Source organism: Petralouisia sp., assembly GCF_056822245.1.
In genome coordinates this window covers 1-57,671 of record NZ_JBQIOP010000001.1, presented here as the reverse complement: position 1 = coordinate 57,671, position 57,671 = coordinate 1, and the positions used below count along the sequence as shown (strand labels likewise).

Here is a 57,671-nt window from a genome sequence, read left to right as displayed (position 1 = left end):
ATATTTAAAGGGTTAAAAAGGGTTAATTCGGAAGATTTCATCGGCCGGAGAGTGATTGCATTAATCAAAAACGACATTTCCTGTTATGCCATGCATACCAACTTTGATGTGAAGGGCATGGCTGAGCTTGGGGCGCAGCGGATGGAATTGAAAAACTGCCAGGTGCTTGACGTTACCTGCTGGCAGGAGCAGGAGCCGGCAGGAATCGGAACAGTGGGGGAGTTGTCCGGTGAAATGACAGTGGCGGAATGCGCCGGGAAAGTAAAAGAAGCCTTTGGAGTGGATTTGGTAAAAATTTACGGCAGGCCGGATCAGAAAATAAAGCGGGCAGCCGTCTGCCCCGGTTCCGGAAAAAGCGTGATCGGAAAGGCAATTGAGGCAGGCGCCCAGGCGCTTATTACCGGAGACATTGACCATCACGAGGGCATTGACAGCGCGGCCCAGGGGCTTGCCATCATAGACGCCGGGCATTATGGAGTGGAAAAAATGTTTGTTTCCTATATGAAAGAATACCTAAAAGAGCGAACTTCGGGGATTCAGATTATTGCAGAACCTCCGCAGCAGCCCTTTGTATATCAGTAAAGGAAAGTTTCCAGTCTGCGGGCTGGCGATCTGGTCTGCAGACATATTGTAAGAAGGGAAAAGATATGGAAGAAACCGTATATTGCATTCAGATAAACGGGGAGAAAAAGAACTATTTAAAGGGCACCTCTTATCAGGAAATTGCAGAAGAATATCAGTCCCGGTATAAAGACGATATTCTTCTGGTGCTGTTTAATAACCGACTGAGAGAGCTGAGAAAGACAGTGAAGGGAGACGGAACGCTGGTTTTTGTGACTGCCAGAGATAAGGCGGGCCGGAAGGCGTACCGCAGGAGCGTGACATTTCTGATGCAGCGCGCCGTACATAATTTAGCCAAAGACGACGGGAAACAGGTAACCGTGAAAGTGGCCCATTCCATCAGCCAGGGGTATTACTGCCAATTAAAAGGAGATATTCCGGACAGGGAATATCTTGCCAGGCTGAAAGCTGAAATGATGCGCATGGCAGAGGAAAACATTCCGATTCAGAAGAAAAGCATTTCCACAGACGATGCGGTGGAATTGTTCCGGAATGCCGGCATGCACGATAAGGAGCGGCTGTTCTCCTACCGGAGAAGCTCAAAAGTAAATATTTACAGCATTGGCCATTATATTGATTATTTTTATGGGTATATGGCTCCAAGCACCGGCTATCTGAAATATTTTGAACTGCTGCCTTATGAGGACGGCTTCGTTGTCATGTTTCCGCATAAAAATACAAGGGTGCCGGCAGAATTTTCCCCGTCTCACAAATTATTCCATGTACTGAGAGAATCGGCGGAATGGGGAGAGAAAATGGAAATCGGCACCATCGGCGCCCTGAATGACGCAGTGGCCCAGGGGAGAATCCGGGATGTGATTCTGGTGGCGGAGGCTTTGATGGAGCGTAAAATCGGAACGCTGGCAGAACAGGTTGCGTCTTTGCCCGATAAGAAATTTATCATGATAGCAGGCCCGTCCTCCTCCGGCAAAACAACATTTTCCCACCGCCTGTCCATTCAGATGATGGCCCAGGGCTTAAAGCCCCATCCCATCGCACTGGATGATTACTATGTGAACCGGGTGGATACTCCCAAAGATGAAAATGGGAATTATAATTTTGAATGTTTAGAGGCGTTGGACATTGAATTATTTAACCACGACATGTCAGCTCTTCTGGCCGGAGAGCGGGTGGAGCTTCCCACTTATAATTTCCGCACCGGAAAACGGGAATATAAAGGAATTGTCAAACAGCTTGGCAAAAATGATATTCTGGTGCTAGAGGGAATTCACGGATTAAACGGCAAATTGTCCTATTCCCTTCCGGAATCCAGCAAACTGAAAATTTACATCAGCCCTTTGACCCAGCTGAGCATTGACGAGCACAATAATCTGCCCACTGCAGACGGGAGAATGATACGGCGGATGGTAAGAGACGCCAGAACCCGGAATATTTCCGCCAAAGAAACCATTGCCATGTGGGATTCTGTGCGCCGGGGAGAGGAGCAGTACATTTTTCCCTTCCAGGAGGAAGCGGATATTATGTTTAATTCGGCCCTGATTTATGAGCTTGCAGTGCTGAAACAGTATGCGGAACCGCTGCTGTTCCAGATTGATAAGAATTTCCCGGAATATACAGAAGCCAAACGGCTTTTGAAATTTCTGGATTATTTTCTGCCGGTGCCCAGTGAAGATATTGAGAAAAACTCAATTTTAAGGGAATTTATCGGAGGAAGCTGCTTTAATGTATAAAATTGCCGCAAAAATGTGTGAATAGAGATCTTGACAGACATACCGGTAGTATGATAATATAAATACATACTACCGGTATGTTATTACTCCAGCGGTTAAATATCGCAGTAGATTACACAGAACAAATCTTCATACGGAGTAATATTAAGGAGGCGGGGAATCATGGCGAGAAATAAGCATCCGGAAGAAACGGTCAATTTAATATTGGATGTGGCGTTCCGCTTAATTATGGAAAAGGGATATGAGCATACTTCCATTCAGGATATCATTGCTCATTTAGGCGGTCTGAGCAAAGGCGCCATCTACCATCATTTTAAGTCCAAGGAAGATATTTTAGTTGCCGTTATAGACAGGATAACATCTGAATCAAATCAGATGCTTGCAGAGATTCGTGACCGCTTTGACCTTAACGGGAACGAGAAGCTAAAGGCAATTTTTCGGGAATCCATCACCCGGCCGGTACAGAACGATATTTTTACTGCGGCTCCGGATTTTCACAATAATCCGAAACTGCTGTTCAGCCTTTTGCATGATACCATAGAAAACGCAGCGCCAAACTATATTTTGCCGATTATCGAGCAGGGCATTTCAGACGGCTCCATTCAAACGGAGTATCCCAAGCAATTGGCAGAGCTGATTTTGCTTGCGGCAAATGTCTGGATGAATCCTATGATATTTGACAGTACAGAGGAAGAATCCTACTGTAAATTTATGGTTTTCAGACAGATGCTGCAAGGCTTTGGCCTGGATATTGTAGACGATGAAATCTTAGAGAGACTGCAGGAGCTTACATCTATTTATCAAAAAAGCAAGCAATAGAAAACATTATCTGCCAGGGTTCTGCTGCAGGAAATAAAATTCTGCCCTGTAAATGGGCAGATATATTTTGAAATTATACATACCAACGTGCGGTACTGAAAGGAGATTTAAGAAATGAATGAAAAGCTATTTTCAAAGGATTTTACATTGGTTGTTATCGGTCAGATTATCTCTTTGTTTGGCAATGCAACAATCAGGTTTGCATTGCCGCTGTATTTGCTGAATTTGACAGGCTCCTCCGCACTTTACGGAACGGTTACGGCCTGTGCGTTTATTCCTGCAATTTTGCTGTCGCCCATTGGCGGCATTGTGGCAGACCGGGTGAATAAAAGAAATATTATGGTGATACTGGATTTTTTTACGGCGGCAGTTATCCTGGCTTTTTCCCTGCTTATGAATGAAGTGAATCTCATTCTTCTTCTGACGGTTACGCTGATGCTTTTATATGGCATTGCAGGAGCGTATCAGCCGTCTGTGCAGGCAAGTATTCCGGCGCTTACCAATCAGGATAATTTTATGGCGGCAAATTCTATCATCAATACCATCAGTTCCTTTGCCTCTCTGACAGGCCCCGTGCTGGGAGGTGTTTTATACAGTGCATATGGCTTGAAGCCTGTATTGCAGGTTTGCATGGTGTGTTTTCTGATGTCGGCGGTTATGGAAATTTTCATTCAAATTCCATTCCAGAAGCAGGCGTCAGAGGGCGGCATTTTGAAAACAGCCAGAACTGACATTGCAGAGAGCATTCTTTTTATCCGGAAGGAAAAGCCTGTGATTGGAAAAGCCGTTCTTGTAATCTGCGGAATTAATTTGTTCCTTTCGGCAATGATTATCGTGGCGCTTCCGTATCTGGTAACGGAGGTATTGAATTTAGAAGCTTCACAGGCAAACAGGCTGTATGGCTTTGCCCAGGGAGCATTGGCGGCAGGCGGATTGGCAGGAGGCATCGGGGCAGGTATTTTTGCGAATAAACTGGCGATTCATAAATCAGGCGCTCTCTTAATTGTCTGTGCGGTATGCGCGTTTCCCATTGGCATTTCATTGATAGTGTTTTCATCTGCAATGCTCAAGTACGCGGTTATAACCCTATGCTGTTTTGTCATTATGGTATGTTCAACGCTTTTTGGGGTGCAGTGCATGTCCTTTATCCAGACAGAAACCCCGCCGAATTTAATTGGAAAGGTGATTGCAGTTATTCTCACCGTCTCCATGTGCGCACAGCCATTGGGCAATGCGCTCTATGGCGTCCTGTTTGAAGTCTGCAGGGGATTTGAATATGCCGTGGTTTTATTTTCCGGCGCAGCATCGCTTATGATTGCCGTTCACGCGAGAAAAATTTTTAAAAGTTTTTCAGCGGAGTAATAGTTCTGTATTGAAAAAATATTCTGAGTATTGTATGATAGATACGTATCAAGCAGGGTGGATAATCGCGGCTGCAGGCGCCGAAAGGCCGCAGGCGAGGAAAGTCCGGGCTTCACAGGGCAGGATGCCGGTTAACGGCCGGTGGAGGCGACTCTAAGGACAGTGCAACAGAAATGAACCGCTATTAGCAATAATAGTAAGGGTGGAAGGGCAGTGTAAGAGACTACCGCCCGGCTGGCAACAGCCGGGGCACATGTAAACCCCATCCGAAGCAAGACCGAATGGAAGCGTTGACGCGGCCCGCCAGCTTCAGGTTGGTCGCAGGATCTGACTGGCAACAGTCAGGCTAGACAGATGATTATCCAAGACATAACCCGGCTTACAGCCCTGCTTGGTTCCCCGCAGCTTGCTGCGGGGATTTTGCTTTACAGGAAATCCCTTCCGGGAATAAACAAACTATAAAATATTCTTAAAAGAAAATAACTCCGTTGACTTCCAACAGGTTCTGCGTTACCATAACGGTAACAAGAAGCTTTACACAAAATAAAATAAACAATACAGGAGTGGATAAGATGAAACAGAAAATACAGCGTTTTATGACAGGAAGGTACGGCGCAGACCAGTTGGGGCAGATTTATCTGGGGGCTTCCATGGCGCTGCTTTTGATTTCTCTTTTTTCCCGTTGGAATATTTTTTATGTGCTGGCGCTGGGGCTGATGGGGTATGAATATTACCGTATGCTGTCCAGGCAGGTGGAGAAGCGGTATCAGGAGAATCAGAAGTTTTTAAACTGGCGGTACCAGTTGGCGGTAAAAAAGAACCGGAGAAAAGAGCGTCTGGAGCAGAAGAAAATCTATCACTTTTATAAATGCCCTTCCTGTAAACAGAAGGTGCGCGTTCCCCGGGGGAAGGGAAAGATCTGCATTACCTGCCCCAAGTGCAGGACGGAATTTATCAAAAAAAGCTGAGCATCGGCTATATCTGACGTCGATTCCCTTTCATGCGGTATCCCCCAGGTATTACTTACATGGAACGATTTATATTTCGATACACAGGAACAGCCGGATGGCCCTTTAGCAGAACAAACAGTTCCACGCTGCCCGGTTTGTTTGTCAAAGGGCCATCCGGCTGTTCTGTCCGTATCCAAAGATAAAACGTTCGCCATAATACTGATCCGTCGGCAGAAACCTGCAATAAGATTTCTGTATTTACCGTAACTTTTTATGCCCCTTGTATTTCTCCTCGCAGTATTTGCAGCGGTAAGTAGCAGTGGCAGGATCAGTCAGCAGGAAAATCTGATCCAGCTCCTGCTCAATGGAAGTGATGCAGCGGGGATTCTTGCAGCGGACAATATTTTTCACTTCTTTGGGAAGATGAAGTTCCCGCTTTTCCACAATTTTTTCTCCCTTGATGATATTTACCGTGATATTGTGGTCGATAAAGCCCAGGACATCCAGATTTAGATTGTCAATATCGCATTCTACCTTTAAGATGTCTTTTTTGCCCATTTTGTTGCTGCGGGCATTTTTGATGATAGCAACGCAGCAGTCCAGCTGATCCAGTTTTAAATCATCATAGATGGACAGACTGGTGCCGGCCTGAATATGATCTAATACAAAGCCTTCTGTAATTAAACCTACATTTAACATACTTTCACCTCCAGTAATGTGAGAATCAGAGCCATCCGGACATAAACGCCGTACTGTGCCTGCTTGAAATAGGCGGCTCTTGGATCGTCATCCACGTCCACGGATATTTCGTTTACTCTGGGAAGGGGATGCATGACAATCATGTCGTCTTTGGCCAGGGTCATTTTCTTCCGATCCAAAATGTAGAAATCCTTCATTCTCACGTAATCATCTTCGTTGAAGAACCGTTCCCGCTGTACTCTGGTCATGTACAGGATGTCCAAATCCCCCATAGCGTCCTCCAGACGCTCCACTTCCTGGAAAGCAATATGATTTTTCGTCAGAACATCTTCCCGGATATAGCTTGGAACCCGAAGCTCTTCCGGAGAAATCAGGATAAATTTGATATGGGGATAACGGATTAAAGCGTGAATCAGGGAGTGGACGGTGCGTCCGAATTTCAGATCGCCGCAGAGACCGATGGTTAGATTGTCCAGCCGTCCTTTCAAAGAACGAATGGTAAGCAAATCGGTTAAGGTCTGGGTGGGATGCTGATGTCCGCCGTCTCCGGCATTGATGACAGGAATTGTGGATCTCTGAGATGCTACCAGGGGAGCGCCTTCTTTGGGATGACGCATGGCGCAGATATCTGCATAACTGGAAATTACGCGGATGGTATCGGAAACACTTTCCCCTTTGGATGCGGAACTGCTGTCTGCACTGGAGAATCCAAGAACGCTTCCGCCGAGATTCAGCATGGCGGCTTCAAAACTCAATCTTGTTCTGGTACTGGGTTCATAGAAACAGGTTGCAAGTTTTTTTCCCTCGCATGCTTTGGCATATTTTTGAGGATTCTTTTCAATATCGTTTGCCAGGGTAAGCAGCTTGTCCAGCTCCTCCACAGACAAATCCAGCGGACTCATTAAATGTTGCATATTTTTCCTCCTGAAATTAAATAGTATGAATCATGGGTTTTGAATATCATATAACAGAAGGGTGTAAAATGCAAGCATAATCCGCAGGAAGATGCATATTCCTTACCGTATTTCTGCTCCGGGGATTCTTCCATTGCAAGAACGGGGAAAATATGGTAAACTGCCATCATACTCAGCCTGCCGTCCGGCGGGCCGCATGGCCATCCAAACTATGGAAGCCAAGGGCTTTCATAGTAAACTGCCATCATGCTCAGCCTGCCGTCCGGCGGGCCGCATGGCCATCCAAACTATGGAAGTCAAATTGAGGAATAGAGAGGTGTTTTTATGAACAGCGAAAGAGAATATCAGGAGAGGAAGCGAATTTTGTTTTTCGGGCTTCCGTGGACGTTTACAAAATATACGATAGGAAAGGAAATCCTTACCGTGAATACAGGCCTTTTAAAGACAGAGGAAAATTACTGTTATCTGTACAAAATACAGGACGTGAAAATGACCACTACTTTAATAGAGCGTATATTCGGCCTGTCAACTATTACCTGCTATACCGGAGATGTGACCCATCCCCAGCTTGTTTTGCTGCATATCAAACATGCCAGGGAGATTAAGGATTTTATTCTGGAAACGGCCGAGGAAGCCAGACAGAAGAGAAGAACCATGAATACCTTAGATATCGGAGCGGAGGATATGGAGGTATAGAGCGAACCGTCTATCGCTGCCGGGCCTGTAAAGTCTGTGTGTGAAAGGGAAATCCGGCAGTTCTCTTTTACGAACAGTCCGGCCATTCAAACGCGGGCGTTTAAAAGAGTTTTTACGGCAGTTCTGTTTTACGGACGATCCAGCCATTCAAACATGGGCGTTTAACAGGGCTTTTTTCCTTGCGGACAGAAGGCTTTGTCAGCAGTTTTTCAAAAACAAGGCCGGCCATCATCCATAAAGGGGTATAGTCCAGCCGTATGACGCCTCTGATATTGGCAGGGGAGCCGCTGTAGTCCCAGGGGCACATCTGATGTTTTTTCAGGATGCTGCCGCTGACATATTCCCCCAGAAAGATAAAGCAGGAATAGAAAAATGCCCGCAGCAGCGCAGGGAGGCGCTGAAGCAGACGGCAGACAGGTTTGAGAAAGGCAGCCATGCCGTAGATGGGAAACATCCAGAGGGAGGTTCTGCCCATAAGCTGCAGTTCGCGTCTGCGGAAGGAGCCGAAGGAAGTGAACAGTATTTCCAGGCACCATCCGGCAAATCCGCAGAGAAGAAAATTTTTTTTCATGTCGGCCTCCTTTGAAGCGTGGCGGAAAATCATCTTGGGGACGAGAGAATCATTGGATTATTATGCCGGATATTCTGCGTTTTATTCAGTAAGGCTGAAATTTTCTTAAAAAAAGATTGACGGGACAGGCAAAAGAGATTACTATAGTAATGTAGCTAAATTTACGAAAAGGAGTAATGTTATGAAGAGAATGAGAAAAGTAGCCTTACTGTTAGTTGCAGTTTTGGCAGCAGCAATGTTAGGAGGGTGCGGCAGTTCTTTTGATGCCAGCGGTTATGTGAAAGCTTTGTTGGATAATTCCTACAAGGGTGATTCAGCAGAATTTGTAGAGCAGAAGGTGGGCACGAAAGAGGAAGCTGAGAAGCTGTATGAAGAAGGCATTGATACGGAAATGTCAACCATGACAACCGGTATCACAATTTCTGAAGAGCTGGAAGGAGAGTTCAGACAGGTAGTTCAGGACGTGTACAAAAATGTGAAGTATACGGTTGGGGATGCAACAAAGAAAGATGATGTTTACGAAGTAGAAGTAAAATGCCAGAAGATGGATATTTTTGCGCCTACTATGGAAAAATTCTATGCAGCAATTGAGGCATATGACGGAGACACTACCGATGAAGATGCATTAAATGAGCAGGTTGTAATTATGCTGAGAGATGCATTTAAAGACGCACTGGCAAACGTGTCTTATGAAGACGAGCAGAGCGTTACCGTTCGTGTAGAACTGAAAGATAAAGTTTGGACTCCGAATGAAGATGATATTGTAAAACTGCAGGAGAGCCTGTTTGATACAGAAGCAGCGTCATCCATACAGTAAACCGGCATTTTGCCGAAAATTCGGTTCGGGCAGCAGGTAAGTACATAAGAGCCTTTATCCTATGGATAAAGGCTCTTTTTCTGTACAAAACGGCAGTTCCGACGTATCCGGAGAAAAGATGGGACAGCCCCATGGATGGCCATGCGGCCTGCCGGATGTCAGGCTGAGCATGATGGGGGTTAATGGAAAGATGCGTCACCCCTGCATCCGGCGGCAGGCCTCCAGAACTGCTTCCTGTACTTTTGCGAAAGGAACTTTGCACTGCCGTGCGGCAGCCGCCACATCTTCGTATTCCGGTTTGCACTTGTGAATGCCGTAGCCGGTGCTGATTTTTACAGTGATTTCACCGTAAGGGGTGCGGACTTTCCGAAACTGGGCGTCCAGGGTTCTCCGGTAGCAGGGCTGAATCCGGATGCCCCGGGTGGTGGTATGGGTCAGAATCAGCCTGCTGAAACGGCTCTCCTCCTCTAAATTGCACAGGCAGGTGAGAAGAAGCCCGGTGCGGTTTTTCTTCATATGAATGGGTGTGGTAAATACATCTAATGCTCCTGCCTCCATCAGAAGGTTTACCGCGTAGGAAACGGCCTCCGGCGTCATATCGTCCAGGTTGCAGGAAAGCTCTAAAATCTGGTCCAGGCTGTGAAACTGTTCGGTGTAAAAATCAGGGTGGGTTTCCTCCTCTGTCATACGGGTCAGGGGCCGTCCGGAATAAGAATCCGGAAGCTGTCTGGGGGAAGGAACCGGCAGAATGCTCATATTGCCCTGGAATGCCCGCAGGCAGTTGGCAGAGGGAAAATCTCTGGTTCCCATGCCGTAACCGGTTTTTTCCACAGCCATAGGCGGCATGGCGGTAAACTGGCTGACGAAGTGTTTCAGCAGTGCGGCTCCGGTGGGAGTGCAGAGTTCACCCTCAATCGTTCCGCCGTAAATGGGAACGTCTTTTAAGATTTCCGCTGTGGCAGGCGCAGGAACCGGCAGAATTCCGTGAGCGCAGCGGACGCTTCCGCTTCCCACATGGATGGGTGAGGCAAGAATCTGCTCCGGATTCAGAATTTCCAGAAGCATGCAGCATCCAACCACATCCATCAGCGCATCCAATGTTCCCACTTCGTGGAAATGAATCTGGGAAATATCTGTATGATGGGCAGAGCTTTCTGCTTCGCCGATAAGGCCATAGACTGCTTTTGCGTGTTCTCTGATCGAAACGGAAACCGGAAGGCTGTCAATCTGCGCAAGCATTTCCGGATAGCTTGTGTGCAGTGTATGGCCGTGCAGGTGGGAGTGGGCCTGGGGGCTGTCAGTATGGTGCACATGGGAATGTCCTTCAGGGCTGTCCATGTGGTGTTCATGGAGATGGACGTGTTCATGTTCGGGAGAATCAGAAGTATCCGTTTGCCCTAAAATGACAACATTCATTTTCGTTCCCCAGATTCCGCATTTCTCAGAAGGAACGGCCTTTATCATAAGTTTGTCAGGAAACAGGCTGTTCATGGAGTCTAAAAATTGCTTTTGTTCTGATTCCGTCAAAAGTTCGTAGAGGGCGCCCATCAGCATATCTCCGGCTGCGCCCATGTTGCATTCAATAAATAATGTTTTCATGTGTTATTACCTCCTATATGATTAATCATGCTGGCCAGATAGCCGGCTCCAAATCCGTTGTCAATATTTACCACGCTGACCCCGCTGGCGCAGGAATTCAGCATGGACAGCAGAGCGGATAATCCCTGGAAATTCGCCCCGTATCCCACGCTGGTGGGAACTGCAATGACCGGGCAGTCGCTTAATCCGCCGATTACGCTGGCAAGGGCTCCCTCCATGCCTGCAACCGCCACAATCACGGTGGCTTTGGAGATGCTGTCCACATGGGAGAGAAGCCTGTGAATGCCGGCCACCCCCACATCGTAGAGCCGCGTGACCCGGTTGCCCATTACTTCGGCGGTGAGGGCAGCTTCCTCTGCAACGGGAATATCGCTGGTGCCTCCGGTGGCCACCAGAATCGTGCCGGAGGCGGTCAGGCGTTCCCTGCGGTTTACAACTCCCGTATGGGAAAGCTTTTCATAGGAAAGGGAGAACCGCTGGGACAGGTATGCGGCAGATTCTTCCGACAGCCGGGTGATCAGAATATTTTCCGGGCAGTGGGACAAAAGAGAATGAAGAATGCCTTCCATCTGTTCCGCTGTTTTGCCGGCGCCGTAAATAACCTCCGGCGCGCCCTGGCGTATTTGTCTGTGATGGTCTATTTTGGCGTATCCCAGATCCTCAAAAGGGCTGATTTTTAATTTTTCATAAGCAGTGTGGATATCAAGAGCGCCCTCCTGCACCTTTTGTAAAATGGATAACATGTGTTGTGACTTCATGGCATTCTCCTTTCCCCGTGTTTATATTATAATGTTCTGAATTGTTACGAATAATTATAAAATTTTATCACAAAATAGTCAAGGAAGCATTCAGAAGCCGGGAAATCAAATGATTTTGCATGTTATGAGCAAAATCCAATATTTTTCAAATATGGAAGAATGCACAAAAATCTGGAAAAATCAGGGGAAAACATGGAAAAATGCATAATTAAGAAAAAAGGGCTTTGGGAAATAGGTACCTGAAAATTGTGATTTTTACAGAGAAAAAAGGGTGTTTTGCAAAGGAAAACTGGTTGTTTTTTGTGTTTTTTACTAACTGGAAAGAAAAAACGCAGAGTTGACAAAATGGAAAAATGATGGCATAATTTGCCACAAGTTCAGATGAGAACTTAACCGTAATCCAATGTTTTAAGAAAGGATGGTAAAAAAGATGAATGAGAAAGTTATTAAATTAGCAGATGTTGAAGAAGTATGTGATTTTGTTCGTGCTGCTGGCATGTGTGATTTTGATATAGATATTTCAGACCAGCGCATGGTAATTGACGCCAAATCCATCTTAGGAGTGATGGGACTGGGCATAAGAAAAGAACTGACCGTGAAATACGGCGGAGAGGATCTCTCCTTTGAAAATGTGTTGAATAAGTATGCAGTAGCGTAAATTGGATTGCGATTGACGCCGGGCTTTGTTCGGCAGAGTTCCGGCAGCCAGAAAATTAAAACAACAGAATAGACAAACGTCCCAAAAAGATGCATAATAAGTTATGCATCTTTTTTTGTGCAGCGGCCGGGAAACATTTTGGGCTGATTAACAAGTGAAGGGAAACAGAAACAGCATGGAACAAATTAAAATTTCCGTGAGAAATCTGGTGGAATTTATTCTGCGCTCCGGCGATATTGATAACCGCCGCGGCAGGGCGGCTCAAAAGGAAGCCATGCAGGAGGGCAGCAAAATTCACCGGAAAATCCAAAGGAGGATGGGGGCTTCCTATCAGCCGGAGGTGTCTCTGAAAATAGAGCTGAAGCGGCAGAAGTACCTTTTGATGATTGAAGGCAGGGCGGACGGCATCATTGAAGAGGAAGAACAGGTGACCGTGGACGAAATCAAAGGCATTTTTCAGGATGTGAATTTATTGGAGGGGCCGGCGGGAGTGCATCTGGCCCAGGCAAAATGTTATGCCTATATTGTGGCGTTGCAGCGGCAGCTTTCTGAAATTTCCGTGCAGATGACCTACTGCAATCTGGATACGGAAGAGATCCGAAGATTCCGGGAGCAGTATTCTTTTGAAGAACTGAAAGAGTGGTTTGAAGGATTGATTGCGGCTTATGAAAAATGGGCAGATTTTCAATATGAGGCAAAGGTGGAGCGGAACGCTTCCATTGCAGGACTGGAATTTCCGTTTCCTTACCGGGAGGGGCAGAAAAAACTGGCGGGAGATGTGTACCGTACCATTAACCGGAAGAAAATTCTGTTTATCCAGGCGCCCACAGGAACCGGAAAAACCATTACCACAGTGTTTCCGGCTGTGAAGGCGGTGGGGGAGGAGCTGGCGGATAAAATTTTTTATTTGACCGCCAAAACCATCACCCGAACAGTGGCGAAGGAGGCATTTGATTTGCTGCGCAGCCGGGGGTATCAGGGGCGCGTTATAACGATTACGGCCAAGGAAAAGCTGTGTTTCTGCGAAGAAATGGACTGCAATCCTGAACATTGCATTTATGCAAAGGGCCATTACGATCGGGTCAATGACGCGGTGTTTGACCTGCTGCTGAAGGAACGCGATATTACAAGGGAGGCGCTTCTTACACAGGCGGAGCAGTTTCAGGTCTGCCCCTTTGAACTTTGTCTGGATGTGTCTCTCTGGACAGATGTGATTATCTGTGATTACAATTATCTGTTTGATCCCAATGTATACCTGAAGCGTTTCTTTTCTGAGGGGATCAAAGGGGATTATCTGTTTTTGGTGGACGAGGCCCACAATCTGGTAGACCGGGCCAGGGAGATGTACAGCGCAGTACTGTACAAAGAAGATTTCCTGCAATTGAAAAAAGTGATGAAAACACACAGCAGAAAATGCGCCCAGGCATTGGAGCGGTGCAATAAACACATGCTGGAGCTGAAGCGCCAGTGCGAGGATTACCAGGTGCTGGACGGCATCGGGGATCTGGTGTTTTCTCTGATGAAGCTTGGAGCAGCCCTGGATGAGTTTTTTCAGAAGGACAGCAGCTTTCCGGAGAAAAAGGATCTGCAGGAGTTTTATCTTAAGGTGCGGCATTTTCTGAATATGTATGACCGGGCCGATGAAAATTATGTGGTTTATACCGAACAGGAAAGGGAAAAACGGTTTAAGCTGAAACTGTTCTGCGTGAATCCGGCAGTCAATCTCCAGGAATGTCTGGAAAAGGGCAGAAGCGCCGTGTTCTTTTCCGCCACGCTGCTGCCCATCCAGTATTATAAGAAGCTGCTCAGCACCGGGGAGGACAATTATGCGGTGTATGCCACAACGGTGTTTGAGCAGAGCCAGAGGTTTTTGGCCGTGGGAACCGACGTAAGCAGTAAATACACCAGACGGAATCAGCAGGAATTTCAGCGGATTGCCGCGTATATTTATGAAACGGCAAAAGCGAAAACGGGAAATTACATGGTATTCTTTCCTTCCTATAAGATGATGCAGCAGGTGTGGGAGGTTTTTCAGGAGCGGGAAGGCCTTTTGGAAGAGATGGACAGTATTTGTCAGGAAAGCGGAATGACAGAAGAGGAGCGGGAACTGTTTCTGAACCATTTTTCCGGGCATCGGGAGAAAACGCTGATCGGGTTTTGCGTAATGGGAGGAATTTTTGCAGAAGGCATTGATTTGAAAGGGGAATCTTTAATCGGCGTTTTGATTGTGGGAACGGGACTGCCGCAAATCAGCAATGAACGGGAGATTCTGAAACAGTTTTACGATGAAAGCGAAGGAGCCGGGTTCGAATATGCCTTCCGGTATCCCGGGATGAATAAAGTCCTGCAGGCGGCAGGCCGGGTGATCCGAACCGGAGAGGACCGGGGCGTAATTCTTTTGCTGGACGAGCGTTTTCTGGAGGAGGGTTACCAGAGGCTTTTTCCCAGAGAATGGGAGGATTGCCGGTGTGTGACGCTGAATGAGGTGCGGGGCGCCGTGGAAGGCTTCTTTGCTATGGGGCCGTAGTTCACGGATCGCAGGCCTGCTTATAGATTCTTTATAATAGCGGCAGTTTAGAAATAATGTGAAAGTATGAGGAGAATGATGGCAAAACAAAAAAAGTTTAATATTACTGGAATTTGTGTTCCTGATTTGCATTATATGGTAGATACTGGAGATAAACTCAATGAGATCATACACGATTATATTGAGTGCAATGAATATTTTATGATTAATCGAGCCAGACAATATGGGAAATCCACAACACTGGAATTACTGTATGCCCGTCTGAAAAAGGATTATATCGTTTTAGATATCAGTTTTGAAGCGGCGGAGGATTGTTTCACCTCTGTGTCTGCCATGGCGCAGGGAGTTGTAAATAAAATTTCCCGGGCGCTGGCTGAGAACAATGTGCCAGATCAGCTGACAGAGATTTGGAATGAACCTGTTTCAACGGAATTACCGCTGGATTCATTGAGTGTTAAAATTTCCAGTTTTTGCAGAGCCAGTGAAAAAGAAGTTATTTTTATGGTGGATGAAGTAGACAAAGCTGCAGACAATCAGATATTCCTCAGTTTTTTAGGGCTGCTCAGGGAAAAATACTTAAAACGCAGCGCAGGACGGGACTGTACCTTCAAAAGTGTGATTTTAGCAGGGGTTCATGATATTAAAAATTTGAAAATGAAGCTGCACCCGGGGCAGATAGGCCATTATAACAGTCCATGGAACATTGCAGCAGATTTTCAGGTGAATATGAGTTTTGAAGCGGCGGGCATTGAGAATATGCTGACAGAGTATGAGCAGGATCGGGAAACGGGTATGAATATTGCAGAGATGTCAGAACTGATCTTTGACTATACTTCCGGTTATCCCTTTTTGGTTTCCTATATCTGTAAATTGTTGGATGAAAAGAAATATTCATGGACAAGGGAGGGGCTTCAGGAAGCAGTAAAAATATTAGTCAAGGGCCCGAATACGTTGTATGACGATATGATAAAACAGGTGACAGAGTATCAGGAACTCAGCAGGATGCTGCAGAATATCCTTTTTCGGGGGATGGAATATCCTTTTCATGAATATAACCAAGTAATTAATATCGGGAAAATGCTGGGTTTTATTGAGGATAAAGAAGGGATTGCAGTGGTATCCAACAGAATTTTTGAGATGCAGCTTTATAGCTATTTTATTGCGGAGGAATTTTCCAAAAATTTAATTTTGGACAGTCAGATTCCGGATAAAAATCAGTTTATTCAAAATGGCATGTTGGATATGGATCTGGTTATGAGTAAATTTTATGAGTATTACAATTCATTGTACCGGCAGGAAGATGACAGATTTATGGAAGAGAACGGCAGGAAAATATTTTTAATTTACCTGAAACCGATTATTAACGGAGCCGGCAATTTTTATATTGAAGCTGAAACGAGAGATAAAATGCGGACAGATATTGTGATAGATTACAGGGGAATACAGTATATTATTGAAACAAAGATATGGCGGGGAAAGGCATATCATGCGGACGGCAAAGAACAGCTTTGGAATTATCTGGAACAGTATCGCCTGGAAAAGGGCTACATGCTGATTTTTAATTTTAACAGAAAGAAAAACAACGCAGGCATCAAAGAAACAGTTTATAAAGGGAAAATAATTTTAGAGGTAGTAGTGTAAATATAGCGGAGGCTGCCGCAAAATCCATGGGTTTTGTTTTACGGCAGTTCCGTCAGCAGAGATTTTAACAGGAAGGAAACCCAAAACCAATATGAATAAATATGAAATTTTAAAAAAATATTTCGGCTACAGCCAATTCCGGAAGGGGCAGGAAACATTGATAGACGCCATTCTCTCAGGCCGGGACGCTCTGGGCATTATGCCCACCGGCGCAGGAAAATCATTGTGTTACCAGATACCGGCGCTGCTTCTGCCCGGTATCACGATTGTCATTTCGCCCCTCATTTCTCTTATGAAAGATCAGGTTCAGACGCTGAATCAGGCGGGAATCCATGCCGCATACATCAACAGTTCTTTAACGGAAAATCAAATTACGAAAGCGCTGCAGCTGGCCGCAGGGGGTGTTTATAAGATCATCTATGCGGCACCGGAACGCCTGGAGACTTACGGGTTTCTGGAATTTGCAAGGCAGGCGGAAATTTCCATGCTGACGGTGGACGAGGCCCACTGTATTTCCCAGTGGGGACAGGATTTCAGGCCCAGCTATCTGAAGATTGTCCAGTTTCTCCGGCAGCTGGAAAAACGGCCCATTGTCAGCGCGTTTACCGCAACGGCTACAGAGTATGTGCGGGAGGATATTATCTGCGTCCTTGGACTGAAGGAGCCGGAATACCTGGTGACGGGATTTGACCGGCAAAATCTGTATTTCGCAGTGGAAACGCCCAGGCAGAAGGACAGGTTTGTGCTGGATTACATAAAAGCCCACCCAAAAGACAGCGGCATTATCTACTGCTCCACCAGGAAAAATGTGGACGCCCTTTTTGAAAAAATGCAGGAATTGTCCATTCCCTCTGCCAGATACCACGCCGGAATGGGACAGGAGGCGCGCAGACAAAGCCAGGAGGATTTTGTATATGACAGATGCCCGGTGATGGCCGCCACCAATGCCTTCGGCATGGGGATTGACAAGTCCAATGTCCGTTATGTCATCCACTACAATATGCCCCAAAGCCTGGAAAACTATTATCAGGAGGCCGGCAGGGCCGGCCGGGACGGGGAAGCGGCGGAATGCATTCTTTTGTATTCGCCCCAGGATGTGCTGATTAATCAGTTTCTCATTGAAAGCAAGGAAGAAAATCCGGAGTTTGATGAAGAGGAGCTTGCGGCTATCCGGGAGAAGGACGCTGAGCGGCTGCGGATTATGAATTATTACTGCCTGTCTGCAAAATGCCTCCGCACCTATATTTTAAATTATTTCGGGGAACAAAGCTTCGGAGACTGCCAGAACTGCAGCAATTGCCGGAAAGAATATGAAGAAACAGACCGGACGGCGGAGGCCGGGAAAATTATTTCTTGCGTCCGGGAGCTTCGGGGCAGGTACGGCATCAACGTGACGGCAGGCACCCTGGCAGGAGGGAACCGGGCAAAGCTGCGGGAATATGGCATGGCTGCGTATGCTTCTTACGGAACCCTAACGGAGCTTGGAGAGCCGGGAATCAAAGGGCTGATCAACCAGATGCTGACGGAGGGATATCTGACAGTTACGGCTGATAAATATGCGCTGCTGCGGCTGACAGACAAGTCCTGGGAGCTTTTGCAGGGAAACCAGACTTTTACAGTAAGGGAAGTGAAAGGGGAAAATGCCCTGCTGCCGGAACAGGCCGCCGCTTCCCCTTCCAGACGCAAATCAGATATTCTGAACTCGAAGGGACTGGAATTGTTTGACCGGCTCCGGGGCCTGCGCAGTGAAATTGCAAGGCGGGAGGGAATGCCGCCCTATATTATTTTCTCCGACAAAACACTGGTGGATATGTGTATCTGCCTGCCCTTTAACCGGGAAGAAATGTTGAAAGTAAACGGCGTAGGAGAGCATAAATTTGAAAAGTACGGGGAGCTGTTTTTGGAGGAAATCAAAACCTGTACCGGAGGGGAAAAAGCAAAGCTGTATTTCGGAGAGCCGGAGGAGCTGGCTGGAAACCGGCCGGGATTTTCCAAAAAAAAGAGAGAGAAGAAAGAAAAAACAGATTTTTTCCTTTCCAGAGAACAAGCAAAGCTGTTTCCCTATACGGAAAAATATCTTGCGCCGGAGCTGGCGGTGCAGCTTAATGAGCTGCGGAATTCCGATGCGGTAAAGAAAACCTCGGGAGCTGAAATTATCCGCCGTTCCCAGCAGCAGGGACTGTCAGACGAACAGCTCAGAGATGGAAAACGGCAGAAAATTGTCACAGAACAGGGAAAAGCAGCAGGGCTTTTCCTGGGAGCCAGAATCAGCCAGAAGGGAACGGAGTACCAGGATATTTACTACAATGAACAGGCGCAGCGGATGGTAGTGGAATGGTTTGTGCAGTAATCTGGCGTTTCATCCGGCCAGTCTGATTACGGAACGGATGAAAGGCTAGTACTCTGCAGTGATGGCAGAGGAATGTATCTGGGCGTAATATTTTTTCGGGGAAAGGCCGAATTCTTTTTTGAAGGCGCGGTAAAAACCGGAGTAATCATTGAAGCCCACAGCTTCAGAGATCGTTTCCAGATTCAAATCCTCTGCAAGCATATTTTTGGCCGCATTCAGGCGGATCAGGTTTAAATACTGATGGAACGTGCAGTTGAAATTTTTTTTAAACAGCTTAAGCAACGCTGTTTTTCCGATGTGGAATTCATCGGCAATCGTCTGAATGGTGATTTTTTTACTGTAATTCTTCTTGACATAAGAGATAATATTGTCTATCAGTTCTTTTTTCAATCTTCTTGTGGGGGCGAAATCAATGTCGTGGGCCTCCATCAGTTTTGATAAAAAACAAAGGGTATTTCCCGCCAGAAAAGCATCCGCATAGGGGCTTTCCAGATTTGCTTCTATGGCGTTGTATTCTAAATATCTGCAGAGAAATTCATAGGGCGTGCCGGAGGTTTTAAATAAGGTGGGCCTGTTTAAAATTGTCTTGTAAACATTTTGCGCATGCCATTTGGAGAGGAAAAAATTAATAAAATCTTTGCTGACGCAGGTGATAATGCGTTCATAAGGTTCTGTCAGGGTATGCAGCGCCAGAGGACAATGGGTAAATCCCGGCGGAACAATCAGAATATCTTTTTTTTCAATCTGATACCGCTTGTTATCTGCCAGATACCGGAGCTTTCCCGACAGAAACAGAGAAATTTCATAAAAATCATGGCTGTGGAGGCTGACCACATCGTTTGGCATATTAATATTCCGCACACAGTCCACAAATGCGGAAATCATTTTCATACGCTGAAAAATATCCGGGTCAAGATGACCGGCGGGTCTTTGGGGAGGGCACGGCGGATGGTTTTTTGGCATTTCATAAAATTCATTCAGTCTCATCATATAAATTCCTTTTATCATGTATATCATGGTATCCATTTGTTGAAAAAGTATGCTTAGAGATAAGTATATCGGATGATTTGCCGGCAGTAAATTGCAAAAAGTCTGAAAACATTGCAAAAAGTTCCTTTTGCTGAGCGGTATCCTGAAAGAGGAGACGATTTACAAGAAATCAGAAACTTTTTGCAATTATCACAGCAGATGGTTTTTGGTATATTGTAGCTGTTCAGCGGCGGGATGATTTGCGGGACGGCTCTGAACAATGATTCCAAAAATAAAAAGTAAGGAGAAGGAAAATGACAACCAAAGGAAAAATGATTCGTAAGTTCGGCGTGCGTGATGAAATCGGCTATGTATTCGGCGACATGGCGGGAAGTTTTGTAAACCTGTTCGTAGATGCGTATTTTCTCACATTCTGCACCTATGTACTTGGCGTTGAGGCAGGCTGGATGGCCACTCTGTTTTTGGCAGCGCGCTTATTTGACGCTGTCAATGATCCGATTATCGGTTCATTTCCGGACAGATGGACATTGGGGAAAAGCGGGGACAAATTTAAACCCTGGATTAAATTATTTATGATTCCGCTGGCATTATCAGGCATACTCTGTTTTTGGGGCGTTTCGTTTGAAGGGATCTGGCTGCATGCATGGGTGGCGTTTGTGTACATATTTTATGGAATGAGCTACACCGGAACAAGTATGCCCTTTGGCGCAATGGCAAACGTGGTGACGGACGATCCGATTGACAGAAGTAAATTAAGCCGCGCCCGTTCCATTGGCGGCACAATTGTCGGTATGACGGCGTTAACGATGGTTCCGGTCCTCTGTTTTGATTCAGAAAGTAATATTATGCCGGAAAGGTTTACAATAATTGCCGTTGTTTTCGGGGCGCTTTCTGTGATTTCCTATTTAATGCTCTGCAGCTGCACACAGGAGCGCATTCATGTGGAAGTAAAAGAAGGCGAAAAATTTGAATTTAAAAAAGCCTTATCTGCAGCCGTTAAGAACCGTCCGTTACTGGGCGTGATGCTTGCGACCGTCGGTTCCATGTTATCCATTACAGGCTCCAGCCAGTTAAACAGCTATCTGTTCAAGGAAGTATATCATAGGACGGATGCAATTGCGATTTTATCCCTTGCCACCATTCCGATGATGTTTGTTACATTCCCGCTGATTCCAAGGCTGGTTCGGAAATTCGGGAAACGAAGGGTGATTCTCGTGTCAGCGGTATGGGGAGTGGTGTTTGGCTCTGTGAAACTTTTTATCCGGATTGAAAACGTATATGCGTATATTGTGCTTCATCTCCTGGCGCAGCTGGGGCAGGTGGGATTTGCCATGCTAATCTGGGCGCTGGTTTCTGACTGCCTGGACTACAGTGAATGGAAAAATAATTTCAGAAGCGACGGTTCGATGTATTCTTTATATACATTCAGCCGTAAAATCGGAAGCACGGTTGCATCGGCCGGCGTAGCGGCGGGCCTGAGCTTCATCGGATATGTTTCCGGCAGCAATGTGGTGCAGTCAGACGCAGCCGTTACAGGCATTTATTATCTCTGCAATGCAGTTCCGGTGCTTACCTGCATCCTGGAGCTGATTGGCATCGGTCTGATTTTTAATCTGGATTTAAAGACTACAAACCAGATGTATGAAGAATTAAGCAGGCGGCGGGAAAAATATGAAAAAAATTGATTTGCATTTACATTTGACGTTACATCAGCTTCCGAAACAGGGCAAAATGTTTTTTTCAAGCGCAGAGAATATGCTGCCCCATTTGGAAGAGCTGGGAATTGAAAAGGGGGTTCTGATGTCCGGAGGGGAAAATACGCCTTTTTCTAATAATGAAGAGGTCAGAGCCGTCAGTGAAAGGTTTCCGGACAAATTTGCATGGATGTGCAATCTGGATGAAAAGGATATTGATACTGTTTTCGGCAGGCTTTCAGAATATAAAGCCCAGGGGGCGGTGGGAATCGGCGAGCTGATGCTCAATAAAAGACTGGATCATCCCTTTTTGGAAACTGTTTTTGCGGCGGCGGAACAACTGAAACTGCCGGTGCTGCTTCATATGAGCCCGGAAGAGGGATACAGTTACGGGGTAGTGGATGAACCAGGGCTTCCCCTTTTGGAAAAAATGCTGCAGAAATACCCGAATCTGACAGTGTTAGGACACAGCCAGACTTTTTGGATTGAAATAAGCGCGGATGCGCCAAAGGCAAAAGAAGAGAGAAACCGTTGGGGAGAGGGGCCGGTTGCGCCGGGAGGACGCGTCCCTGCATTATTTGCAAAATATCCCAATCTTTACGGAGATTTGAGTGCAAACAGCGGCGGACAGGCCATTATGCGCGATCCCAAATTCGGTATTCAATTTTTGGAAACTTATGCCGGACGTCTGTTTTTTGCAACTGATATGATAAACAATGAAATGGTGTTTCCTTTGGGAGCATGGTTGGAGGAGCAGGTCGGCAGCGGAGCATTAAGCGCTGAGGCGTATGAGCAAATCTGCTGGAAAAATGCCCGGCGGATCTTTGGATTATAAAAAGGAGGAACGGGAACATGAAAACGCAAATCAAGACGCCCTGCGGTGAAATCCGGGGCGCCGCAGAACAGCGGCCGGGAGTGATTGCATTTAAAGGAATCCGTTATGGAACGGCCGGACGCTTTGAATATCCCAGACTGGTAACTGCCTGGGATGGCATTTATGATGCAACAGAGTATGGAAACTGCAGTTATCAGCCACGGGCGTTTTACGATGAAGGAAAGATGTTGGAAAAAGCCTTTTACTATCAGGAATTCCGTAAAGGGGAACGTTATACTTACAGTGAAGACTGTTTATTTTTAAATATATGGACGCCCAGTGATACAGCGGTAGAAAGCAGGCTGCCGGTGCTTGTGTACATTCATGGAGGCGGCTTTACAGGCGGATGCGGCCATGAAAAACATTTTGACGGCCCCATCTGGCCGGCCAAAGGCGTAATCGGAGTTACCTTGAATTATCGGTTGGGGCCCCTGGGCTTTATATGCCTGCCGGAGCTGAAAGAAGAGGCCGGGCATACAGGAAATTATGGATTATATGATCAGCTGACGGCAATTCAGTGGGTCAAAGCCAATATTAAAGCATTTGGCGGCGATCCGGAAAATATCACGATTATGGGACAGAGCGCAGGCGCTGTAAGCGTGCAGCAGCATTGCATCAGCCCTTTGGCAGAAAACCTGTTTGCAAAAGCCGTAATGAGCAGCGGCGGCGGAGTGAGCCCCGTATTTGATGCAAAGGCGGCGCCGGAAACCAATTATGGGTTCTGGAAAAAGGTGATGGAGCTTGCAGGCTGTGAAACCTTAGAGGAGTTCCGCAAAATTGATGTGGAGAAATTATTTGCGGCATGGAACACAGTTAAATCTGAAAATCCCCGGAATCCAATGTTATGCGGGCCGTGTGTGGACGGCGTGTACCTTATTCAGACAGTTTCTGAGGCGCTCAGCAGTCAGCGGCAGAAAAATATTCCCTATATGCTCGGCAGCACAAGCCATGATATAGCGCCGCCTGTGCTGTTTCAGATGGCAAGAGACTGGTGCGCTAAGCAGGCCGTTCAGGGAAAACAGGAGAGTTACGCCTGGCTGTTTGACCGTATGCTTCCCGGAGATGGAAGAGGCGCATGGCATTCCAGTGATCTCTGGTACTGGTTCGGCACCTTAAAAAATTGCTGGCGGCCCTTTACAGCCCATGATGAAATGCTTTCTGAGGTGATGACGGAGTATTTATGCAATTTTGCAAAAAGCGGCAATCCCAATGGCAGAGGGCTGCCGGAGTGGAAGCCGGTGACTGAGAAAAAAGGTCATGTGCTGCGCTGGGGCGAGGAAGAGATCCGGATGGGTGATGTGGATATGGAATGGCTGTATGAAATCATGAGAACAAATGTTGCAGTGGGCGAGTAATGGCAGGCTCTGATGGTTTTTCTTGAAAAAAACTCTCCGTAATGATACAATTTTTATAATTACAAGTCAGGAACGGTACGGATTATTTCGGTACAGTTCTCAGATAAGCGGAGGGAAATCCTATGGGAATCCAATCAGAACAAAGTCAAAAGCAGATGATGCCCCAGAAAATGCTCCAGTCGGTTGAGATCCTTCAGATGAATGCCCAGGAATTGGCAGAATATATCCGGGAATTGTCACTGGAGAATCCGGTTGTGGACATAGAAGAGGCTGCGGCAGAGGATAAGGGAAAAGAGCGTGACCGGAAATTGGAATGGCTGGCAAGCCTGGATGAGCAGAACAGGACGTATTACCAGTATGACCGGAGAGATAAAGAAGATTATCTGAATAATATCGGCGCAAAAGAGGGGGAGACGTTAAAAGACGCGCTGATGCTTCAGCTCATCGGCAATGGATATTCGGAACTCGAGATGGCTGTCTTTGAATATATTGCCGATTCCCTTAATTCCAGCGGATATTATACGGAAGGCCTGGAGGCGCCTGCCATCCGGTTTGGGATAACGGAAGAAGAAGCGGCTGCCTGTCTGGAAGTAATGAAGAGACTGGAGCCTGCCGGAGTTTGCGCAGGCTCCCTGAAAGAATGCATGACAAGGCAGATTGACCGGCTGGGGGAGGGGTATGAGACCGAACGGGCCATGGCGGAGAATTATCTGGAGCTGCTGGGAAAGAATCAGCTTCCTGCCATTGCCAAAAAGATGAAGATTTCTCTGGAACAGGTGAAGAAAGCGGCAGAGAATATTAAAAAACTGAATCCAAGGCCGGCCCAGGGGTTTGACAGCGGCGGAATGATGCGCTACATTGTTCCGGACGTAACCATTGTAAAATTTCAGGATCGGTTTGAGATTCTGCAGAACAGTTATGCCTATCCTGGAATTCAGATAAATCAGGAATATCTGCAGATGCTGGAAACAGACTGCGGCAAAGAAGCGAGGGAATATCTGAACGGGAAAATCCATCAGGCCAGACAGGTGCAGGAAGCCATCGAAAAGAGAGGTTTTATGCTGCTTAATCTGGCAAAATGCCTGATGGAAGTCCAGGGGGACTTCTTTTTGTACGGGCCCAAATCCCTCCGGCCGTTTATGATGAAGGAAGCCGCTGAGCGGCTGTCCGTCCACGAATCCACCATAAGCCGCGCCGTAAAAGGCAAGTACCTGCAGTGCAGCTGGGGCGTTTATCCCTTCAGTTATTTTTTTTCCAGAGGATTAAAGCAGCCGTCCGGAAATCTTCAGGAAAAAGAGGACATGTCAGCGGTACGGATTCAGCAAAGGCTGAAAGAATTGATGGAAGAAGAGGATAAATACGCTCCCTACTCGGATCAGCAGCTGAAAGAACGGTTGGAGCAGGAAGGCATTGTGATTTCCCGCCGCACTGTGGTGAAATACCGGGAAGCCATGGGCATTTCCAACAGCAGGGGAAGAAAGCAGTTTTAAAGAGAATAGAGCAGCAGAGGGCTTCGATATACAAAAAAGGGCTGCTGCATTAAGAAGTAAACATACAAGATTTAATATTTTGCAAATAGAAATTATACCATATCTTGCAGTTGTGTTTCTTAATGCGGCAGCACTTTTTGTCCGTATCCCAACACAGAATAGTTGCCCGGCAATCAGTCTCTCACCGGCACCACTTCTAACCAGTAACCGTCAGGATCAGATACAAAATAAATACCCATTGCAGGATTTTCATAACAGATACATCCCATAGCCTCATGTTTTGCATGGGCGGCTTCATAGTCGTCCGTCTGGAACGCCAGATGGAATTCGCATTCCCCTAAATCGTAAGGCCCTTCTTTTTCTTTGAGCCAGGTTAATTCCAGGCAGAAATCGCTTTCTTCGTTGGACAGGTATACAATGATATAGCTGCCGTCTTTGGCCTCCTTGCGGCGCACTTCAGTCAGGCCGAAGGCTTCCTGATAGAAATCCATGGATTTCTGTAAATCCTGTACGTTGTAGTTTTCGTGAAACATTTTAAATTTCATGGTAATCCTCCTCACAGTATGTAGGTAATAATTTTAAAAATTCGCCGGCGGATGGGGACAGGGGCAGTCCGGGATTTACGGCAGCCACAATCCGGCGGGCCGGCATGGGTTCTTCTGTTTTAAGAATGCACAGATCCGTCATGTCTTTGGTCAGGCAGTAATCAGGGATAAAGGCAATGCCGATTCCGATTTTGGCCAGATCAATTAATAAATCGTTGCTGCTGAGCTCCGCTTCCGGAATCAGCTCCAGTTGGCGCTGCAGAAATAAATGCTGCAGAAATTCACTGGTGGCGCATTTTTTGTCCAGCATTAAAATGGGGTACTGATTCAGTTCAGCGAAAGAAACAGTCTGCTGCTCAAAGGGAAAGCAGGCAGGATTTGCAATGAACACATCTGTAAAAGAGGCAACTGTTTTCTGAATATAAGAACTGCTGAGCCTTGAGTTTGGGAAATTGGTGACAATCAGGTCAACCTTGCCCTGGGTCAGCAAATCCGCACAGCGCAGGGAAGTGGCATTGGTCACTTTAATAGGCACCTGGGGAAATTTTTCATGGAACTGCTTTAAAAAAGGCGCCAGAAAATAACGGCAAATCGTGTCGTTGGCGCCGATATGAAGCCGTCCAAGCCCAAGGGTGCTGGAATCAATCAGCTGATGCTCGCCCCGCTCTATCAGGTTGACGGCAGGTTCTATATGCTTTAACAGCAGCTCGCCTGCAAGCGTCAGCTTTACTTTTTTGGTGCTGCGGATAAACAAAGGCTGCTCCAGCTTACGCTCCAGCGTTTTAATGGACTGGCTCACCGCCGACTGGGAAATGAACAATTTCCTGGAAGCCTCGGAAAAGCTGAGAGAAGACGCCACCTGATAGAATACCTTGTACAGTTCATAATTAATATCCATAAGAGCCTCCTTGCTGAAAAACAGAAGTACTATAAGTAAAAATCCAATATAATTATAAGCATAGATTATAATTATGTCAATGACAGAGGAATACTTTTTCTTTCTTCCCGGTAAAATATGTGATAAAATATAGAAATGAAAACAGATTGTCTTTTGAAAAAAAGGTAGAAAATAAATAAGTAATACTTATGAATAGAATTAAATATATTAATTGTTCTAATTAAATTCAGCATGTTATACTACTTATAATGAAACTGTAAATCAGCCCAAACCGCCGCGGAATTACATGCAGTATGTATTTCATGACGGCCCAATGCCAGGAGGGAATTATGAGCGACGTAAGACGAATTTTTGTGGAAAAAAAGCCTGATTTTGCAATTCAGGCAAAAGAGCTGCAGTCAGAAATCAGAAGTTATCTGGGAATCCGGACAGTTACCGGAGTCCGTGTGCTGATCCGCTATGATGTGGAGCATCTGTCAGAAGAGACATACCAAAAAGCGCTGGCCACGGTGTTTTCTGAGCCGCCGGTGGATGATGTTTACGAAGAAACCTTTGACCCGAAGAATGCCCGGGTATTCAGTGTGGAATATCTGCCGGGCCAGTACGATCAGCGGGCGGATTCCGCAGAACAGTGCGTGAAGCTGTTAAATGAAACGGAAGAGCCCATGATCCGTACGGCAACCACATATGTAATAGAAGGAGAAGTGACGGCAGAGCAGTTAGAGGCAATCAAAAAGCACTGCATCAATCCGGTGGATTCCAGAGAAACCGGCATGGAAAAGCCCCTGACCCTGGAAGAATCTTTTGAGGAACCGGAGGATGTGAAGATTTTAGACGGATTTACCGGTATGGCAGAAGCAGATTTGAAAAATCTCTACGATTCTTTCGGACTTGCCATGACGTTTAAAGATTTTCTGCACATACAGAAGTATTTCAGAGAAGAAGAAACCCGGGACCCTTCCATGACGGAAATCCGTGTGCTGGATACGTACTGGTCTGATCACTGCCGCCATACCACTTTTTCTACGGAATTAAAAGAGGTTGCGTTTCAGGACGGATTCTACCGTCAGCCGATGATGGACACATGGGAGGATTATCAGAATACCCATAAAGAATTGTATCAGGGACGGAAGGATAAATTTGTCTGCCTGATGGATCTTGCGCTGATGGCCATGAAGCGGCTGAAAAAAGAAGGAAAATTAGAGGATCAGGAAGAATCCGATGAAATCAATGCATGTTCCATTGTGGTTCCGGTGGAAGTGGACGGGCAGACCGAAGAATGGCTGGTGAATTTTAAAAACGAGACACACAACCATCCCACGGAAATCGAGCCTTTCGGCGGCGCGGCCACCTGCCTGGGCGGAGCCATCCGAGATCCCCTTTCCGGCCGGACTTATGTGTACCAGGCAATGCGTGTCACCGGCGCGGCAGATCCCACCCGTTCCGTATCAGAAACCATGGAAGGCAAGCTTCCCCAGAAAAAACTGGTCCGGCAGGCGGCCCATGGATACAGTTCTTACGGCAACCAGATTGGTCTGGCAACCGGATATGTAAAGGAAATTTATCATCCTGATTATGCGGCAAAACGTATGGAAATCGGCGCGGTGATGGGAGCGGCTCCAAGACGCGCGGTTCAGCGTCTGACTTCCGATCCGGGAGATGTGATTATTCTGCTGGGGGGACGGACCGGACGTGACGGAATCGGCGGCGCCACAGGCTCCTCCAAGGCCCACAATACAGAATCCACCGCCGTGTGCGGCGCAGAAGTGCAGAAGGGCAATCCGCCCACAGAGCGTAAGATTCAGCGTCTCTTCCGCCGGGAAGAGGTGGCCCATGTGATTAAAAGATGCAATGATTTCGGCGCAGGCGGCGTATCAGTGGCAATCGGCGAACTGGCAGACGGGCTGCGGGTTCAGCTGGATAAGGTTCCGAAAAAATATGCCGGTTTGGACGGAACGGAAATTGCCATTTCTGAATCCCAGGAGCGTATGGCAGTTGTGGTTGCTCCAAAAGATGTGCGGCAGTTTCTGGATTATGCAGGGGAAGAGAATCTGGAAGCCGTTGAAGTAGCGGTGGTCACAGAAGAGCCAAGACTGGTTTTGGAATGGAGAGGCAAAGAAATTGTAAACATTTCCAGAGCATTTTTAAATACCAACGGCGCTCACCAGGAAACCAGGGTGTCTGTGGACATTCCTTCCAAAAAAGATAATTTCTTTGAGAAAAAAGAGATTCCCGCTGTTGCCAGCGCCCTGGAAGCGGGAGACGTGAAAAAAGCCTGGCTTGCCGTTCTGTCTGATTTAAATGTATGCTCCCAGAAAGGACTCGTAGAAATGTTTGACGGCTCCATCGGCGCAGGCAGCGTATTGATGCCTTACGGCGGAAAATATCAGCTGACAGAAACCCAGAGCATGGTGGCGAAGCTTCCGGTGGACAAAGGAGCATGCGATGCGGTTACCATGATGGCGTATGGCTTCGATCCAAAGCTGTCCTCCTGGAGCCCCTATCACGGTGCGGTTTATGCAGTATTGGAATCTATGGCAAGGATTGTGGCGGCAGGCGGAGATTATAAAAAAATACGTTTTACGTTCCAGGAGTATTTCCGCAGGATGAGCGAAGATCCCAGCCGTTGGAGCCAGCCTTTTGCAGCTCTTTTGGGAGCGTACAGCGCCCAGATTGGCTTTGGGCTTCCGTCCATCGGAGGAAAAGATTCCATGTCCGGAACCTTCAATGATATTGATGTGCCGCCTACCCTGGTGTCTTTTGCCGTGGACGTGGCGAAAGAGCAGGATATCATAACGCCGGAGCTGAAACAGCCGGGCAATAAGATTATGATATTTAAAATTGCCATAGATGAATATGATTTGCCGGTTTATGGACAGGTGATGAAATTATACGATGCCATTCATTCCCTGATTCAGCAGAAAGCCATTGTATCTGCCTATGCCCTGGACGGAAAAGGCATTGCAGCCGCTGTCAGCAAAATGGCATTCGGAAATAAACTGGGCGTTACCATGGAGCAGGATGTATGCGAAGATTGTATGTTTGCGCCCCATTTTGGCAAGCTGATTGCGGAAGTTCCCGCAGATAAAGTGGATTTGGCAAAAGAAACTGTTTGTGCAGCCATGAAGGATTATGAACAGTCAGAATCGGACTGCGGACATCTGTCTTACTGCAGGGTCATCGGCGAGGTAAATGAACTGCAGAAATTTATTTACGGCGATACTGTAATTACCATGGAAGAGGCCATCGGCGCATGGACCGGCACACTGGAAAAAGTATTCCCAACCGTTGCGGTGGAACGTAAAGAAGAACTGGAAACCGATGTGTTCCATACGGAAAATATCTATGTGTGCAGACATAAGACGGCAAGGCCGAAGGTATTTATTCCGGTGTTCCCGGGAACCAACTGTGAATATGACAGCGCCAAAGCTTTTGAACGGGCCGGAGCCGACGCCATTGTAAAAGTATTTAAGAATTTAAGCGCAGAAGATATCAGAGATTCTGTGGATGTGTTTGTCAAAGCCATTGAACAGTCTCAGATTATTATGTTCCCAGGCGGTTTTTCCGCCGGAGACGAGCCGGAAGGAAGCGCAAAATTCTTTGCCACCGCATTCCGCAATGAGAAAATGGCGGAGGCAGTGAACCGGTTGCTGCAGCAGAGAGACGGCCTGATGCTGGGCATCTGCAACGGATTCCAGGCATTGATTAAACTGGGCCTGGTGCCTTACGGAGAAATCCGTCAGCAAAGCGAAGATTCTCCCACATTGACTTACAATACCATCGGCCGCCATATTTCCAAAATGGTATATACCAAAGTGGTAACCGACAAATCTCCCTGGCTGGCCCAGGCAGAATTAGGAAAAATTTACTGCAATCCGGCCTCCCACGGAGAAGGACGTTTTGTTGCTCCCAGAGAATGGCTGGACAAGCTGTTTGCAAACGGCCAGGTGGCAACCCAGTATGTCAATGAAGCAGGCATGCCTACCATGGAGGAAGAGTGGAACATCAACGGTTCTTATCTGGCAATTGAAGGAATCACAAGTCCGGACGGAAGAGTTCTGGGCAAGATGGCCCATTCAGAACGCCGGGGCCAGAGCGTGGCTGTAAATATCTACGGAGAACAGGATATGAAGCTGTTTGAAAGCGGCGTGGCATATTTTAAATAAGCAGAGTTTTGAAAGAACTGCCGAACAATAACTTGTGCAAAACGGTACAGGATATTTTCCGGCAGTTCTTTTTAGTTCATTGATATTGACATGTGTATATAAAAATGCTAATATATGTGTAATAAAAAATGCAGTCAGAGGGGATGAAAATGAGAAACAGCACGTACTGTAAGCTGGAAGGATTATATGAGAAATATACCGGCTATATCGGAACCAGAGAGCTTCTGGAAGAAGGATTCACAAACCGGCAGATTGCCGCCCTGACAGAAGAGGAGTATTTAGAGAAGATTTGCCATGGCTGTTATTGGATGGTAAGATGCGGAACCAGGAAGCCGCCGGATTATAAGTGCATTGAGGTATCCCTGAGCAATCCCAGGGCAGTGATCTGCCTGGAAAGCGCCTGCTTTTACCAGGGAGCTGCAAAGCAGGAGCCGCAAACCCTTGCAGTCGCCACAGAGAGAACGGATCGAAGTGCAATAAAGATGAATTTTCCTGTGGAGAGACACTACTTTTCCCGGAATTACTATTCCATCGCCCAGAAGAAAGTGGATACAGCTTTTGGCAGCTATCTTATTTATGATGTGGAGAGAAGCATCTGCGATTTAATTCGGTTGGGTAAAATGGAGGAAGCGGAAATCATTTTTTCAGAAGCAGGTTACGGAACCCGGCGTTTGGAAGGAATTCTGAGTGTAAATGGCAGGGATATGGAATCGGAAGGATATGGGAGATTATTAAAATATGCAGAATTGCTTCGTATCAGGAGGATATGACTGTGGGAGTAATAGATAAGTTCTGTTCATCAATCATATTTAACCATAGACAAGTGAAAATGGCAGTTCTTAATTATTCGATGTACTAGAAAAGGGGAACATACGGAGTGAAAAAAAGAAAACCGGAATTGAAGCCGGATATTGTGCTGAAGAATTACTGGAGGAATAACGAACAGTTTGCAGATCTGTTCAATGCCCTTTTGTTTGATGGTAAGCAGATGATTGAGCCGGAAGAACTGGCAGACATTGATTCGGAAGAATCTCTGATCCTGGAGCATAAAAAGTATGCCGAGAGTGTGAAAGCATCCAGAGACAATATTAAGGTCAGAAAGAACTCTGCCGCTAGGGGCGTGGAATTTATGATGCTTGGGATGGAATCCCAGAGTCATATTCATTATGCCATGCCGATGCGTGTCATGGGATATGATTACAGCGCATACCAGAAACAGTACGCCAGTAATGCAGTAAAATGCCAGAATGGAAAAGAGTTGGATGCAGATGAATATTTATCAAAGATGAAAAAGACAGATAAATTTAAGCCAGTGATCACAGCGGTGGTATATTATGGAGAAGAACCCTGGGACGGAGCAGTTACCCTGCACGGGATGTTAGACATTCCCCAGGAAGTGGAACCATATGTAAACGATTACAGAATGCTGCTGATACAGGCCAGAAATAGCCTGTTGAACTTCCATGATAAGAGGAATAAAGATTTCTTTCATTTACTGGAAATTATATTGGATAGAACGATAACGAGGAAGGAAGCGAAAGAAAGGGCCATTTCTTACTGTGAGGAACACAACACGGAGAAGTCAGTGCTGATGGCAGTGGCGGGTGCGGCCAACGCTAAGATAGATTATCATGCATTTGAGAAAGGGGAAGGGAAAATGTGTACATTGTTTGAGGAAATAGCGGAAGAGGGAAGAGTTGCGGGAAGGCTTGAGGGGAGGAAAGAAGGAAGGCTTGAGGGGAGGAAAGAAGGAAGGCTTGAAGGGAGGAAAGAAGGAAGGCTTGAAGGGAGAGAAGAGGGAAGAATGGAGGGAAGAAAAGAAGGAAGGGCAGCAGAAATTATAGAAACAGGAATAGAATTTGAACTTCAAGATTCAGATATCATAGAAAGGCTTCAGAGAAAATTGGAGATATCCTTACAGAAAGCGGAAGAATATTTCAGACAATTCAGCGGGCAGACTGTATAAAAAATTGTTAGAAAAGATAGAGCATAGGATTAACGATACCGAGAAAATCAAAACAAAAGAGGAGATAAGAATGAAATCAGAAAAGGGGAACATACGGAGTGAAAAAAAGAAAGCCGGAATTGAAGCCGGATATTGTGCTGAAGAATTACTGGAGGAATAACGAACAGTTTGCAGATCTGTTCAATGCCCTTTTGTTTGATGGTAAGCAGATGATTGAGCCGGAAGAACTGGCAGACATTGATTCGGAAGAATCTCTGATCCTGGAGCATAAAAAGTATGCCGAGAGTGTGAAAGCATCCAGAGACAATATTAAGGTCAGAAAGAACTCTGCCGCTAGGGGCGTGGAATTTATGATGCTTGGGATGGAATCCCAGAGTCATATTCATTATGCCATGCCGATGCGTGTCATGGGATATGATTACAGCGCATACCAGAAACAGTACGCCAGTAATGCAGTAAAATGCCAGAATGGAAAAGAGTTGGATGCAGATGAATATTTATCAAAGATGAAAAAGACAGATAAATTTAAGCCAGTGATCACAGCGGTGGTATATTATGGAGAAGAACCCTGGGACGGAGCAGTTACCCTGCACGGGATGTTAGACATTCCCCAGGAAGTGGAACCATATGTAAACGATTACAGAATGCTGCTGATACAGGCCAGAAATAGCCTGTTGAACTTCCATGATAAGAGGAATAAAGATTTCTTTCATTTACTGGAAATTATATTGGATAGAACGATAACGAGGAAGGAAGCGAAAGAAAGGGCCATTTCTTACTGTGAGGAACACAACACGGAGAAGTCAGTGCTGATGGCAGTGGCGGGAGCAGCCAATGCTAAGATAGATTATCATGCATTTGAGAAAGGGGAAGGGAAAATGTGTACATTGTTTGAGGAAATAGCGGAAGAGGGAAGAGTTGCGGGAAGGAAAGAAGGAAGGCTTGAGGGAAGAAAAGAAGGAAGGCTTGAAGGGAGAGAAGAGGGAAGAATGGAGGGAAGAAAAGAAGGAAGGGCAGTAGAAATTATAGAAACAGGAATAGAACTTGAACTTCAAGATTCAGATATCATAGAAAGGCTGCAAAGAAAATTGGAGATATCCTTACAGAAAGCGGAAGAATATTTCAGACAATTCAGCGGGCAGCGTGTATAAAAATATTAGAAAAGATAGAGCGTAGGATTAACAGTACACCAGTAATGCAGTAAAATACCAGAATGGAAAAGAGTTAGGCACGGATGAATATCTATCAAAGATGAAAAAGACAGATAAATTTAAGCCAGTGATCACAGCGGTGGTATATTACGGAGAAGAACCCAGGGACGGAGCAGTTACTCTGCACGGGATGTTAGACATTCCCCAGGAAGTGGAACCATATGTAAACGATTACAGAATGCTGACGATACAGTCTAGAGCGAACAATCTATATTTCGATACACAAGAATTACCGGATTGCCCTTTGGCTAAGCAAACGGTTCCTGGGTGTATTGTGTGGAGGCGAAATCCACTGCTTACGGAGACTTAGGAGTGACGGCTCTCCGGAACTCCTTAGCCGCAGTCTGCAGTTAGTTCGCTGGAACACTGCCCAGTTTGTGTGTCAAAGGGCAATCTGGTAGTTCTGTCCGTATCCAAATATAAAAAGTTTGCTGTAGTGTTAGGAATAGCCTGTTGAATTTCCATCATAAAAAGAATAAAGATTTCTTTCATTTACTGGAAATTATAACTGGATAGAACGATAACAAGGAAGCGAAAGAAAGGGCCATTTTTTACTGTGAGGAACACAACACGGAGAAGTCAGTGCTGATGGCAGTGGCGGGAGCAGCCAATGCTAAGATAGATTATCATGCATTTGAGAAAGGGGAAGGGAAAATGTGTACATTGTTTGAGGAAATAGCGGAAGAGGGAAGAGTTGCGGGAAGGAAAGAAGGAAGGGCAGCAGAAATTATAGAAACAGGAATAGAATTTGAACTTCAAGATTCAGATATCATAGAAAGGCTGCAAAGAAAATTGGAGATATCCTTACAGAAAGCGGAGGAGGATTGGAGAATTTGTTTCCAATAAAGCCTTGCAGGATGGCTGGGGACGCTCTACCGTAAAGGCACTTTCTGAATACATTCTGACGCAGGAACCAGGGATTAGAGGCTATTCCCCACAGAATATCTGGCGCATGAAGCAGTTCTTTGAAACTTATTGTGACAAGCCAGAGTTAGGAACTCTGCTAAGAGAAAATACATGGTCAAATAATTTGCATATCATGTCAAAGACAAAATCGGATGCAGAGAGATTATTCTATTTGAAGCTGGCCTCTCGGGAAAAGTATAAAGCAAAAGAACTGGAACGGCAGATTGACAGCGGATATTATGAGCGTTTAATGCTATCAGATGGTAAGGCGCCTTCCGCCATATCCCAGGCTGCGCCTGCGAACATAATCAGGGACATGTATATGTTGGAGTTTTTAGATCTGCCCGAGCCTTATAGGGAATATGATTTGAAAAAGGCCATTTTGAAGAACATGAAAAAGTTTTTACTGGAAATTGGCAGGGATTTTATTTTTATGGGAGAAGAATATCATCTTCAAGTAGGAAAGAACGACTATTATACGGATTTAATCTTTTTTCATAGGGAACTACAATGCCTTGTTGCAATTGAGTTGAAAATTGATGATTTCAAACCGGAATACTTGGGAAAAATGCAGTTTTATCTTGAAGCGTTAGACCGGGATGTAAAGAAGCCCCACGAAAATCCCAGCGTTGGCATTATTCTTTGCAAGAGTAAGGACGAGGACGTTGTTGAATATGCTCTGAGCCGGAATATGAGTCCAACCATGATTTCCGAATATAGGACGAAACTAATCAGCAAGGAAATCTTACAAAAGAAACTTGAGGAATTAACGGAAATGGTGAATGAGGATAAAAACTCTCAATGACGTTGAGAGTTTTTCAAAAAATCAATTTATTATGTTAGTACAGAAATAGCAGGGGATTATAATGAGCCTCTGCTATTTTTATAACCTCAAGCTAATATAGTGTATGCTCATTAACTAAAAACACTGATAAACAGTAGATTTTATAAGAGTTTTGTATATGATAAATGCAGATGTAAATTAACGTTCCGGCAAAAAACGTTGCATTTTGGAGGCCCAAAGCTTATATATATTCCTGAAAAACGTAAAAACCGTCAAATTACACTGTTTGACTTCAACCAGTCATGTGGTATGGAGTTCGATCCTAATAATGAGTGGATCAGGTTGGCCCATGCCATTCCATGGAGCAGAATGGAAACAAAATATGCGGCAATGTTCCCCTCCAAAACAGGCCATCCGGCGACTCCTTTTAGAATGGCCCTTGGTGTTTTGATTATTCAGAAGCGCAAGAAACTGGAAGTAAACGAGTACATCCTTGAAACCAGCGGTGTTACCAAAGAGCATGAACCCAAGAACGAAAGTAAAAATGCAAAGGCTGCCAATACACGCTCAGATGACGTTGAACATCTTGGAACAGAGATTCTTAATGCCGCCTGCCCTCCATCCAACATAAGATATCCACAGGATTTTTCTCTTCTCAATGAAGCGCGTGGGAAACTTGAGGATATGATTGACTATTTTCATAAGAACTGTCATCCATGGGCTAAGCCCCGTACTTACCGGAGGGTGGCAGGAAAAGAATACCTTGCGCTTGCAAAATCCAAAAAACGGACAAAATAGAAATTGAAAGATTTTTCAGCACCGAAAAACGCTGCAATGGAGCAGGTCTTATCAAGCTGAAAAAAAGTTGCTCAATGAGCAGACACTAAATATCATAGTATCTTATTTGCAAAAACCTCCATCTGCTGCGTTGTACCTGATAAAGCGAGGCAGACCCCCATCAATCGCTGCAGCTTTCGCTACAGCCCAATCTTCTGCCTTGTATATGAAGATATGTTCTGCGTAATCTACTGCGATATTTAACCGACGGAGTAATATTACGGAGAAGAACCCTGGGACGGAGCAGTTACTCTGCACGGGATGTTAGACATTCCCCAGGAAGTGGAACCATATGTAAACGATTCCAGAATGCTGACGATACAGTCTAGAGCGAACAATCTATATTTCGATGCACAAGAATTACCGGACTGCCCTTTGGCTAAGCAAACGGTTCCTGGGCGTATTGTGTGGAGGCGAAATCCACTGCTTACGGAGACTTTAGGAGTGACGGCTTCCGGAACTCCTTAGCCGCAGTTGGCAGTTAGTTCGCTGGAACACTGCCCAGTTTGTGTGCCAAAGGGCAGTCCGGTAGTTCTGTCCGTATCCAAATATAAAAAGTTCGCTGTAGTGTTAGGAATGTCCTGTTGAATTTCCATCATAAAAAGAATAAAGATTTCTTTCATTTGCTAGAGATTATATTGGACAGAACGATAAAAAGAAGGAAGGCTTGAAGGGAGAATGGAAGGAAGGGCAGCAGAAATTATAGAAACAGGAATAGAATTTGAACTTCAAGATTCAGATATCATAGAAAGGCTTCAGAAAAAACTGGAGATATCTCTGCAGAAAGCGGAGGAGTATTTCAGAATATTCGGAAAACAAGTGGTAGAATAATTGTCTGAAGGGCAAAATAATCAAATTCTTTTGACCATTTTTGACAGAAGTTAAGACGCAAAGCGTCTGTTTAGAAGAAAATAAAAGTAAAGCAGCAGAGATTATCTGCTGCTTTATGTAGTGCAATATTATTTCCATTTAATGGTATAGTAACCAGAAGAAGTTCTATTGTAACGTTCTACTTTGATGTAGTAGGTTCCTGGATCAATACCAGATTTTTTATAAGTATAGCTGTTATAGAGATAATAAGGTCCATCTACGTCCTTTGGATTCTTAACATTAGCTAAAGCATAATAATTGTTGCCGTCAGCAAAGGGTTTTCCATTTTTCTGATAAAGCGCAATTTTAAGTCCATTGTAATAACTAACTGTACCATTGGAATATTGAGCGCCGTTTGTCTTAACATTGTAATTGATTTTTACCTGCTGTCTTTTGGTAACTTTGATTTTATACCAGTCTGCTTTGTTTTCTCCAGCGATAATAACGCCTTTTGCAGTTTTATTTTTTCCAAGGGTCTTTGCCTTGGATCTGCTGTTGTTAGTGCCTTTTTTGACAGAAACAGCCTTTGCAGTAATCTTTACACCGCCAACACTTTTAATTTTAAAGAAGTACGTTTTTCCTTTTTTTACGCCGTATGTTCTGGTGTAATAACGGGAACCTTCTCCGATGGTGTCAAAATATTCCTGATTCTGACCAAGGGGACTTTTGCTTCCGTTGCAAAAAGTTAAAAATCCTGCTGCGCCGCCGCTTGCAGCAGTAGAATTGTTCTTAATAGTAACAGTAACATAACCTGTCTTAGATGGTTTGAATTTAATGTAATTTTCTTTTCCAGTGACATATGCGCATTCATCATCTGTTATTGCTACAGTTGATGTGCCGCTACCCTTAAAACTCAGTTCCCCGGCTGCCTGCACCTGCTCAGGTGTTGAAACAGCAAACACGGAAACCATCATAATTGCTGCAAGTACAAGACTTACAATTTTGTTGCTTTTTCTTCCTTCCTTCATAACGCATGTTCCTTTCCTATTTTTGGTCTATTTGACAGTAATGATGTAAAATGCTGTCCAGTAATAATTTATCATATTAGTTCCCGAATTGTCAATATTTTGTGAAAAATATAAGAAAAAAATGTGAAAACAGTTCAAAACTTATGAATAAAGTACTAAACATCAGGACAGTGATTCCATAGCGCTGTCGTAAATAATTCCGCACGTGCCTCTGGCCTTTATGATAAAAAATTCTATCTGGAAATTACTCTGTTACATGTCCCAAATATGTTTCCAGCATAACGGCAACGCCGTGTTCCTCATTGCTTAAAGTGACGGCGTCAGCCTGACAGCGGATGTCCTTCGGAGCGTTTGCCATGGCAACGCCCAGCCCGGCTGCTTTTATGATATCCAGATCGTTTTCGCTGTCTCCGCAGGCAATGGTCTGTTCTATAGGAATATTCAGGTGTCTGCAGAGAAGAGACAAGCCTTTGGCCTTGGTAATTCCGGCATATGTAAATTCCAGGTTCTCATAACCGCCGGAAAGAAAATGGATTTCAGGATATTGGCTTAGAATCTGGATGGCTTCATTTCGGTCTTTGCAGGTTCCGTCCGGATTGGTCATGAAGTTCAGGGTCAGTTTTTGAACGGGGAACTGGTTTTCACGGAGAAAAGCAAGGACGTCCGGCAGACGTTCCCGGGTGGAAATAATGTATTTTTTCAAAGAGTCCGGAAGAACGGTAATCTTTTTAAGAGTTTCACGGCACTGGGCGGGGGTATAAGCGTCCCCGTGAATGAACAAATCCATGTGGATTTCCAGTTTCAGCAGCTGTTTAAGAATATCAATAACCAGGTTTGCAGGCATGCAGTGCTCCGCCAGGCATTCTTTGTCGGGGATTGTGTAAATTCCGGCTCCGTTTGTGGTAATGGCATAGCGGATACCAAGCTCTTTTATGATAGTATGGGGAAGCCCGCAGTAGGGGCGGCCAGTGGCAATGGCAAAGGAAACGCCCCGCTGTGCAGCATTTTGAATGGCGGCCTTATTTTCATTGGATATTGTTCCTTCTGAATTCAGCAGAGTGCCGTCTAAGTCCAGGGCTACCAACCGAAAGGTTTGATTTGTATTCATAAGAGTTCTCCTTTATTTCAGCGTATGGGGCTGTTGCATTAAGAAGTAAACATACAGGATACAATATTTTGTAAATAGAAATTATACCGTATCTTGTAGTTGTAGTTCTCAATGCAGCAACCCCCAGAGATATTGTAGATGGTAAAAGGCGAAATTTCAAGGATTTTTGCCGGGGAAAAAGAAGGAAGAAAAAAATTAGAAAAATTTTGTAAAAAACTATTGACTTTTGTTCCAAACTCGTATTATAATAGTCAAGCAGTCGGCAATAAGGAAGAACAAAAGTACTGCAAATACCATGGGATCTTAGCTCAGCTGGGAGAGCATCTGCCTTACAAGCAGAGGGTCACAGGTTCGAGCCCTGTAGGTCCCATTTTGCAGGAAACTGCAGGAACAACAGAATATGGCGGAATAGCTCAGTTGGCGAGAGCACACGGTTCATACCCGTGGTGTCGGGGGTTCAAATCCCTCTTCCGCTATTAAGAATTGAGAAATGGCTGTCTCTAAGTACCGAAAGTAATGTTCGATATTTATAGACAGTCATTTTTAACGTGAAATTGTATTTTGCCAAATAGAGCATTTTCCAAACACACTCGCACGTTATCTTGAAATTGTAATATACTAATAGAAAAGATAGGGCAAAGAAGCGTGCAGCTATGGAAGCAAATCAAAACATACTTGTAAATTCCTGCAGTTTTGCGGGAGTGAAGCCGATTATGGCAGATTTACCTTATCCTGAGATTCAGGTCAGGGCTAAGAACCAGACGTATGCAAATCTGCTCAGTGCAGATTACTGCGGAGCCACCTCTGAGATGTCTGCAATTACCCAGTACATTAATAATGAAAACCGGTTATCCTGCGAAAAATGTCCTCTGGCCAAAACAATTCTGGGAATTGCCATGGCAGAAATGATGCATTTGCAGAAATTGGGAGAAATGATTTTTCTGTTGGGCGGAACGGTGGATTTTGTTGCAAAACAGCAAAATGGCAGAAATGTGATGTGGACGCCGGGCTTTCTGAGTCTTTCAGAAAATGCCAGGAAAATGATACTGGCTGATATTGAAGCGGAGAAAGCGGCCATCAGCCAGTACCGGATGCATATAAAAGTAATCAGGGACGATTGCGTCAACCGGGTGCTTGAGCGGATTATTATGGATGAAGAATACCATATTATGATTCTTCAGGTCCTGTTAAGAGAATGCGCTTGAAAAATCCAAGGTTTATGTGGTCAGATAAAAGACGGCAAGCTGGGTGCGGTCCCGAAGCTCCAGTTTTTCCAAAATGGAGCTCAGGTAATTCCGGACAGTTCCTTCACTTAAGTAAAGCTGTCCGGCAATTTCCCGGTTGCTGAGCCCGCCGGCCACCAGTTCAATGATTTCCAGTTCTTTGCCGGTGATTCCCCTGGCGGAATAGTCATATTGGGAGCGGCTTGCAGGAGCAAGGAAATCAGGAAGCCTGGTGATGATTTCATTTCCGAATACGTTCTGTCCTTTGGCCACAGCTTTTAAAGAGGGCAGCAGGCTTTCAAAATCCTGTTTTAAAATATATCCTTTTGCGCCCAGCATCAGGGACTTGACAATGTATTCATCATCCAGAAATGTGGTGAGAAACAAAATTTTTGCGTCTGAATGCTGCTTTAAAATAACCTCGGCGGCTTCTAAACCAGTCATTTCATCCATACGGATATCCATCAGAAGGACTTCCGGGCGGCAGGCTTCATAGAGGGCCACAGCCTCTGTTCCGTTATTTCCGATTTCTAAAACTTTGATTTCCCCGGAAGCCTCCAGGATGGTTTTCAAAGAGAGGGAAACAAATGGATCGTCATCTACAATAATAATATTCATAACAAACTCCTTTTTAATGATTTTCACGGGGAACGGCGGCAAAAATCTGGAATCCGTCTTTTACAGACAGGGAAAAATTGCCTTTTAATTGTTTGATCCGTTCCTGCATATTTTCAATTCCCATTCCGGAAGGGTTTTGGCGGATATTGGTTCCATTGTCCCTGATAATCAACTGGTACAGGCTGGGATGCTCCCGCAGGGTTAGAAAAATTTCATTGCCGTTGCTGTGCCGGGCGATGTTGGACAAGGCTTCTTTTACAATGGAGATAAAACAGTATTTTACGGAAGCAGGCACGTAATGCCCCATATCATAATCCAGATGCACCTGATAATCTGAAAAATCAGAGGTCAGCTCCAAAACAGCCCCTTTCAGGTCGACGGAGTCGTCATGCAGGTTATGAACGCTTTCACGGACAGAGGTCATGGCGGTTGATAAAGTCAGGGTCAGGGCATGCAGCGGCTCTTTCAGATGCTCCTGCTGATTGACGGCAGCCAGGGCGCCGGCCTGCAGAATGGAACGGGAAAGCATATGGCCTACGTTGTCGTGGATTTCCCGGGCAATCCGGTTTCGTTCTTTTAAGGTGGCAATGTGGATTTCATGGTTTTGCTTCACAATCAAATCTTTATTTTTCTGCTGAAGGAGCAGGTTGTATTCTGTGGCGCTGTCTCTGAGAAAACGGAAATTTTCTTCCATTCTGCAAAGCTTTGCTGTTTTAAAAGCCAGAACCCATGACAGCAGAAAGAAAAAAAGAACAATCCAGGGACAAAAGGGAGACAAATCCTTCAGGGAATAAAAAGGGAGCAGGAAGGCGGCAGGCAGGAAGGCGGCAGTTCTTTTCATTGGATTGTTCAAAGGATTCTGGGGCAGAGCCGAAGCTTCTGTTTTCGCAGGCGTAAGCCCGGGGCGGTACAGGGAGGAAATGGGAAAAACAATCGCCATTTCGTAGAATAAAAGGGGCAGAAAACACCCGAATTCTGCAAAAAGCAGGCTTAGTCCCGCAAAGGGCAGCCACAGTCCTGTCAGCAAAAGCTGTTTTTGCCGGGCAAGATCCTGCCAGAACAGGCAGTCTGCATTGCAGCAGCCGCAAAAGCAGGTGAAAGTAATGGCAGACAGAATGGCCAGTATATGAAACAGACCGGCGGCGGGCATTTGTGTAAATAAAAGCAGCGTGCAGCAGATAAAAAGTATCAGTTTATCCAATAAAGATATCATGTTCAGGTTCCTCCGTGAATGAGACGGCAGTCTGCAGCGTAAACCTGTGTTCCGCCGGAGTAGTATAGCTATTATAGCACAATCTGAACGGATATGACAATTGTCATGAAAATGAGTGACGCATGGCACTGTTTTGGCGGGGCGTTTCCTGTTAGAATTAAAATATCCGAAAAGGAGCAGTACAGGGAAAGGAATAGGTGACGGATATGGGAACTGTTATAGAAATAGACAATCTGGTAAAACGGTACAAAGAACTGATTGCGCTGGATCATCTGAAGCTGACGGTGGAGGAAGGGGAGATTTTCGGACTGCTTGGGCCTAACGGCTCAGGAAAGACCACGGCCATTAACTGCATTCTTGCGCTTTTGTACTTTGATAAAGGAAGCGTGAAGGTATTCGGGGAGGAGATACAGCCCAACAGTTATGAGATCAAGAAGAAAATCGGCGTTGTGCTGCAGAATGTGGCTGTGTTTGAGGAGCTGACGGTGCAGGAAAATATTGATTATTTCTGCGGGCTGTACATTGGGGATAAAAAACTGCGGAAACAGTATGTGGAGGAAGCCATTGTCTTTTCCGGACTGGAAGATTTCCGGAAATTTTATCCTAAAAAGCTGTCGGGCGGGCTGCTTCGGAGACTGAACATTGCCTGCGGCATAGCCCATAAGCCAAAGCTGATTATTATGGATGAGCCTACGGTGGCCGTAGATCCCCAGAGCCGGAACCGGATTCTGGAAGGAATTCAGGAGCTGAACCGGAAGGGGGCCACAGTCATTTACACCTCCCATTATATGGAAGAAGTGGAGCAAATCTGCAGCCGGATTGCCATTCTGGATAAGGGAAGGTGCGTTGCTTTTGGAACCAGTGAAGAGCTGAAGGGAATGATTAAGACAGGTGAGAAAATTCACCTGGAGGCGGCGGGGCTTTTGCCGTTTCACTTGGAGGAAATTAAGGAGCTGCGCCATGTTTATAAGGTGGATTACCGGGAAGGAATGCTGGAAATCAGGTGCAGCGGCGGGAAACACAATCTGGTGCATATCCTGGACTATTTCGGGAAACGTGAGATTGGATTCGGCAGGGTCTATTCGGAGCTGCCTACGTTAAATGATGTGTTTCTGGAAATCACCGGAAAGGAGCTGCGGGATTCTGCAGAATAACGCTTGGAAGGAATAGACAGGAGGAAGAACATGTTTTTCAGATTATATAAGTACAGTATATTTCAGTCTGTGCGGTGCAAATTGGTGCTGTTTTGGAACGTGATATTTCCCGTTGTTTTGGGAACGCTGTTTCAAATGACGTTCGGCGGTTATGTGGAGGAGCAGGTGATTTTCCGCCGGATTCCGGTGGCATATGCGTCGGAACAGGAGGACGGCGCCTTTGGCCGGCTGCTGAAAGGTCTGGAGGAGGACAGCGAGCTAGTGAAAGTGCAGACGGCAGAATATAAGAAAGCCAGACAGCTTTTGAAAGAGGGAAACGTGGAGGGAGTCTTTTGTGAAGAACCGGATACGGGAGACGTCACCCTGATTGTGGCAGAGCAGGGGGTGAATCAGACCATATTAAATTCTATCCTGAAGCAGTATCAGCGGGCAAAGGCCACTTTTTCAAACATCGGCAGGGAAAATCCTGCGGGAATACAGGCAGCGGCTGTCCGTTTGGAGGAAGAGTGCCGGTATCTGAAGGCGGGAAGCGTAACAGAAGCCTCTATGGACTGCTTGCTGGATGGTTTTTATTCCCTGATTGCCATGACCTGCCTGATGGGGGCCACCTCCGGGCTGAGCGCTGCAACAGATTTTAAGGCGGACGCCACGTCCCTGGCAGCCAGACGTGCAGTGGCAGGAGCCAGCCGCATGAGTATGCTGCTTCCGGATTTGGCGGCGAAAATTACCATGCAGTTTCTATACGCCGCTTTTTCCATTTGCTACCTGAGCTTCGTGCTGGGGGTGGAGCTGGGAGAGCATGGCGGCCTGATGTTTCTCACGGCTCTGGTTGGAAGCGCACTGGGAATTATGATTGGATTTTTAGTGGGGGTTGTGGGAAAGTATTCATACGGAGTCAAAGAAGGGCTTTGCATCGGCTTTATGCTGGTATCCAGTTTTTTCAGCGGCCTGATGTTTCAGAGTATGGCGCGGATTGTGGAAATGTATGCGCCTGCGCTGAATCAGGTGAATCCGGCCACATTGATTGCCAAATCCCTGTACAGCCTGAATATTTATGACAATCTGGGCCCTTATTTTCACTGTATGGGAAATATGGTGGTTCTGATTCTGGTTTTAGGCATGGCATCGTTTTTACTGGTAAGGAGGGAACGGTATGCAGCTGTTTAAAGTATTTTTTAAAATTCTGAATAAAAACAAAGGCCAGTTGATTATGTATACAGCCATTTATCTCAGCCTTACTTTGCTGATGAGCGGAGTGATGAAAGAGCAGGCAGAGGAGGAATTTACCGGAATTTCTTTGGAGATTGCCCTGGAAAACAGGGATCAGGGGGAGCTGGGAGCGGCCCTGGAAGAATATTTGGGGGAAAGCCATAAGATAAAAGAGATACCGGAAGGAACAGAAGCGCTGAAAGACGCCATATATTACGGGGAAATTGATTACGTGCTGGTGATTCCGGAGGATTTTTCGGAAAAATTTGCCGCAGGGGACAGAGAGCGTCTGTTGGATGGAACGGCGGTGCCGGGCAGCAGCAGTTCTTATCTGGCGGAATATGATATGGAAAGTTTTCTGAAAACAGCGGATATGTATCTGAGCGCAGGATTTGAAATGAAGGACGCCGGGGATTTTGCCATGGAAGATATGAAAGAGAAGGTGAAGGTGGAATTTCTCAATCAGGAGAAGGGGCCGTCGTTCTCCAGGGGATATTATTTCTTCCATTTTATTCCCTATGTGTTTGTAACCATGATGATTCTGGGGGTGGGAGTGGTAATTAAGACATTTCAGAATAAAGACCTGTCTGCCAGAAATAAATGCTCCGCAGTGCCTTATTTGCAGCAAAGCCTGCAGATTTTACTGGGATGCCTGGTTTATATGATTGCGGTGTTTGCAGTGTTTATGGTGATGGCAGGATGTAATACTGGAAATTATCTGTTTACGGCCCAGGGGATATTAAGCGCCATTAATGCGCTGTTGTTTGCAGTCTGCGCCCTGTGCGTGTCCTGGTTTGCAGTTCAGTTTGCCGACAATACGGCAGTGCTGAATGCCATGAGCAATGTATTTGGCCTGGGGTTCAGTTTCCTGGGCGGGGTGTTTGTCCCTCTGGATGTGATGGGGGAAACCTCCAGGAAAATTGCCAGATTCGTGCCTTCTTACTGGTATGTGATTGCCAATGAGGAAATTCAGAAGGTGAGCGGTTTTTCCGAGGCAGGAGCGATATATAAATCTTATTTGGCGGTTGTCATGTTTTCACTGGCATTTTTTTCGGCGGGGTTGTTGGCAAACCGGATGAAGATGAGGGGCAGATAAGGAATGATTTATCATTCGATCTGCAAAAATACAGGATTGCCTGCGCTCGGAACAAACAGTGTGCATGAGTACAGGCAGTCCTGCGTTTTTATTTTTTCATGGCGGCTCTCTTACGCAGAGTGGGATCTAAAATCCGTTTGCGGATTCGAAGGCTCTTGGGGGTAACTTCTAAAAGCTCGTCGGTTTCGATGAATTCCAATGCCTGCTCCAGACTTAAGATTTTAGGCGGAGTCAGCGTCAGCGCTTCATCTGCGCTGGAGGAGCGGGTGTTGGTTAAATGTTTCTTTTTGCAGACATTCAGTTCAATGTCCTCAGGTTTGGCGCTTTGTCCGATGATCATGCCGGCATACACTTTTTCCCCGGGGCCGATAAAGAGGGTTCCCCGATCCTGGGCGCTGAAAAGGCCGTAAGTTACTGATTCGCCGGATTCAAAGGCAATGAGGGAGCCCTGTTTCCGGTAGGCAATGTCGCCTTTGTAAAGCTCGTAGCCATTGAAAATAGTGTTGATAATGCCGTTTCCTCTGGTATCTGTGAGAAACTCGCTGCGGTATCCGATCAGGCCCCGGGAGGGGATGCAAAACTCCAGTCTTGTATAGCCGCCGCTGATGGGCCCCATATTTTGCAGTTCTCCCTTTCTCTGGCTTAATTTCTCAATGACAGCTCCGGTATATTCGTCCGGCACGTCCACATAGGCAAGCTCCATGGGTTCTGTTTTCTTGCCGTTTTCGTCTTTGTGATAAAGAACCTCCGCTTTGCTTACAGCGAATTCATAGCCTTCTCTGCGCATATTTTCAATCAGAACGGATAAATGCAGTTCTCCCCGGCCGGAAACTTTCAGGCTGTCGGGGCTGTCGGTTTCCTCCACCCGCAGAGAGACGTCTGTGTTCAGTTCCCGGAACAGCCGGTCTCTGATGTGGCGGGAGGTGACGAATTTCCCCTCCTGTCCGGCCAGAGGGCTGTCATTTACAATAAAGTTCATGGAAATGGTAGGCTCGGAGATTTTCTGGAAATCAATGGCGCAGGGGGCCTCCGGCGCGCAGATGGTATCTCCGATGTGGATGTCCGCAATTCCGGAAATAGCCACAATAGAGCCGATTTTTGCCTCTGTCACATCTACCTTATTCAGTCCGTCGAACTCATAGAGCTTGCTGATCCGCACTTTCTGCAGCTTGTCCGGTTCGTGGTGGTTTACCACTACGGCGTCCTGGTTGACTTTCAGACAGCCGTTGTCCACTTTTCCAACGCCGATGCGTCCCACATATTCATTGTAGTCAATGGTGCTGATCAACACCTGGGTGTTGGCGTCCGGGTCGCCCTCCGGTGCGGGAATATATTCCAGAATAGTTTCAAATAAGGCGGTCATATCTTTCTTTTCATCATTTAAATCTTTGACAGCGTAGCCGTCCCTGGCGGAAGCGTAAATAAAGGGGCAGTCAAGCTGCTCGTCGGAGGCGTCCAGATCCATAAATAATTCCAGTACCTCGTCAATCACATCATCCGGCCTTGCCTCCGGACGGTCAATTTTGTTGATACAGACAATGACTGGAAGATCTAAGGCAAGGGCCTTCATCAGCACGAATTTCGTCTGGGGCATGGCGCCTTCAAAGGCGTCCACCACAAGCACGACTCCGTTGACCATTTTCAGCACCCGTTCTACTTCGCCGCCAAAGTCCGCATGGCCCGGCGTGTCGATAATGTTGATTTTAGTATCCTTATAAAAAACAGCGGTATTTTTGGAAAGAATGGTGATTCCCCGCTCTCTTTCGATATCATTGGAATCCATGACACGCTCCTGCACCTCCTGGTTGGCGCGGAACACGCCGCTTTGCTTTAACAGCTCGTCCACCAGAGTGGTTTTGCCGTGATCTACATGAGCAATAATGGCAATGTTACGGATATCCTCTCGTTTCATTTTCATAAAGTTGTCCTTCTTTCTAAAATAATTATCACTGTATTTTAACACATAATCTGCATTTGGCAAATAATTTGTTGAGAAATTTATGACGGAGTAATAAGATAGGATTTGACTGTTGTGCAGTTAATGCGTATAATAAAATGCAAAGTCCACATGCCGTCCGGCCGGATGGCAGAACAGATCAGAGGAGGATTGTTTTATGAATGATGAGAATAACATGTTTGAAAACGGCTCTCAGCCGGAAAAGAACCCTCAGTCAGACAATAACCAATGGCAGCAGGGAAGCAGCCCCCAGCCTGACCATAACTGGCAGCAGGGGAATTACAATCAGCCCAATTTCAGCCAGCCGCCTTATCAGCAGAATTATAATCAGCCCGGGTACGGCTTTGGAATCGCTTCCATGGTCTGCGGAATTCTGGCGCTGATTACCTGCTGCCTGTGGTGCACCTGCGTTCCGCTGGCAGTGGTCTCCATTGTGCTTGGGGTTCTGCAGATTCAGAAAGGAACGGGGAAAGGAATGGCAATTGCGGGGATTGTCTGCTCTTCTGTAGGCCTGATTTTATTTATTGCCCTGACCGTTTACGGCAATTATCTCCAAAGCTCAGGATTATACAATGAGATTATGAGAGAGTTTCAGATGGAAATGATGCGGTAAGGAGGAAACTTGGATATCAGAAAAAAACTTCCTGTCGGTATTGAGAGTTTTGAGGAAATCCGCACCGAAGAATTTTATTATGTGGATAAGACAGGGATGATAAAAGAATTATTGTATCATTGGGGAAAAGTAAATCTGTTTACCCGTCCCAGAAGATTCGGAAAATCCCTGAATATGGATATGCTGAAAACATTTTTTGAATACGGCTGCGACAGCACATTGTTTGATGGTCTGAAAATTATGGGAGAACAGGAATTATGTCGAAAATATATGGGCAGATTTCCGGTGATTTCCATTACACTGAAGGATATTCAGGCACGCAGCTATGAAGGCGCGGCGGCCTCACTGTGGTCTGTGCTCAGCAGTGAAGCCCGGCGGTTTTCTTGTTTAGGAAACAGCAGTCATCTGACTGGGGAGGAGAAACAGCAGTATAGTCGGCTGACACAGGCAGATTCAGAGTTTAAGGGCGGCGAGATTACTTCAGAGGAGACGCTTAAGGGAAGTCTGTTTCAGTTATCAAAATTTCTTTGCCGCCATTATGGGCAAAAAGTGATATTGTTGATTGATGAATATGACGTTCCTCTGGAAAAAGCATATCACGCAGGATATTATGACGAGATGGCCGGACTTTTGGGAAATCTGCTGAGCCGGGCGCTGAAAGGCAATGAAAGTCTCTATTTTGCAGTGCTGACCGGTTGTTTGAGAGTTGCCAAAGAAAGTATTTTTACCGGGTTGAATAATTTTAAAATCTACTCTGTTTCTGATATCCGGTTTGGGGAATATTTTGGATTTACGGATGATGAAGTCCGCGCCATGCTTGCGTATTACAGCTTTGAAGAATCGTATCCGCTGCTGAAGGAATGGTATAACGGCTATCAGATGGGGCGTGCAGATGTTTACTGTCCCTGGGATGTGATCAATTATATTGATTTGCTGCGGGCAGAGCCGGAAGCTGTTCCCAGAGCATTTTGGATCAATACCAGCGGAAACGATATTATCCGGAAATTTTTAAATATGGCAAAGCAGAACACACGCAGGGAAATTGAGGGCCTGATTGCCGGCGAAAGTATTTCCAAAAAGATAAATCAGGAATTAACTTATCGTGAATTATACCAAAACACAGAGAATCTCTGGAGTGTACTTTATACCACAGGCTACCTGACCCATCGGGGAAAGGAAGGAGAGATTTTTCGGCTTGTCATACCGAATCAGGAAATCCGCAAAATATTTTCAGAGCAGATTCAGGAATGGTTTCAGGAAGAGATACAGAAAGATACGTCCAGATTGGATAGTTTCTGCAGCAGCTTTGTACAGGCAGATGAGAAAGAAATTGAAAGGCAATTTAATTTCTGGCTGAAAAAAACCATTAGTATCCGTGATACAGCAGTGAGAAAAGAACAAAAAGAGAATTTCTATCATGGAATTTTACTGGGCCTGCTCAGTCACAGGGAGGACTGGGAGATTCATTCTAATGCGGAAGCAGGAGAAGGGTACAGCGACCTTCTTCTGAAATCCGAAGATGACAATCTGGGAATCGTAATTGAAGTAAAATACGCCCCGGAAGGAAATTTAGAAGCAGGCTGTCGGGAAGCCCTGATGCAGATAGAAGAAAAAGATTATGCGGCAGGGCTTAAAAACGAAGGCATAGAAAAAATTCTCAAATATGGAATTGCCTGTTACAAAAAGCGCTGCAAAGTGCAGATGAATTCTTGACAAGTGGAATTTCAGGCTTTATAATGGGTAACAGCTTTAAGACAAAGACAATGACGAAGACAGTAAGGCAGTATTCCAACATCAGGAATTTTCCGAAAACAGGGACGAACCGCGCGCCCTGTCATGCTCCGGGAATTTCAGCAGCGAGCCGGGACGGTGTGAGCCGGTATCAGTAGAAGCTGTCCGAAAATCACTTCCAAGTTGCCCGCTGAACTTTCCTTTCTGCCCGTTCTGGCGCAGACGGCGAAACAGTAAGCCGGGACGGCCCGTTCCTCCGTTATGGGAGCCGCGTATGCTGGCAGATGCAATTGACAGGTTTTGCCAAAGTACATTGTAACAGGTGGTAACGATGCATGATATGGCTTCGTCCTTTTACAGAGGGACGGAGCCATTTTTAATGAAATGAAAGGAGCAGATACTCATGTACAACAAAGTGGAAACCAGTTTAAACTTTGTGGAGAGAGAAAAACAGATTGAAAAATTCTGGAAAGACAACGATATTTTCCGAAAAAGCATGGAGAACCGGAAAGAGGGAGAGACTTACACCTTTTACGACGGCCCTCCCACAGCAAACGGCAAGCCCCATATCGGCCATGTGCTGACCCGTGTCATCAAGGATATGATTCCCAGATACCAGACCATGAAAGGGAAAATGGTTCCCCGAAAGGCAGGATGGGACACCCACGGGCTTCCGGTGGAGCTTGAAGTTGAAAAACTGTTGGGATTAGACGGAAAAGACCAGATTGAAGCATACGGCTTAGAGCCTTTTATTGATAAGTGCAAAGAAAGCGTCTGGAAATACAAAGGCATGTGGGAACAATTTTCCGGCACCGTGGGATTCTGGGCGGATATGGACGACCCTTACGTGACCTATCACAATGATTTTATTGAATCGGAATGGTGGGCCTTAAAAGAAATCTGGAACCGGAAATTACTGTACAAGGGATTTAAGATTGTGCCTTACTGTCCCCGCTGCGGAACTCCCCTGTCAGCCCAGGAAGTGGCCCAGGGCTATAAAACAGTAAAAGAGCGTTCCGCAATTGTGCGGTTTAAGGTGAAGGACGAGGACGCTTATTTCCTGGCATGGACCACAACCCCCTGGACACTGCCCTCGAACCTGGCCCTCTGCGTGAATCCGGAGGAAACTTACTGCAAGATCAAGGCTGCAGACGGAATTACCTATTATATGGCGGAAGCTTTGTTGGACAAAGTAATGGGAACTCTTCTGGACAAAGAGCAGCAGGAGAGCGGTGCAAAAGCCTATGAAGTGCTGGAGACTTATAAGGGTACGGAGTTGGAATACCGGGAATATGAGCCTTTGTATGAAGGGGCGAAAGATGCGGCCGAAAAACAGCATAAGAAAGCACATTTTGTCACCTGTGATGCGTATGTTACCATGACAGACGGTACAGGAATTGTTCATATCGCGCCGGCCTTCGGTGAGGACGACTCCAAAGTGGGAAGAAAATATGACCTGCCCTTTGTGCAGTTTGTCAACGGAAAAGGAGAGCTGACAGAGGGCGCGCCCTTTGCAGGCACGTTCTGCAAAAAGGCAGATCCTATGATTCTGCAGGATTTGGAGGATCGGAGCTTATTATTTGACGCGCCTAAATTTGAGCATGAATATCCCCATTGCTGGCGCTGCGATACGCCGCTGATTTACTATGCAAGAGAATCCTGGTTTATTAAGATGACGGAAGTGAAGGACGACTTAATCCGCAACAACAACACTATCAACTGGATTCCGGAAAGCATCGGCAAAGGACGGTTCGGCGACTGGCTGGAAAATGTGCAGGACTGGGGCATTTCCAGAAACCGCTATTGGGGAACGCCGCTGAATATCTGGCAGTGTGAATGCGGCCATATGCATTCTATTGGAAGCATTGCGGAGCTGAAAGAGATGTCAGACAACTGCCCGGAGGAAATTGAACTGCACCGTCCCTACATTGATGAAGTGACCATCAAATGTCCGGAATGCGGAAAAGAAATGCAGAGAGTGCCGGAAGTGGTTGACTGCTGGTTTGATTCCGGGGCAATGCCCTTTGCGCAGCACCATTATCCTTTTGAAAATAAAGAATTGTTTGAACAGCAGTTCCCGGCAGATTTTATTTCGGAAGCGGTAGACCAGACCAGAGGATGGTTTTACTCCCTGTTGGCAGAATCCACCCTGCTGTTCAATCGGGCTCCTTATGAAAATGTAATTGTACTGGGCCATGTGCAGGATGAAAACGGTCAGAAAATGAGCAAATCCAAGGGAAATTCGGTAGATCCCTTTGAAGCTCTGGAAACTTACGGCGCAGACGCTATCCGCTGGTATTTTTATATCAATTCCGCTCCCTGGCTGCCCAACCGGTTCCATGGAAAAGTTGTTCAGGAGGGACAGCGGAAATTTATGGGAACTTTGTGGAATACCTATGCGTTTTTCGTGCTGTACGCCAACATTGACCAGTTTAATGCCGCAGAATATGCTTTAGAATATGAGAAATTATCTGTGATGGACAAGTGGCTGTTGTCCAAGCTGAACACCCTTGTAACGCAGGTGGATGAAAACCTGGGCAGTTACCGGATTCCGGAAGCGGCAAGGGCGCTGCAGGAATTTGTGGAGGATATGAGCAACTGGTATGTGAGAAGAAGCCGGGAGAGATTCTGGGCCAAAGGCATGGCGCAGGATAAAATCAACGCTTATATGACCTTGTACACGGCTCTTGTAACTGTCAGCAAAGCGGCGGCTCCCATGATTCCTTTTATGGCGGAGGACATTTACCGGAACCTTGTGTGCAGCGTGGACAGCTCTGCGCCGGAGAGCGTGCATCTGTGTGATTTTCCCAGGGCGGATGCATCCATGTCCGATCCGGAATTAGAGAAAAATATGGATGCGGCGCTGAAAATCGTGGTAATGGGAAGAGCATGCAGAAACAGCGCAAATATTAAAAACCGTCAGCCCATCGGAACTATGTTTATCAAAGCGGCCGGAGAACTTCCGGAGCTGTTTGTGAATATTATAGAAGAAGAGCTGAATGTGAAAAAAGCAGTATTTACAGAGGATGTCAGCAGCTTTACCGATTATACCTTTAAGCCCCAGCTTCGTACGGTAGGGCCCAAATACGGCAAGGTTTTAGGGCAGATTCAAAAAGCGCTGGCAGAGCTTGACGGCAGCAAAGCCATGGCGGAACTGAAGTCCAAAGGAAGCATAACTCTTGACAGCGTAAACGCAGACGTTGTATTATGTGAGGAAGACCTTCTTATCACCATGACACAGCAGGAAGGTTATGTGACAGAAAGTGATAATGAGGTAACCGTTGTACTTGATACCAATTTAACGCCGGAACTGATTGCAGAAGGCTTTGTCCGAGAATTAATCAGCAAAATCCAGACCATGCGCAAAGAGGCAGGATTTGAGGTAATGGATCAGATTCATGTTTTCTGGCAGGCAGGCGATGCAATTGCAGAGATTTTTGAAAAATACGGAACGCAGATTCAGTCTGAGGTGCTGGCTGTCAGCATTTTTAAAGACGCAGTCAAAGGCTATGAAAAAGAATGGAATATCAACGGGGAAAAAGTGGTTCTGGGAGTAGAAAAAGCCTGACAGGATTCAGAATGAAAGATCCGAAGCCCGGGCGGGCTGCGGATCTTTTGACAGGCAGACGCCGCCTGAGACAGGGATTTCAGATGGCATGGCCCGCGGCGTCAGTATACACAGCAGACATCACCAGAGAGGAAGGAGAAAATTATGCAGAATCAGATGTTTGAGAAAGAAAAATTTATTCAGGAGATTAAAGACAATGTAAAGAATCTCTACCGCAAGACGTTGGAGGAGGCTTCCCAGCAGGAAGTGTACCAGGCAGTGTCCCAGGCGGTAAAGGAAGTTGTCATTGACCAGTGGCTTGCAACTCAGAAAACCATGGAGAAAGAAGATCCTAAGATGGTTTACTACATGTCCATGGAGTTTCTGATGGGAAGGGCATTGGGAAATAACCTGATTAATCTGACTGCTTACAAGGAAGTAAAAGAAGCGCTGGAAGAAATCGGATTTGATCTGAATGTCATTGAGGACGAAGAACCGGACCCGGCATTAGGAAACGGCGGTCTGGGAAGACTTGCAGCATGCTTTATGGAGTCCCTGTCCACTCTGGGATATCCGGCATACGGATGCGGCATCCGTTACCGTTACGGACTGTTTCGCCAGAAAATTGAAAATGGGTTCCAGGTGGAGGTGCCGGATAACTGGTTAAAAGACGGCTATCCCTTTGAAATGCGCCGTCCGGAGCATACGTTCCAGGTGAAATTCGGCGGCTATGTCCGTTCCGAGGGAGATCCAAGCGGAAAAACAAAATTTATTCATGAAGGCTATCAGACCATCCGCGCAGTGCCTTACGATATGCCGGTGGTAGGATACAATAACAACATGGTAAACGCTTTGATTGCATGGGATGCAGAGCCGGAAGAATATTTTGAACTGGACGCCTTCGACAAAGGAGATTACAAAAAGGCAGTGGAGCAGGAGAATCTTGCAAAGAATCTGGTGGAAGTGCTTTATCCCAATGACAATCACATCCAGGGAAAAGAGCTGCGTTTAAAACAGCAGTATTTCTTTGTGTCCGCCAGCGTGCAGCGCGCCGTTGCCCGTTATAAGAAATATCACACAGATTTGCATAAACTGCCGGAAAAAGTGGCAATTCAGTTAAACGACACCCATCCTACCGTTGCAGTGGCAGAATTGATGCGTATTTTGCTTGATGAAGAAAATATGGAATGGGATGAAGCATGGGAGATTACTTCTCATACCTGCGCATATACCAACCATACCATTATGTCAGAGGCGTTGGAGAAATGGCCCATTGAGATTTTCTCCAGGCTGCTGCCCAGAATTTATCAGATCATTGAAGAGATCAACCGCCGTTTTATTCTGGATATTGAGAAGAAATTCCCCGGCGATTACAATAAAGTAAAGAAAATGGCAATTATTTATGACGGCCAGGTAAAAATGGCTCATCTTGCCATTGCAGCAGGATGCTCCGTCAACGGCGTGGCAAGGCTGCACACAGAAATTTTGAAAAATCAGGAGCTTCATGAGTTTTATCAGATGTTCCCGGAGAAATTTAATAATAAGACAAACGGAATTACCCAGAGAAGATTTTTATACCACGGCAATCCTCTGCTGGCAGAATGGGTGAATAAATATATTGGAAACGACTGGGTAACCAACCTGCCCCATCTGGAAAAACTGACGGTCTATGCAGACGATGAGAAAGCGCAGCAGGAATTTATGAATATTAAATACCAGAATAAGCTGCGTCTGGCAGAGTATATCCGCAAGCATAACGGCATTGAGGTAAATCCCCGTTCCATTTTTGATGTGCAGGTAAAACGTCTCCATGAGTACAAGCGCCAGCTTTTGAACATTCTGCATGTGATGTATCTGTACAATAAGATTAAAGAGCATCCGGAGATGGAATTCTATCCCAGAACCTTTATTTTCGGGGCAAAAGCAGCGGCAGGCTACCGCATTGCGAAGCTGACCATTAAGCTGATTAACAGTGTGGCTGACGTAATTAATAATGACGCTTCCATCGGCGGTAAAATTAAAGTCGTATTTATTGAGGACTATAAGGTTTCCACTGCAGAATGGATTTTTGCGGCAGCAGATGTTTCCGAGCAGATTTCCACGGCAAGTAAAGAGGCGTCCGGTACCGGAAATATGAAGTTTATGTTAAACGGCGCCGTAACTTTGGGAACCATGGACGGAGCGAATGTGGAGATTGTAGAGGAAGTGGGAGAAGAGAATGCTTTCATTTTCGGAATGAGCTCTCAGGAAGTCATTGACCATGAACAGAAACGGGATTATGATCCCATGCAGATTTTCAACAATGATCAGGACATCCGCCAGGTTTTGATGCAGTTGATTAATGGAATGTATTCAAGGAACGATTCTGAATTATTCCGTCCGCTGTACAACTCCCTGCTGAATACACAGGATACTCAGTATGCGGATACTTATTTCATTCTGAAAGATTTCCGTTCTTATGCAGAAGCGCAGCAGAGAGTGGAGAAAGCTTACAGGGATGAAAAAGGCTGGGCGAAAATGGCAATGTTAAATACTGCGCATGCCGGCAAATTTACTTCTGACCGGACCATTCAGCAGTATGTGGACGACATTTGGCATCTGGATAAAATCAAGGTGGAAATGCCGAAATAAATTAAAAAACAGGGGGCCGGCGGCATTTTGCGTCCGGCCCCTTAAAATGTTTGCTTCAGGCAGAAAGGAAAATGAAAGCATGGAAGAGAGAAAGTTCAGGAGAACGCACCGGCTGAAAGCCGCTGCGCTTGTGATGTCTGCAGTTCTTGCCATGGGCAGTCTGGCAGGGTGTAAGGATAAAGAGGCCCTGGAAAACCAGCAGGCGTACCGGCAGGTAGGAATGAATAAACTGAGCGAAGGCAGCTATGAAGAAGCTGTCGAGGCTTTTCAGAAGGCATTGGATCAGTCGAAGGCAGTGGTGACAGAGATAGAAATTGATACCTGCTATTACAAGGCCACTGCCCAGTATAAAAGCGGCGATGTCAAAGGAGCTTTGGAAACCTGCAAAGCCCTGATTGATTATAATAAGAAAGATTATAAAGCCTATTATCTGCGGGGCTGCATTTATATGAAGGAGGAGGACCGGGAAAATGCCATGAAGGATTACCGGAAATCCTTTGAGACCAGCGGAAATGATTATGAGATGTATGTTTCCGCCTACGAAAACCTGAAAAATGCCGGCTGGGATTCTGAAGCGGAGGAAGTGCTGACGGCAGCTTTGAAGCTGAAAGCGGACAAGCCGGAGGAACACCGGGAACGGGGACATATTTATCTTCTGCAGGAGGACTATGAAAATGCCAAAAAAGAACTGGATCTGGCCATCAATAATGATGATGTGAAAGCATTGCTGTATCTGGCCCAGGTCTATGACGCCCAGGGGGATTCCAGTCAGGCGGCAGCTTTGTATGAAAGCTATATTTCCAAAAATAATTCAGATGTGTCTACCCTGGTGGTTCTTGGCGATATGCAGATGGAAGCCGGAAATTACAGCCAGGCATTGGAATTTTATCAGCAGGCATTGTCGGTAAAGAACCCTCCCAATGAACAGAAACTCCGGCGCAATGAAATCATTGCCTGTGAACGGATGCAGGATTATGAGGGCGCCAGAGAGAAAGCGCTGGCTTATATCAAGGACTATCCGGAGGATGAGGAAGCTCAGAAGGAATATACCTTTTTGCAGACCAGGTAGGTAAAGAACGGATGGATAAATTTGATGAAATGCTTCAGAAAGAGGCTTCTTCGGGTTAGGTTCATCGTTTGGAAAGAGAATTTAAAAGGCAGTTATGCTGAACAATAAAAATCAGCATAATTGCCTTTTTTTGACAAATTTTAGAGCAAAATAAATAAAAAATGCAACAATTTGTATCAAATTGTTGCATTTTTTATGTGCGCCCAGTATGGGCGCAATCTAATCGGTGAAAGTCCGTAACACGCCCTGATAGTGGGAAGTGTATAGCCAAGAGC

The 57,671-nt window shown here is 45.9% G+C and carries 46 protein-coding genes, 2 tRNA genes, 1 other RNA gene and 1 pseudogene (1 of these 50 running past the window's edge); 37 read left to right on the top strand and 13 right to left on the bottom strand.

The genetic code is table 11. The features are described 5' to 3' along the window. The 6 genes from ACTO17_RS00250 to ACTO17_RS00225 all read left to right on the top strand — a co-directional run. Positions 1–582, top strand: partial view of a Nif3-like dinuclear metal center hexameric protein gene (locus ACTO17_RS00250; RefSeq protein WP_172536666.1) — the 3' portion only. The gene continues 201 nt to the left of window position 1, outside the view; only the last 582 of its 783 coding nucleotides appear in the window; its start codon lies beyond the left edge, outside the window; it ends in the stop codon at positions 580–582. 65 nt (positions 583–647) lie between these two features. Beyond that, positions 648–2,312: a uridine kinase family protein gene (locus ACTO17_RS00245; RefSeq protein ID WP_482556462.1), complete on the top strand. Its 1,665-nt coding sequence runs from the start codon at positions 648–650 to the stop codon at positions 2,310–2,312. Positions 2,313–2,474: 162 nt separating this feature from the next. Beyond that, the gene (locus ACTO17_RS00240) at positions 2,475–3,131 is read left to right on the top strand and encodes a TetR/AcrR family transcriptional regulator (protein ID WP_482556461.1); all 657 of its coding nucleotides are present in this window, start codon (positions 2,475–2,477) and stop codon (positions 3,129–3,131) included. Between the two features lie 114 nt (positions 3,132–3,245). After that, on the top strand, positions 3,246–4,493 hold the full coding sequence (locus ACTO17_RS00235) for an MFS transporter (protein WP_482556460.1): 1,248 nt from the start codon (positions 3,246–3,248) through the stop codon (positions 4,491–4,493). Positions 4,494–4,542: 49 nt separating this feature from the next. After that, positions 4,543–4,891: RNase P RNA component class A (rnpB, locus tag ACTO17_RS00230), an RNA gene on the top strand. A gap of 174 nt (positions 4,892–5,065) precedes the next feature. After that, complete coding sequence (locus ACTO17_RS00225) at positions 5,066–5,461, top strand: hypothetical protein (protein WP_172538315.1); 396 nt, start codon at positions 5,066–5,068, stop codon at positions 5,459–5,461. Between the two features lie 240 nt (positions 5,462–5,701). Here ACTO17_RS00225 and ACTO17_RS00220 read toward each other — a convergent pair whose 3' ends face one another. After that, entirely contained in the window at positions 5,702–6,142 is a 441-nt protein-coding gene (locus ACTO17_RS00220) for an aspartate carbamoyltransferase regulatory subunit (protein WP_482556459.1), read from the bottom strand. Continuing rightward, entirely contained in the window at positions 6,136–7,056 is a 921-nt protein-coding gene (gene pyrB / locus ACTO17_RS00215) for an aspartate carbamoyltransferase (protein ID WP_172538317.1), read from the bottom strand. Before pyrB ends, ACTO17_RS00220 begins: the two co-directional genes overlap by 7 nt. A 324-nt stretch (positions 7,057–7,380) precedes the next feature. Here pyrB and ACTO17_RS00210 point away from each other — a divergent pair, with 324 nt between their 5' ends. Further along, positions 7,381–7,752, top strand: a complete 372-nt coding sequence (locus tag ACTO17_RS00210) for a PH domain-containing protein (protein WP_172538318.1) — start codon at positions 7,381–7,383, stop codon at positions 7,750–7,752. Positions 7,753–7,864: 112 nt separating this feature from the next. On the opposite strand, the gene ACTO17_RS00205 is transcribed toward ACTO17_RS00210, so the two are convergent. Continuing rightward, positions 7,865–8,323, bottom strand: coding sequence for a putative ABC transporter permease (locus ACTO17_RS00205; protein ID WP_172538319.1), 459 nt, complete (start codon positions 8,321–8,323; stop codon positions 7,865–7,867). 181 nt (positions 8,324–8,504) lie between these two features. Between ACTO17_RS00205 and ACTO17_RS00200 the strand changes: the two genes are divergently transcribed. Next, entirely contained in the window at positions 8,505–9,140 is a 636-nt protein-coding gene (locus ACTO17_RS00200; protein ID WP_482556458.1) for a hypothetical protein, read from the top strand. A gap of 195 nt (positions 9,141–9,335) precedes the next feature. Here ACTO17_RS00200 and larC read toward each other — a convergent pair whose 3' ends face one another. Both larC and larB read right to left on the bottom strand, forming a co-directional pair. Then, entirely contained in the window at positions 9,336–10,739 is a 1,404-nt protein-coding gene (gene larC, locus ACTO17_RS00195) for a nickel pincer cofactor biosynthesis protein LarC (RefSeq protein ID WP_482556457.1), read from the bottom strand. Then, complete coding sequence (gene larB / locus ACTO17_RS00190) at positions 10,736–11,497, bottom strand: nickel pincer cofactor biosynthesis protein LarB (protein WP_482556456.1); 762 nt, start codon at positions 11,495–11,497, stop codon at positions 10,736–10,738. Before larB ends, larC begins: the two co-directional genes overlap by 4 nt. A gap of 430 nt (positions 11,498–11,927) precedes the next feature. On the opposite strand from larB, the gene ACTO17_RS00185 reads away from it, so the two are divergent. The 4 genes from ACTO17_RS00185 (at position 11,928) to recQ (ending at position 18,673) form a co-directional block, all read left to right on the top strand. After that, positions 11,928–12,155, top strand: a complete 228-nt coding sequence (locus tag ACTO17_RS00185; protein ID WP_172538323.1) for an HPr family phosphocarrier protein — start codon at positions 11,928–11,930, stop codon at positions 12,153–12,155. A 175-nt stretch (positions 12,156–12,330) separates the two neighbouring features. Further along, positions 12,331–14,682: an ATP-dependent DNA helicase gene (locus ACTO17_RS00180; RefSeq protein WP_482556455.1), complete on the top strand. Its 2,352-nt coding sequence runs from the start codon at positions 12,331–12,333 to the stop codon at positions 14,680–14,682. A gap of 78 nt (positions 14,683–14,760) precedes the next feature. Further along, entirely contained in the window at positions 14,761–16,323 is a 1,563-nt protein-coding gene (locus tag ACTO17_RS00175; RefSeq protein WP_482556454.1) for an ATP-binding protein, read from the top strand. Positions 16,324–16,414: 91 nt separating this feature from the next. Beyond that, positions 16,415–18,673: a DNA helicase RecQ gene (gene recQ, locus ACTO17_RS00170; RefSeq protein ID WP_482556453.1), complete on the top strand. Its 2,259-nt coding sequence runs from the start codon at positions 16,415–16,417 to the stop codon at positions 18,671–18,673. Positions 18,674–18,718: 45 nt separating this feature from the next. Here the strand turns inward: recQ and ACTO17_RS00165 are convergent, their stop codons facing one another. Beyond that, positions 18,719–19,564: an AraC family transcriptional regulator gene (locus tag ACTO17_RS00165; protein WP_172539071.1), complete on the bottom strand. Its 846-nt coding sequence runs from the start codon at positions 19,562–19,564 to the stop codon at positions 18,719–18,721. Between the two features lie 392 nt (positions 19,565–19,956). On the opposite strand from ACTO17_RS00165, the gene ACTO17_RS00160 reads away from it, so the two are divergent. The 4 genes from ACTO17_RS00160 to rpoN all read left to right on the top strand — a co-directional run bounded on the left by ACTO17_RS00160 (position 19,957) and on the right by rpoN (position 25,076). Continuing rightward, positions 19,957–21,348 (top strand): MFS transporter, encoded by a 1,392-nt coding sequence (locus tag ACTO17_RS00160; RefSeq protein WP_482556452.1) that lies wholly within the window; start codon positions 19,957–19,959, stop codon positions 21,346–21,348. Continuing rightward, the gene (locus ACTO17_RS00155; RefSeq protein ID WP_172539176.1) at positions 21,335–22,192 is read left to right on the top strand and encodes an amidohydrolase family protein; all 858 of its coding nucleotides are present in this window, start codon (positions 21,335–21,337) and stop codon (positions 22,190–22,192) included. Before ACTO17_RS00160 ends, ACTO17_RS00155 begins: the two co-directional genes overlap by 14 nt. 17 nt (positions 22,193–22,209) lie before the next feature. Continuing rightward, the gene (locus tag ACTO17_RS00150; protein WP_482556451.1) at positions 22,210–23,586 is read left to right on the top strand and encodes a carboxylesterase/lipase family protein; all 1,377 of its coding nucleotides are present in this window, start codon (positions 22,210–22,212) and stop codon (positions 23,584–23,586) included. 122 nt (positions 23,587–23,708) lie between these two features. After that, entirely contained in the window at positions 23,709–25,076 is a 1,368-nt protein-coding gene (gene rpoN / locus ACTO17_RS00145; RefSeq protein ID WP_482556450.1) for an RNA polymerase factor sigma-54, read from the top strand. Positions 25,077–25,249: 173 nt separating this feature from the next. Here the strand turns inward: rpoN and ACTO17_RS00140 are convergent, their stop codons facing one another. Together ACTO17_RS00140 and ACTO17_RS00135 are read right to left on the bottom strand one after the other, a co-directional pair. Next, a complete protein-coding gene (locus ACTO17_RS00140) occupies positions 25,250–25,621 on the bottom strand; it encodes a VOC family protein (RefSeq protein WP_172539179.1) in 372 nt (123 codons plus the stop codon). After that, the gene (locus ACTO17_RS00135; RefSeq protein WP_482556449.1) at positions 25,611–26,519 is read right to left on the bottom strand and encodes a LysR family transcriptional regulator; all 909 of its coding nucleotides are present in this window, start codon (positions 26,517–26,519) and stop codon (positions 25,611–25,613) included. The genes ACTO17_RS00140 and ACTO17_RS00135 overlap by 11 nt, the downstream gene beginning before the upstream one ends. A 329-nt stretch (positions 26,520–26,848) precedes the next feature. On the opposite strand from ACTO17_RS00135, the gene ACTO17_RS00130 reads away from it, so the two are divergent. The 8 genes and pseudogenes from ACTO17_RS00130 (at position 26,849) to ACTO17_RS00095 (ending at position 37,220) form a co-directional block, all read left to right on the top strand. Further along, entirely contained in the window at positions 26,849–30,685 is a 3,837-nt protein-coding gene (locus ACTO17_RS00130) for a phosphoribosylformylglycinamidine synthase (protein WP_482556448.1), read from the top strand. Positions 30,686–30,834: 149 nt separating this feature from the next. Further along, positions 30,835–31,455, top strand: a complete 621-nt coding sequence (locus ACTO17_RS00125; protein WP_482556447.1) for a type IV toxin-antitoxin system AbiEi family antitoxin domain-containing protein — start codon at positions 30,835–30,837, stop codon at positions 31,453–31,455. A 107-nt stretch (positions 31,456–31,562) separates the two neighbouring features. Further along, complete coding sequence (locus ACTO17_RS00120) at positions 31,563–32,651, top strand: transposase (protein ID WP_482556446.1); 1,089 nt, start codon at positions 31,563–31,565, stop codon at positions 32,649–32,651. Between the two features lie 98 nt (positions 32,652–32,749). After that, the gene (locus tag ACTO17_RS00115; RefSeq protein WP_482556445.1) at positions 32,750–33,802 is read left to right on the top strand and encodes a FliH/SctL family protein; all 1,053 of its coding nucleotides are present in this window, start codon (positions 32,750–32,752) and stop codon (positions 33,800–33,802) included. A gap of 642 nt (positions 33,803–34,444) precedes the next feature. Further along, on the top strand, positions 34,445–34,708 hold the full coding sequence (locus tag ACTO17_RS00110) for a hypothetical protein (protein ID WP_482556444.1): 264 nt from the start codon (positions 34,445–34,447) through the stop codon (positions 34,706–34,708). 4 nt (positions 34,709–34,712) lie between these two features. Next, the gene (locus ACTO17_RS00105; protein WP_482556443.1) at positions 34,713–35,573 is read left to right on the top strand and encodes a PDDEXK nuclease domain-containing protein; all 861 of its coding nucleotides are present in this window, start codon (positions 34,713–34,715) and stop codon (positions 35,571–35,573) included. A gap of 222 nt (positions 35,574–35,795) precedes the next feature. Then, a pseudogene (locus ACTO17_RS00100) lies at positions 35,796–36,347 on the top strand (transposase); the annotation flags it as partial. 720 nt (positions 36,348–37,067) lie between these two features. Beyond that, positions 37,068–37,220, top strand: coding sequence for a hypothetical protein (locus ACTO17_RS00095; protein ID WP_482556442.1), 153 nt, complete (start codon positions 37,068–37,070; stop codon positions 37,218–37,220). Positions 37,221–37,348: 128 nt separating this feature from the next. Here ACTO17_RS00095 and ACTO17_RS00090 read toward each other — a convergent pair whose 3' ends face one another. Further along, entirely contained in the window at positions 37,349–38,227 is an 879-nt protein-coding gene (locus tag ACTO17_RS00090) for a hypothetical protein (RefSeq protein WP_172536160.1), read from the bottom strand. A 244-nt stretch (positions 38,228–38,471) separates the two neighbouring features. Further along, positions 38,472–39,335 (bottom strand): Cof-type HAD-IIB family hydrolase, encoded by an 864-nt coding sequence (locus tag ACTO17_RS00085; RefSeq protein ID WP_172536159.1) that lies wholly within the window; start codon positions 39,333–39,335, stop codon positions 38,472–38,474. 297 nt (positions 39,336–39,632) lie between these two features. Here ACTO17_RS00085 and ACTO17_RS00080 point away from each other — a divergent pair. From ACTO17_RS00080 to ACTO17_RS00070, 3 genes are all read left to right on the top strand, one after another. Next, positions 39,633–39,705: transfer RNA gene (locus tag ACTO17_RS00080), tRNA-Val, on the top strand. Between the two features lie 32 nt (positions 39,706–39,737). Beyond that, positions 39,738–39,811 (top strand) — tRNA-Met (locus ACTO17_RS00075). 237 nt (positions 39,812–40,048) lie between these two features. Next, the gene (locus ACTO17_RS00070) at positions 40,049–40,540 is read left to right on the top strand and encodes a ferritin-like domain-containing protein (protein WP_482556441.1); all 492 of its coding nucleotides are present in this window, start codon (positions 40,049–40,051) and stop codon (positions 40,538–40,540) included. 12 nt (positions 40,541–40,552) lie between these two features. Here ACTO17_RS00070 and ACTO17_RS00065 read toward each other — a convergent pair whose 3' ends face one another. Then, the gene (locus ACTO17_RS00065) at positions 40,553–41,176 is read right to left on the bottom strand and encodes a response regulator transcription factor (protein WP_172539638.1); all 624 of its coding nucleotides are present in this window, start codon (positions 41,174–41,176) and stop codon (positions 40,553–40,555) included. Positions 41,177–41,189: 13 nt separating this feature from the next. Beyond that, entirely contained in the window at positions 41,190–42,389 is a 1,200-nt protein-coding gene (locus tag ACTO17_RS00060; protein ID WP_482556440.1) for a sensor histidine kinase, read from the bottom strand. A 206-nt stretch (positions 42,390–42,595) separates the two neighbouring features. On the opposite strand from ACTO17_RS00060, the gene ACTO17_RS00055 reads away from it, so the two are divergent. Genes ACTO17_RS00055 through ACTO17_RS00045 form a run of 3 tightly spaced genes read left to right on the top strand, consistent with a single transcriptional unit; the run spans position 42,596 to position 45,848 of the window. Next, a complete protein-coding gene (locus ACTO17_RS00055) occupies positions 42,596–43,543 on the top strand; it encodes an ABC transporter ATP-binding protein (RefSeq protein WP_482556439.1) in 948 nt (315 codons plus the stop codon). 30 nt (positions 43,544–43,573) lie between these two features. Continuing rightward, on the top strand, positions 43,574–44,710 hold the full coding sequence (locus tag ACTO17_RS00050) for an ABC transporter permease (protein WP_482556438.1): 1,137 nt from the start codon (positions 43,574–43,576) through the stop codon (positions 44,708–44,710). Continuing rightward, positions 44,697–45,848 (top strand): ABC transporter permease, encoded by a 1,152-nt coding sequence (locus ACTO17_RS00045; protein WP_482556437.1) that lies wholly within the window; start codon positions 44,697–44,699, stop codon positions 45,846–45,848. The genes ACTO17_RS00050 and ACTO17_RS00045 overlap by 14 nt, the downstream gene beginning before the upstream one ends. 88 nt (positions 45,849–45,936) lie before the next feature. Here ACTO17_RS00045 and typA read toward each other — a convergent pair whose 3' ends face one another. Then, entirely contained in the window at positions 45,937–47,766 is a 1,830-nt protein-coding gene (typA, locus tag ACTO17_RS00040; protein ID WP_482556436.1) for a translational GTPase TypA, read from the bottom strand. A 196-nt stretch (positions 47,767–47,962) separates the two neighbouring features. Here typA and ACTO17_RS00035 point away from each other — a divergent pair, with 196 nt between their 5' ends. The 7 genes from ACTO17_RS00035 to ACTO17_RS00005 all read left to right on the top strand — a co-directional run bounded on the left by ACTO17_RS00035 (position 47,963) and on the right by ACTO17_RS00005 (position 57,396). Then, on the top strand, positions 47,963–48,418 hold the full coding sequence (locus ACTO17_RS00035; RefSeq protein WP_482556435.1) for a DUF4190 domain-containing protein: 456 nt from the start codon (positions 47,963–47,965) through the stop codon (positions 48,416–48,418). 9 nt (positions 48,419–48,427) lie between these two features. Next, positions 48,428–50,131, top strand: coding sequence for an AAA family ATPase (locus ACTO17_RS00030; protein ID WP_482556434.1), 1,704 nt, complete (start codon positions 48,428–48,430; stop codon positions 50,129–50,131). Between the two features lie 50 nt (positions 50,132–50,181). Continuing rightward, positions 50,182–50,307: a hypothetical protein gene (locus ACTO17_RS00025; protein ID WP_482556433.1), complete on the top strand. Its 126-nt coding sequence runs from the start codon at positions 50,182–50,184 to the stop codon at positions 50,305–50,307. Positions 50,308–50,552: 245 nt separating this feature from the next. Then, the gene (ileS, locus tag ACTO17_RS00020) at positions 50,553–53,717 is read left to right on the top strand and encodes an isoleucine--tRNA ligase (protein WP_482556432.1); all 3,165 of its coding nucleotides are present in this window, start codon (positions 50,553–50,555) and stop codon (positions 53,715–53,717) included. Between the two features lie 11 nt (positions 53,718–53,728). Further along, complete coding sequence (locus ACTO17_RS00015) at positions 53,729–53,881, top strand: hypothetical protein (RefSeq protein ID WP_482556431.1); 153 nt, start codon at positions 53,729–53,731, stop codon at positions 53,879–53,881. After that, positions 53,862–56,327 (top strand): glycogen/starch/alpha-glucan phosphorylase, encoded by a 2,466-nt coding sequence (locus ACTO17_RS00010; protein ID WP_482556430.1) that lies wholly within the window; start codon positions 53,862–53,864, stop codon positions 56,325–56,327. The genes ACTO17_RS00015 and ACTO17_RS00010 overlap by 20 nt, the downstream gene beginning before the upstream one ends. 79 nt (positions 56,328–56,406) lie before the next feature. Next, positions 56,407–57,396: a tetratricopeptide repeat protein gene (locus ACTO17_RS00005; RefSeq protein WP_482556429.1), complete on the top strand. Its 990-nt coding sequence runs from the start codon at positions 56,407–56,409 to the stop codon at positions 57,394–57,396. Positions 57,397–57,671 lie beyond the last annotated feature (275 nt).

What these genes read in the sequence shown, in the direction of transcription:
- ACTO17_RS00025 (WP_482556433.1), top strand. Translation starts at nt 50,182, where the DNA reads ATGACGAAGACAGTAAGGCAGTATTCCAACATCAGGAATTTTCCGAAA.
- ACTO17_RS00130 (WP_482556448.1), top strand. Translation starts at nt 26,849, where the DNA reads ATGAGCGACGTAAGACGAATTTTTGTGGAAAAAAAGCCTGATTTTGCA.
- ACTO17_RS00065 (WP_172539638.1), bottom strand. Translation starts at nt 41,176, where the DNA reads ATGAATATTATTATTGTAGATGACGATCCATTTGTTTCCCTCTCTTTG.
- recQ (WP_482556453.1), top strand. Translation starts at nt 16,415, where the DNA reads ATGAATAAATATGAAATTTTAAAAAAATATTTCGGCTACAGCCAATTC.
- ACTO17_RS00055 (WP_482556439.1), top strand. Translation starts at nt 42,596, where the DNA reads ATGGGAACTGTTATAGAAATAGACAATCTGGTAAAACGGTACAAAGAA.
- ACTO17_RS00035 (WP_482556435.1), top strand. Translation starts at nt 47,963, where the DNA reads ATGAATGATGAGAATAACATGTTTGAAAACGGCTCTCAGCCGGAAAAG.
- ACTO17_RS00140 (WP_172539179.1), bottom strand. Translation starts at nt 25,621, where the DNA reads ATGAAATTTAAAATGTTTCACGAAAACTACAACGTACAGGATTTACAG.
- rpoN (WP_482556450.1), top strand. Translation starts at nt 23,709, where the DNA reads ATGGGAATCCAATCAGAACAAAGTCAAAAGCAGATGATGCCCCAGAAA.
- ACTO17_RS00050 (WP_482556438.1), top strand. Translation starts at nt 43,574, where the DNA reads ATGTTTTTCAGATTATATAAGTACAGTATATTTCAGTCTGTGCGGTGC.
- ACTO17_RS00010 (WP_482556430.1), top strand. Translation starts at nt 53,862, where the DNA reads ATGCAGAATCAGATGTTTGAGAAAGAAAAATTTATTCAGGAGATTAAA.
- ileS (WP_482556432.1), top strand. Translation starts at nt 50,553, where the DNA reads ATGTACAACAAAGTGGAAACCAGTTTAAACTTTGTGGAGAGAGAAAAA.
- ACTO17_RS00235 (WP_482556460.1), top strand. Translation starts at nt 3,246, where the DNA reads ATGAATGAAAAGCTATTTTCAAAGGATTTTACATTGGTTGTTATCGGT.
- ACTO17_RS00200 (WP_482556458.1), top strand. Translation starts at nt 8,505, where the DNA reads ATGAAGAGAATGAGAAAAGTAGCCTTACTGTTAGTTGCAGTTTTGGCA.
- ACTO17_RS00090 (WP_172536160.1), bottom strand. Translation starts at nt 38,227, where the DNA reads ATGAAGGAAGGAAGAAAAAGCAACAAAATTGTAAGTCTTGTACTTGCA.
- ACTO17_RS00005 (WP_482556429.1), top strand. Translation starts at nt 56,407, where the DNA reads ATGGAAGAGAGAAAGTTCAGGAGAACGCACCGGCTGAAAGCCGCTGCG.
- ACTO17_RS00205 (WP_172538319.1), bottom strand. Translation starts at nt 8,323, where the DNA reads ATGAAAAAAAATTTTCTTCTCTGCGGATTTGCCGGATGGTGCCTGGAA.
- ACTO17_RS00060 (WP_482556440.1), bottom strand. Translation starts at nt 42,389, where the DNA reads ATGATATCTTTATTGGATAAACTGATACTTTTTATCTGCTGCACGCTG.
- ACTO17_RS00070 (WP_482556441.1), top strand. Translation starts at nt 40,049, where the DNA reads ATGGCAGATTTACCTTATCCTGAGATTCAGGTCAGGGCTAAGAACCAG.
- larB (WP_482556456.1), bottom strand. Translation starts at nt 11,497, where the DNA reads ATGAAGTCACAACACATGTTATCCATTTTACAAAAGGTGCAGGAGGGC.
- pyrB (WP_172538317.1), bottom strand. Translation starts at nt 7,056, where the DNA reads ATGCAACATTTAATGAGTCCGCTGGATTTGTCTGTGGAGGAGCTGGAC.
- ACTO17_RS00180 (WP_482556455.1), top strand. Translation starts at nt 12,331, where the DNA reads ATGGAACAAATTAAAATTTCCGTGAGAAATCTGGTGGAATTTATTCTG.
- ACTO17_RS00210 (WP_172538318.1), top strand. Translation starts at nt 7,381, where the DNA reads ATGAACAGCGAAAGAGAATATCAGGAGAGGAAGCGAATTTTGTTTTTC.
- ACTO17_RS00045 (WP_482556437.1), top strand. Translation starts at nt 44,697, where the DNA reads ATGCAGCTGTTTAAAGTATTTTTTAAAATTCTGAATAAAAACAAAGGC.
- ACTO17_RS00095 (WP_482556442.1), top strand. Translation starts at nt 37,068, where the DNA reads ATGGAAGGAAGGGCAGCAGAAATTATAGAAACAGGAATAGAATTTGAA.
- ACTO17_RS00125 (WP_482556447.1), top strand. Translation starts at nt 30,835, where the DNA reads ATGAGAAACAGCACGTACTGTAAGCTGGAAGGATTATATGAGAAATAT.
- ACTO17_RS00220 (WP_482556459.1), bottom strand. Translation starts at nt 6,142, where the DNA reads ATGTTAAATGTAGGTTTAATTACAGAAGGCTTTGTATTAGATCATATT.
- ACTO17_RS00160 (WP_482556452.1), top strand. Translation starts at nt 19,957, where the DNA reads ATGACAACCAAAGGAAAAATGATTCGTAAGTTCGGCGTGCGTGATGAA.
- typA (WP_482556436.1), bottom strand. Translation starts at nt 47,766, where the DNA reads ATGAAAATGAAACGAGAGGATATCCGTAACATTGCCATTATTGCTCAT.
- ACTO17_RS00185 (WP_172538323.1), top strand. Translation starts at nt 11,928, where the DNA reads ATGAATGAGAAAGTTATTAAATTAGCAGATGTTGAAGAAGTATGTGAT.
- ACTO17_RS00225 (WP_172538315.1), top strand. Translation starts at nt 5,066, where the DNA reads ATGAAACAGAAAATACAGCGTTTTATGACAGGAAGGTACGGCGCAGAC.
- ACTO17_RS00240 (WP_482556461.1), top strand. Translation starts at nt 2,475, where the DNA reads ATGGCGAGAAATAAGCATCCGGAAGAAACGGTCAATTTAATATTGGAT.
- ACTO17_RS00150 (WP_482556451.1), top strand. Translation starts at nt 22,210, where the DNA reads ATGAAAACGCAAATCAAGACGCCCTGCGGTGAAATCCGGGGCGCCGCA.
- ACTO17_RS00135 (WP_482556449.1), bottom strand. Translation starts at nt 26,519, where the DNA reads ATGGATATTAATTATGAACTGTACAAGGTATTCTATCAGGTGGCGTCT.
- ACTO17_RS00245 (WP_482556462.1), top strand. Translation starts at nt 648, where the DNA reads ATGGAAGAAACCGTATATTGCATTCAGATAAACGGGGAGAAAAAGAAC.
- ACTO17_RS00085 (WP_172536159.1), bottom strand. Translation starts at nt 39,335, where the DNA reads ATGAATACAAATCAAACCTTTCGGTTGGTAGCCCTGGACTTAGACGGC.
- larC (WP_482556457.1), bottom strand. Translation starts at nt 10,739, where the DNA reads ATGAAAACATTATTTATTGAATGCAACATGGGCGCAGCCGGAGATATG.
- ACTO17_RS00015 (WP_482556431.1), top strand. Translation starts at nt 53,729, where the DNA reads ATGAAAGATCCGAAGCCCGGGCGGGCTGCGGATCTTTTGACAGGCAGA.
- ACTO17_RS00165 (WP_172539071.1), bottom strand. Translation starts at nt 19,564, where the DNA reads ATGAAAATGATTTCCGCATTTGTGGACTGTGTGCGGAATATTAATATG.
- ACTO17_RS00155 (WP_172539176.1), top strand. Translation starts at nt 21,335, where the DNA reads ATGAAAAAAATTGATTTGCATTTACATTTGACGTTACATCAGCTTCCG.
- ACTO17_RS00175 (WP_482556454.1), top strand. Translation starts at nt 14,761, where the DNA reads ATGGCAAAACAAAAAAAGTTTAATATTACTGGAATTTGTGTTCCTGAT.